Genomic DNA, 55,333 nt, shown 5'->3' with positions numbered 1-55,333 from the left:
CGGTTTCGTCAGCGCGTGGCAGCAAGGCCTGGTCGATGTCGATGCCGACCCGGATGCGCTGTTGCCCCGCTTGGTGCAGGCAGCCGGCTGCACGCCCCCGTCGCGCTTGGAAGCGATTTGAGCGGCCGCGGCCACAGCCGCGCCGCGCGGTCACTCAAATCGCGGCGTCGTCCTCTTCGCCGGTGCGGATGCGGATCACCCGCTCGACCGGCGTGACAAAAATCTTGCCGTCGCCAATCTTGCCGGTGCGCGCGGCGCGCACGATGGCGTCGAGGCAGCGTTCGACATCGTCATCGCGCACGACGACGTCGATGCGCACCTTGGGCAAAAAGTCCACCACGTACTCCGCACCCCGGTACAGCTCCGTGTGGCCTTTTTGGCGCCCAAACCCTTTGACCTCGGTCACCGTCAAACCCGTCACACCCTGCTCGGCCAGGGCCTCACGCACTTCTTCGAGCTTGAACGGTTTGATGATGGCGGTGATCTGCTTCATGCGGTACGACTCCGGATGGTGTTGGGGGTATGCGGCGCAGGGCACCTGGCGCGAATGATACAGGCGGGTGGTCCACGAGGTCGTGCTCAACCCCGCCAGCGGTTGGTGTTGGGGTAGCGCCAGTCCTTGCCGAAACTGCGGTGCGTGACACGGATGCCCACCGGAGCCTGGCGGCGCTTGTATTCGTTGATGCGCAGCAGCCGCACCACCTGCTCCACCGCGGCGCGGTCGAAGCCCTCGGCCACGATCTCGTCGACGCTGCGGTCGTTTTCCATGTAGCGCTCGACGATGGCGTCCAGCACGTCGTACGGCGGCAGCGAATCCTGGTCGGTCTGCCCCGGGCGCAGCTCGGCGCTGGGGGGGCGGGTGATGATGCGCTCGGGAATCGGGTTGGCCCCGCGTGCAAACGGGTCGTGCGCGTTGCGCCAACGCGCCAAACGCCACACCCAGGTCTTGGCCACGTCTTTCAGCACGGCAAACCCACCGGCCATGTCACCGTACAGGGTGCAGTAGCCGGTGGCCATTTCGCTCTTGTTGCCGGTGGTCAGCACGATGCTGCCAAACTTGTTCGACAGCGCCATCAGCAGCGTGCCGCGGATGCGCGCTTGCAGGTTTTCTTCGGTGGTGTCGGGCGCGCGCCCTTGCAGCAGCGGCTGCAACGCGCCCAGGAAGGCGTCGAACATCGGCCCGATCGGGATTTCATCGTAGCGCACCCCCAGCCGCGCCGCCATGTCGCGCGCGTCCAGCCAGGAGATCTCGGCCGTGTAGGGCGAGGGCATCATCACCGCACGCACGCGCTCGGGCCCCAGCGCGTCCACCGCGATGGCCAGCACCAGCGCCGAGTCCACCCCGCCCGACAGACCGATGATGGCGCCGGGAAAACCGTTTTTATCGACGTAGTCGCGCGTGCCCAGCACCAGCGCGCGCCAAAGGTCCTCGTCGGTGTCGGCCACCGGTGCCACGCTGCCTTGCACCTGCACCGGGGCGCGGCCGTCGGGGCGCTGCAACACGACGTGCAGCAGGTCTTCGGCAAACGCCGGCGCGCGCGCGGCCACCTGCCCGCGGGCGTCGAGCGCAAAACTGCGCCCCTCGAACACCAGTTCGTCCTGCCCACCCACCAGGTGCGCGTACACCAGCGGCCGAGCCGTCTCCAGCACCCGCTGGCGCATGGCCTGCTCGCGCTCGCCGCCTTTGCCCAGGTGGAACGGCGAAGCGTTGATGACGCACAGCACCTCGGCCCCCGCGGCCACGGTGTCGGCGGCCGGCCCCGGGTACCACGCGTCTTCGCAGATCAGCAGGCCGAGCCGCCAGCGCTGGCCGTCGACCTCGACGTCGAACACGCACGGCTGCTTGCCCGGCACGAAGTAGCGCCGCTCGTCAAAGACTTGGTAGTTGGGCAACTCACGCTTGGCGTAGCGGTGGGTGATGCGCCCCTCGTGCACGACAGTGGCGGCGTTGAGGCACGGCGTGCGCCCGACGCTGCGCCCCATGGCGGCTGCGCCCGGCACCGCCAGCGGTTGCCCGACCACGATGTGCAAGCCGCCCAGGTGCGCCGTCTGCTCCGCCACCTGCCGCACCGCCTCGTCGCACGCCGCGACGAAGGCCGGGCGCAGCAGCAAATCTTCGGCCGCGTAGCCGCAGATGGCCAACTCGGGCGTCAGCAGCACCTGCGCGCCCGCGGCGTGGGCCGCGCGCGCGGCGTCAACGATGCGCTGCGCGTTGCCGGCCAGGTCGCCGACGACGAAATTGCACTGGGCCACCGCGATGCGCAGGCTCATGTTCGACGCTCCCCGAGGTGGCCTTCGCCGCCCAACGTGTCAGGCGCCGTGTTGCGCACGGTAGGCTTGGACGCCGGACAGGATCTCCTGCCGTGCCTCGTCGACCCCGCCCCAGCCCAGCACCTTGACCCACTTGCCGGGGTCCAGGTCCTTGTAGTGCTCGAAAAAGTGCTCGATGGTGCGCAGCCGCACGGGGTTGAGGTCGTCGATGGTCTTCCAGCGCGAATACAGCGGCAGGATTTTTTCGGTCGGCACGGCCAGCACCTTGCCGTCGACGCCACCCTCATCCTCCATTTTGAGGATGCCCAGCGCGCGGCACGGCACCACGACCCCCGGCGGCAGCGGCACCGGCGTGATGACCAGCACGTCCACGGGGTCGCCGTCGCCGGCGATGGTCTTGGGCACATACCCGTAGTTGGTCGGGTAGTGCATCGCGGTGTTCATGAAGCGGTCGACGAAGATCGCGCCCGAGGCCTTGTCCACCTCGTACTTGATCGGCTCGCCGTGCATGGAGATTTCGATGATGACGTTGAAGGCGTCGGGCACTTTGTCGCCCGCGGTGACTTGGTCGAGGGACATGTTGGATCCAGCGTAAGGGTTGGAAAACGTGGTGGGACGTCGCGCCCGCGGCGCATCGGCAGGCCGCAAGCCCCCATCAATGAGTCTGGTCGATTTTACTGGCGCCAGGCTGACGCGTCGGCGCCACACGGGGGGTGCAATGGGCGCGTCCTTGCGCTACATTGATGCCGTTGGCCAATCGCCGCACGCCCAGCCGGGGACGGGGGCTGCGTGCGGCGAGGAAGCAACGCAGTGGAAGCCGACGATGGCTGGCACCCCACCCTGCGTTGGCTTCCTCCTCCCGAGACAACCACCTTGCACAGGCAGGAGACATCGGTATGGTTGGTCAATCCGCGTTGATATTTGCCATCGTGTGTGCGTTGGCGGCCGTGGCCTACGGGCTGTGGGCGCGCGCATGGATTTTGGGGCAAGACCCCGGCAACCCGCGCATGCAAGCCATCGCTGCGGCGGTGCAAACCGGCGCCGCGGCGTACCTGGCCCGGCAGTACAAAACGATTGCCATCGTCGGCGTGGTGCTGGCGGTGCTGATCGGCGTCTTTTTGGACGGCGTCACGGCCATGGCGTTCGTCGTGGGCGCGGTGTTGTCGGGCGCGTGCGGCTTCATCGGCATGAACGTGTCGGTGCGTGCCAACGTGCGCACGGCGCAGGCCGCGGCCAAGGGCATCGCCCCGGCGCTGGAGGTGGCGTTCCGTGGCGGCGCCATCACCGGCATGCTGGTGGTGGGGCTGGGGCTGCTGGGCGTGGCGGCGTTGTACGGCTTGTTGGTCGGCAACGGCCAGCTCACGCCGGACCGCAAGCTGAGCACCCTGCTGCAGCCGCTCATCGGGCTGGCGTTTGGGGCGTCGCTGATCTCGATCTTCGCGCGGCTGGGGGGCGGCATCTTCACCAAGGGGGCGGACGTGGGCGCCGACCTGGTGGGCAAGGTGGAAGCCGGCATCCCCGAAGACGACCCGCGCAACCCCGCGGTGATCGCCGACAACGTGGGCGACAACGTCGGCGACTGCGCCGGCATGGCGGCCGACCTGTTCGAGACCTACGCGGTGACGCTGATCGCCACCATCGTGCTGGGGGCGCTGTTGGTGACGGCGGCGCCGGTGCAGGCCAGCCTGTACCCGCTGGTGCTGGGCGGGGTGTCGATCCTGGCCTCGATCGTGGGCACCTTCTTCGTGCGCGCCACGCCCGAGATGAAAAACGTCATGCCCGCGCTGTACAAAGGCCTGATCGTCGCGGGCGTGGTGTCCGCCATCGCCTTTTACGGTGTGACCGTGTGGCTGATCCCGGACGACGCGATCGCCGCCAGCGGCACCCAGTGGCGTCTGTGGGCATCGGCGTTGGTGGGGCTGGCGCTGACCGCCGCCATGGTGTGGATCACCGAGTACTACACCGGCACCGACTACGCGCCCGTGCGCCACGTCGCGCAGGCGTCGACCACCGGCCACGCCACCAACATCATCGCCGGCATCGGGGTGAGCATGAAGTCCACCGCGTGGCCGGTGCTGGCGGTGTGCGTGGCCATCATCGTGTCGTACGCGTTGGCCGGTTTGTACGGGGTGGCGGTGGCCGCCACGGCGATGTTGAGCATGGCCGGCATCGTGGTGGCGCTGGACGCCTACGGCCCCATCACCGACAACGCCGGCGGCATCGCCGAAATGGCGGAGCTGCCCTCCAGCGTGCGTGCCGTCACCGACCCGCTGGATGCCGTGGGCAACACCACCAAAGCCGTGACCAAGGGCTACGCCATCGGCTCGGCGGGGCTGGCGGCGCTGGTGCTGTTTGCCGACTACACCCACAAGCTGGAGACCGTCGGCCACGGCAGCCGCTTCGATTTGTCGGACCCGATGGTCATCGTGGGCTTGTTCATCGGCGGCCTGATTCCGTACCTGTTTGGCGCGCTGGCCATGGAGGCCGTGGGCCGCGCCGCGGGCAGCGTGGTCGAGGAAGTGCGGCGCCAGTTCCGCGAAATCCCCGGCCTGATGGACGGCAGTGCGCAACCCGAATACGGCCGCGCCGTGGACATGCTGACCACCGCCGCCATCAAAGAGATGATGCTGCCCAGCCTGCTGCCGGTGGTGGTGCCGATCGTCGTCGGCGTGGCGCTGGGGCCGGTGGCCCTGGGCGGCTTGCTGATGGGCACGATCGTCACCGGGCTGTTCGTCGCGATCAGCATGTGCACCGGCGGCGGCGCATGGGACAACGCCAAGAAGTACATCGAGGACGGTCACTTTGGCGGCAAGGGCTCGGACGCGCACAAAGCCGCCGTGACCGGGGACACCGTCGGCGACCCCTATAAGGACACCGCGGGCCCGGCGGTCAACCCGCTCATCAAGATCATCAACATCGTGGCGTTGTTGATCGTGCCCCTGTTGGCCTGAGTCACAACCACTGCGCGATGGCCTCGATGTCCTCGGCAAAGAGCTGACCGCGCTCGGCCATGACGATGCGGCCATCGCGTCCGCGCACCAGCGTGATGGGCAGGCCCTTAGGCTTGGGCATCAGGCGCTGCACCTCGGGCGTCACCCACGCCACGGGAAACGCGTAACCGCGCTGCTGCAGGTAGCGCACCGCGGCCTCGCGCGTGCGGTCGATGGACAGCGTCAGCAACTGCCAGCCCGGGCGTTGGCGGTGCCGCTGCCAAAACGCGTTGAGGTGCGGGGTGGTCACGGCGCAAAACGGGCATGTCGAGGCCCACCAGTACAGCACCAACACCTGCCCGTCGGCGCTGCGGGGCTCGAAGCGACCGCCATCCAGCAGCTCCATCGGCGGCACGGACCAAACCTGCCCCAGCGCCGGCAGCGGGGGCGCGCGCTTTTCCGCTTCCACGGCATCGGCCGGCTGCGCCCGCACCGTCCACGGCGCGCACACGGCGGCGGCCGCCGTCACCAACCAGGGTCTGCGTCGAATCGCCATCGCCACTCCTCGGGTACACTGTGCGGGCAAACCCCGAGCCCATGGGGACTTGCCGCTGGCGATAATCTAGCGCACCATGGCCGAACGCGTCATCCCTCTGTACGACCAGCGCTTGTCGGCGCTGCCTGCGCCGCGCCCCGCGCGTCCCATCGTCGCCACGGGTGCGTTGTTCGACGCCCGGCAGCGCCCTTTGCGCGACCTGCGCATCAGCGTCACCGACCGCTGCAACTTCCGCTGCAGCTACTGCATGCCCAAGGAGGTGTTCGGCAACGACTACCCCTACCTGCCGCATGGCGATTTGCTGACGTTCGAAGAAATCACCCGCTTGGCCAAGGTCTTTCTGGCGCATGGCGTGCGCAAAATCCGCCTGACGGGGGGCGAGCCCCTGCTGCGCAAAAACATCGAGCGGCTGGTGGAGCAGCTCGCCGCGCTGCGCACGGTGGACGGCCAAGCGCCGGAGCTGACCCTGACCACCAACGGCAGCCTGTTGGCGCGCAAGGCCCGCGCGTTGCGCGACGCCGGGCTGCAGCGTGTCACGGTCAGCCTGGACGCGCTGGACGACGACGTGTTTCAGCGCATGAACGACGTCGGCTTTCCGGTGCGTGCCGTGCTGCACGGCATTGAAACCGCGCTGGCGGTGGGGTTGGCGCCGATCAAGGTCAACATGGTCGTCAAACGCGGCACCAACGACGACCAGATCGTGCCGATGGCGCGCCACTTTCGCGGCAGCGGCATCGTCTTGCGTTTCATCGAATACATGGATGTCGGCAGCTCCAACGGTTGGTGCATGGACGAGGTGCTGCCCAGCGCCGAGGTGCTGGCGCGCCTGCAGCAGCACTTTGCTCTGGTGCCGCTGCAACCCAGCGCCCCGGGTGAGACGGCCGAACGCTGGGGCTACGCCGGCGCGCACGGCCAGCACGACCCCGCACTGGGTGAAATCGGCCTCATCAGCAGCGTCACCCAGGCGTTTTGCCGTGACTGCAACCGCGCCCGCCTGTCCACCGAAGGGCGGCTGTACCTGTGCCTGTTCGCCGAGCGTGGCTACGACCTGCGCGCGCTGCTGCGCGGCGGCGCCGACGACGCCGAGCTGGCCAGCGCCATCGCGGCGATATGGCAGGGGCGGCATGACCGCTACTCCGAAATCCGCGCCACGCTGCCTCCGGAAACGCGCCGCAGCGCGCGGCGCATCGAAATGAGCTACATCGGTGGTTGACCTCATCCCCGCTGACGCCGACTGGACCGCACCGCAGCCAGGCGCCCTCACCGGACTGGTGCTGGCCGGTGGCCGCGGCAGCCGCATGGGCGGCGCTGACAAAGGGCTGCAAACCCTGCACGGTATGCCGCTGGCGCTGCACGCCTTGCTGCGCTTGCAACAGCAGCGCGGCGGCTGGGTCGGTCCTTGCATGATCAACGCCAACCGCAACTTGGCTGCGTACGAGGCGCTGGGCGTGCCGGTGTGGCCGGACGTCGTGGAGGGTTTTGTGGGCCCGCTGGCGGGCATGCTGACCGGACTGACCCACGCCGACACGCCGTGGGTGCTGACGGTGCCGTGCGACTCGCCACAGTTCCCGCTGGACTTGGCCGAGCGGCTGGCGCAGGCGGCCAGCGACGCGCGCGCCGACGCCGCCATGGCCGCCGCGCCCGAAGACGACGGCGCCGTGCGGCCGCAGCCGGTGTTTTGCCTGCTGGGCGTGCACCTGCTGCCCCGCCTGCACGCCTACCTGCGCGAGGGCGGACGCAAGATCGACACCTGGCTGCGCAGCGTGCGCTGCGTCGACGTGCCGTTCGACCGCCCTGGCGACGACCCCCACGCCTTTGCCAACCTCAACACCCTGCAGGAGCTGCACGCGCTGCAGCGCGCCAGCGCCTCGGGTTCCTGTGCATGACGATGACCGCCACCCTGGAGCAGATTGCCGCCCAACTGCAAGGCTACGACCCGCACGCCCTGCCCGCTGACATGGTGGGGGCGTTTTTGGACCGGCTGGTGCAGCCCATCGCCGACGCCGAAACCGTGCCGCTGGCCGCCGCGCGCGAACGTGTGCTGGCGGCCGACGTCATCAGCCCGATGGACGTGCCGCCCCACGACAACGCCGCGATGGACGGCTACGCGCTGCGCGGCGCGGAACTTGCCACCACCGCCTCCACCCGGCTGCGCGTGGTGGGCGTCTGCTACGCCGGTCAAGCCGGTTGGGACGCCCCCATCCCAGCGCAAGCGTGCGTGCGCATCATGACCGGCGCGGTGATGCCGGCGGACTTGGACACGGTGGTGCCAGTGGAAATGGTGCGCGCCGGACGCGACGAGCACGGCGATTGGATCGAGGTGCCGGCTGGCGCCGTGCGCCCGGGCGAGCACCGTCGCCTGCGTGGCGAGGATCTGGCCCAAGGCCAACCCGCCCTGCGCCGCGGGCAGCGGCTGGGGCCTGCCGCGCTGGGGTTGGTGGCCAGCCTTGGGCTGCCGCAGGTCAACGTGGTGCGACGCGCGCGCGTGGCGTACTTCTCCACCGGCGACGAGGTGCTTTCCTTGGGGCAACCGTGGCGCCCCGGCGCCATCTACGACAGCAACCGTTACACCATCACCGCGATGCTGCACCGCCTGGGGGTGGAGGTCATCGACCTGGGCGTGGTGCCCGATGACCCGGTGGCGCTGGAAGCGGCGTTTCGCGACGCCGCCGCGCGGGCCGACGCCGTCATCACCAGCGGCGGCGTCAGCATGGGCGAAGCCGACCACACCAAGGCGATGATGCGCCGGCTGGGCGATGTGGTGTTTTGGCGCATCGCGATGCGCCCCGGGCGCCCGATGGCGGTGGGACGGCTGCAGCCCAGCGACCCGCAGCGCCCGCCGACGCTGCTGTTGGGGTTGCCAGGCAACCCGGTGGCGGCGATGGTGACGTTCATCGTCTTCGTGCGGCCCGCGCTGCTGCGCCTGATGGGGGCACAGGTGGCGCCGTGTGTGCCGTTGCGGGCGCGCAGCGCCGAGCCGATGCGCAAAAAGCCCGGCCGCACCGAATACCAGCGCGGTGTCGTCACCTGCGGCCCGGACGGCACCTTGAGCGTGCGCACCACGGGTCAACAAGGCTCGGGCGTGCTCAGCTCGATGGTGCAGGCCAACGGCCTGATCGTGCTGCACCACGAGCAAGGCAACGTGGCCGTGGGCGACGAGGTCGACGTGCTGATGTTCGACGGCGTGCTGTAGCGCCGCCCTCACCCCAGCAGCATCAGCGCCACCTGCAGCGCGATCAGCAACACCAGCACCGTGAGATCCACGCCGCCCACGGTGGGGATGACGCGCCGCAGCGGCGCCAACAGCGGCTCCAGCAAGCGCTGCAACGCCCCCATCAGCGGCGCGTACGGCTGCACCCAACTGAGCACGGCGTACACCAACAGCAGCACCATCAGCCCTTGCAGCGCCGTGCGCAGCACAAACTGCAGCGCCAGCAGCGGGATGCTGATCCAGTACGCCCCATGCCCCACGTCCAGCAACGCGTGCACGACACCCGCGTAGGCCAGCGCCAGCAGCAACGCCGCCAACAGGCTGCCCCAGTCGGTGTTGGCCTGCGCCCAGGCGCGCGGCAGGCTGCGCCGCATCGGCTGCACGATCCAGTCGGTCAACGCGATCACAAACGGCCCGGGTTGCTGCTGCATGCGGATGCGGCGCGTGTTCATCCAGCCGCGCAGCAGCGCCGCCCCCACCAACAGAAAAAACAACGTGTCGAGCAAAAACAGCACGATGCGCATGGCAGACCCACCGAACGGATTGGCGTGGCGCGCCGGCCCTCAGCGGCGGCCACCGGAGCGGCCACGGCGCGGGCGCGCCGGCTCCGATTGTGCCCCAGCCCCGCCGCGGCACGTACCCCGCTCGCGGCCCGCTGGGGCAGCTTGGCCTGCCTTGCGCGACGGCTGCGCCCGGCCGGCGGGCGCCGCGCGGCGCGCCCCACGCCCCCCGTCTCGCCCCGGCTCGGCGGCGCCGCGGGGGGGTGCTGCGGCCTCGTCGTCCTCGTCGCGCACCAGGCGGAAGTCGATCCGCCGGCCGTCCAGGTCGACCCGGCTGACCTGCACCCGCACGGGCGTGCCCAGCGTGTAGCGCACGCCGGTGCGCTCACCCCGCAGCTCCTGGCGCCGCTCGTCGTAGTGAAAATACTCGCCCCCCAGTTCGGTGATGTGCACCAGCCCTTCGACGTACAGGCTGGTGAGCGTGACGAACAGGCCGAAACTCGTGACCGCGCTGACCGTGCCGGCGAACTCCTCGCCCAGGTGCTCACGCATGTACTTGCACTTGAGCCACGCCTCGACGTCGCGGCTGGCTTCGTCGGCACGGCGCTCGTTGCCGCTGCAGTGCAAACCGGCCGCTTCCCAGCCCAGCACCTCGTCGGTGGGGCGACCGCGCGTGCGCGTCATCGCCTCGGAGCTGCCACGCTCCTGCATGCGCTTGGCCAGCTTGGCCTGCGCCTCGCCCGGCAGCGGCAGCGCCGGCAGGTGGTAGCGCTCGCCTTTCAGGATGGCCTTGATGACCCGGTGCACCAGCAGGTCGGGGTAGCGTCGAATGGGGCTGGTGAAGTGCGTGTAGGCCTCGAACGCCAAGCCAAAGTGGCCGACGTTGTGCGGCGAGTAGATGGCCTGCTGCATCGAGCGCAGCAGCATTTGGTGGATTTGCGCGGCGTCGGGGCGGTCGGCCGTGGCCTGGGAAATGGCTTGGAAGTCCCGCGGGCGGGGCTGGTCCGGCACGTTGACCGCCACCCCGACGGCCTTGAGGTACTCGCGCAACAGCTCGACTTTGTCGGCCGACGGCGCCTCGTGCACGCGGTACAAGCAGGGGTGCTGGTGGCTGGCGATGAACTCGGCCGCGCAGACGTTGGCCGCCAGCATCGCCTCTTCGATCAGACGGTGGGCGTCGTTGCGCGTGCGCGGCTCGATGCGCTCGATGCGACCGGCTTCGTCGCAAATGATTTGCGTCTCCACCGTCTCCAGGTCCACCGCGCCGCGCGCCTGCCGGGCCGCCAACAGCGCCCGGTACACGTCGTGCAGGTTGAGCAGGTGCGGCACCAGCGCGGCGTGGCGTTGCGCCTCGGGGCCGCGCGTGTTTTGCAGGATGGCGGCCACCTCGGTGTAGGTGAAGCGCTGGTGGCTGTGCATGACCGCGGGGTAAAACTGGTACGCCTGCACCTGCCCCTTGGCGTCGATGAGCATGTCGCACACCATGCACAGGCGGTCCACGCCCGGGTTCAGCGAACACAGCCCGTTGGAGAGCTTTTCCGGCAGCATCGGGATGACGCGGCGCGGAAAGTACACGCTGGTGGCGCGGTCGTAGGCGTCGATGTCCAGCGCCGAGCCGTTGCGCACGTAGTGGCTGACATCGGCGATGGCCACGAGCAAACGCCAGCCTTTGCCCCGGCCCACGCGCGCCGGCTCGCAGTACACGGCATCGTCGAAATCGCGCGCATCCTCGCCGTCGATCGTGACCAGCGGCACATCGGTCAGGTCGACGCGGCCGCGGCGATCCACCGCGCGCACCTTGTCCGGCAGCGCGCGCGCTTCGGCCAGCGCGGCCTCGGAAAACTGGTGCGGCACGCCGTACTTGCGCACCGCGATTTCGATCTCCATGCCGGGGTCGTCGATGTCGCCCAGCACCTCCGTCACCCGCCCTACGGGCTGGCCGTACAGGGCCGGCGGCTCGGTCAGCTCCACCACGACGATTTGCCCCGGTTGCGCCGCCCCCGTGGCGCCCTTGGGGATGAGCACGTCCTGGCCGTAGCGCCGGTCTTCCGGGGCCACGAGCCACACCCCCCCTTCTTGCAACAAACGGCCGATGATCGGCGCCTGGGGACGCTGCACGATTTCGGTCACGCGCCCCTCGGGGCGACCGCGGCGGTCGTGGCGCACGATGCGCACACGCACGCGGTCGCGGTGCAACACGGCGCGCATCTCGTTGGGCGGCAGGTAAATATCGGGCTGGCCGTCGTCGCGCACGACGAAGCCGTGGCCATCACGGTGGCCAACGACCACCCCTTCGATCTCATGCACCACGGTGGTGGCTGTGTTTTTTTCTCTCACGTAAACGCTGTCTTTGCACGCGGCGCATGGCCGCTGGATGTTGTATGATTATGGCTTCACCTGTTGCCCAGGTGGCGGAATTGGTAGACGCACCAGTTTCAGGTACTGGCGCCGCGAGGCGTGGAGGTTCGAGTCCTCTCCTGGGCACCAGCGTCGGGCAGCCATCGGCGGTGGCCCGACCGCGATGATGCCACATATCGCGGTCACCGCGCGGTCCGACCAAAGCAAAATCAGCTACAATTTGCAAATCCTGAGACGCCCAGGTGGCGGAATTGGTAGACGCACTAGTTTCAGGTACTAGCGCCGCGAGGCGTGGAGGTTCGAGTCCTCTCCTGGGCACCAAATCATGGTATCAATAAGCCGGCCACCAAGGTCGGCTTTTTTGTTGCCAGGCGCCCCGCCCAGCCGCATCGGGCCGAGCGTGCCGGCGCCCCGGCCGCCCATGGCGACCTGCGCCGGCTCGCACGCACGTGGCGGCTCACACCGGCACGCCCACCAAGTCGTGTCCCTCGGCGGCCACGATGCGCGCACGGATGAAGTCGCCGCTGCGGTAGGTCTTGCTGGCTTTGTCGGGCGGCAGCAAACGCACGGTGCCATCGATGTCCGGCGCGTCGGCGTAGGTGCGCCCCACCCCACCCTTTTTGCCCAGGCTGTCGGCGCGGTCCACCAGCACCTGCATCGTGGCGCCCACGAAGCGTTGCAGGCGCTGCACGGCCACCTGTTCGGCCACCGCCATGAAGCGCGCGCGCCGCTGCTGGCGCACCTCGTCGGGCAAAGCGCCGGGCAGCGCGTTGGCGGCCGCACCCTGCACGGGCGAGTAGGCAAAGCAGCCCGCCCGATCGATCTGCGCTTCGCGCACAAAGTCCAGCAGGTGCGCAAATTCCTCTTCGGTTTCACCCGGAAAGCCCGCGATGAAGGTGCTGCGGATCACCAACTGCGGGCACACCGCGCGCCAGGCGCGTATGCGCTCCAGGTTGCGCTCACCGCTGGCGGGCCGCTTCATGCGCCGCAGCACGTCGGGGTGGCTGTGCTGAAACGGCACGTCCAGGTACGGCAGCACCAACCCTTCGGCCATCAGCGGGATGATCTCGTCCACGTGAGGATAGGGGTACACGTAGTGCAGCCGTACCCATGCGCCGTGCGCGCGCGCCAGGGTGCCCAGCTCGCGCACCAGCTCCAGCAGGCGCGTGCGCACCGGCCGCCCGTTCCAAAAGCCCGTGCGGTACTTGACATCGACGCCGTACGCCGATGTGTCCTGGCTGACGATCAGCAGTTCCTTGACGCCGCCGGCCAGCAGACGCTCGGCCTCGGTCAACACCTCGCCGATGGGGCGGCTGACCAGGTCCCCCCGCATCGAAGGGATGATGCAAAAGGTGCAGCGGTGGTTGCAGCCCTCGCTGATCTTGAGGTAGGCGTAGTGCCGCGGCGTGAGCTTGACGCCCACGCCATCGATGGCGTTGGCCGGCGCGGGCACCAGGTCCACAAAGGGATCGTGCGGCTTGGGCGCATAGCGGTGCACGGCGTCCAGCACCTCGTCGGCCGCGTGCGGCCCCGTGACCGCCAGCACCGCCGGGTGCAGCCCGCGCACCAGGTTGCTCCCCTGGTCATCGGTGCGCGCGCCCAGGCAACCGGTGACGATGACGCGGCCGTTGGCCTGCAGCGCCTCGGCAATGGCGTCCAGGCTTTCTTGCACCGCATCGTCGATGAAGCCGCAGGTGTTGACGATGACGAGGTCTGCGCCCTCGTAGGTCTTGCTGGTGCGGTAACCCTCGGCGCTCAGGCGCGTCAGGATCAGTTCGGCGTCGGTCAGCGCTTTGGGGCAGCCCAGGCTGACAAAGCCAATGGTGGGCGTGCGCGCCGGCGCGTCGGTGGTGGCGTTGCTCATGGGCGTATTGTCCCGCAAGCGCGGCCTGGGCGCGGCCACGCCGCCACCACTGCCCTGGGCTCAATGGGTGCGTTTGCCTGTCAGCGCCCCCAGCATTTGCTCTTGCATTTGCAAAAACGCTTTTTGCGACTGGGCGAACAGGTTGCCCATCATCAGCGGCGACTGCGCCGCCAGCCACTGCTGCCACAGCTCGGGCGTGACGTCTTTGGCCTGCTCGGCCATCTTTTGCTGCAGCTCGAAAAACAGTTGCAGGTTGCGCTCCAGGTAGTGCCCCATGAAGCCCTGCATCGCGTGCCCGTAAAAGCGGATGATGTTGGCCAGCATCTGCTCGGAAAACAGCGGCACGCCGCCGGTCTCCTCCTCCAGGATGATTTGCAGCAGAATCGCGCGCGTCAAATCCTCGCCCGTGCGTGCGTCGCGCACGACGAAGCGCTCGCCTGCCATCACCAGCGCTTTGACGTCGCCCAGCGTGATGTACGATGACGAGTCGGTGTCGTAGAGACGGCGGTTAGGGTATTTTTTGATCACACGCACCGGCTTGCTCCCGCCGGCGGCGCTGGCCGGCTCCTCGGGGGCGGCGCCTTGAGCCTTGGATGACTGCACGAACGAAACTCCTCTCGACAATGGATTCGAGCACGACCACGCGGCGTGTGCGTGACACCCTTGGGGGCATTGTAGAGGCGCGCCGTTGCGCCGGTGAACGGGGATTTCCCGGGCATGCTGCGGAGGTGGCTCGGTGAGCCCGGCGCACGCCAGCGCCGCGCAGGCCCCGCGCTCACCCGCGGCGCTGTTTTGGGCCTGCACGTGGCTGGCGCTGCAGGGCTTTGGGGGCGTGCTGGCGGTGGTGCAGCGTGAGCTGGTCGAGCGCCGCCGCTGGCTGACGCAGGAGCAGTTCGTGCAGGACTGGGCCGCCGCCCAACTGTTGCCCGGCCCCAACGTGGTCAACCTGTGTCTGATGATCGGCGGGCGGCACTTCGGCTGGCGCGGCGCCCTGGCGGCGCTGGCCGGTATGCTGACCGCCCCGCTGGTGCTGCTGCTGACGCTGGCCGTGGGCTTTGCCCACATCGCCCAACACACGTGGGCGCAAGGCGCGCTGCACGGCATGGCGGTGGTGGCCGCCGGGTTGATTTTGGGCACCGCGCTGCGCTTGACGGCGGCGCTGCGCGGCCACCCGCTGGGGTGGGGCGGCTGCGCGCTGTTGGCAGGCGCCACACTGGCGGGGGTGGCGGGGGCACGTTGGCCCCTGGTGGGGGTGCTGGCGGCGGCGGGCACGCTGGGCTGCGGCTGGACCGCCTGGCGCCTGCGCCACCGACGTTTGCCGGAGCGCTCGCGATGACCCCGCTGCCCGTGCTGGATCTTGGGGGTCTGTTCACCCATTTTTTGACCCTGTCGCTGCTGGCCATCGGGGGCGCCATCACCACCGCGCCGGACATGCACCGCTACCTGGTGCTGCAAACGGGCCTGCTGTCCGACGGTGACTTCGCCCGCGCCATTGCGCTGGCGCAAGCCGCCCCCGGCCCCAACATCTTGTTCGTCGCGCTGATGGGCTGGTACGCGGGCGTCAACGCCAGCGGTGGCCTGGGCGCGGGCTGGGCGGCCTGGGGATGGGGCGCGCTGGCCATGCTGACCACGCTGGGGGCGATGTTGCTGCCCTCCTCGCTGCTGACCTACGCGGCCGCGCGCTGGCTGCACACGCACCGCGCCCATCCCGCGGTGCGGGCGTTCCAGCTTGGCATGGCGCCGGTGGTGCTGGGGTTGATGGCCGCCACCGGCGTGTTGATGCTGGGCGCCGCCGCGACCCCTGCGGCCACCGCGTGGCGGGTGTGGGGGCTGGCCGCGGCGGTGGCCGTGCTGGTGTGGCGCACGCGGCTGCACCTGCTGGTGCTGTTGGCGGCGGGCGCGATGCTGGGGGCGCTGGGTTGGGTTTAGCCCAGCGCCAGCCGCTGGCGCACCGCTTCGTACAGACACACCGCGGTGGCCACCGAGACGTTGAGGCTTTCCACCGCCCCCCGCATGGGGATGGCGACCAATTCGTCGCAGGTGCGCCGCACCAGCGGGCGCATGCCGCTGCCTTCGGCGCCCATCACCAGCACGCGCGGACCGCGCCAGTCGTGCTCGTACACCGTGCGCGGGGCGTCGTCGGCGGTGCCCACCACCCACAGCCCGCGCTGCTGCAACTGCTGCAGGGTGCGCGACAGGTTGGTCACCATCAGGTACGGCACGGTTTCGGCCGCGCCGCTGGCCACCTTGGCCACCGTGGCGGTGAGGCCACAGGCGCGGTCCTTGGGCGCGATGACGGCGTGCACCCCGGCGCCATCGGCCACCCGCAGGCACGCCCCCAGGTTGTGCGGGTCGGTCACGCCGTCCAGCGCCAGCAGCAGCGGTGGGTCGGCCTGCCGCTGCTCAGGGCTGCGCGCGTCGAGCTGGTCCAGCACGTCGTCCAGCGTGCGCGCCTGCGGCAACGCCCGCACCCGCGCCACCACCCCCTGGTGGTGCCCGCCTCCGGCCAGACCCGCCAGGCGCGCGCCGTCGGCCTCGATGACACGCAGCCCCGCCTCGTGGGCGCGCGCCAGAAATTGCTTCATGCGCGCGTCGCGCCGCAGCGGGTCGACGTACAGCTCGACAATGGTGTCCGGCGCCATCTTGAGGCGCACACCGACGGCGTGAAAGCCGTACAAAACGCGGGTATCGCTGGCCATGGGGCGCGATTATGCGCCCGCCTCGGCCCACTCGCGCGCGCGGCCCGCCTCGATGGTCAGCCGGCGCTGGCAACGCTGCGCGATGGCCGCATCGTGGGTGACCAGCACCAGCGTCGTGCCCTGCTCCCGGTTGAGTTCGAACATCAGCTCCATCACGCGCGCGCCGGTGGCGTGGTCCAGGCTGCCGGTGGGCTCGTCGGCCAGCAGCACGGCGGGCTGCACCACGAACGCACGCGCCAGCGCCACCCGCTGTTGCTCGCCGCCCGACAGCACGCGCGGGTAGTGACCCAGCCGCTCGGCCAGCCCCACGCGCTCCAGCATGCGCCGGGCGGCGTCGCGGGCGTCGCGCCGCCCGGCCAGCTCCAGCGGCAGCATGACGTTTTCCAGTGCGGTCAGGTTGGCCAGGAGCTGAAAACTCTGAAACACAAAGCCCACCCGTTGCCCACGCAGCGCGGCGCGCGCGTCTTCGTCCAGCGCAAAAATATCGGTGCCGGACCAGCGAACCGTGCCACCGCTGGGCGTATCCAAGCCTGCGATCAACGACAGCAAGGTGCTCTTGCCCGAGCCCGACGCCCCGACAATGGCCAGCGTCTGCCCTGCCTGCACGGCAAAGTCGATGTCGTGCAAGATGGTCAGCGCCGCCCCACCGGCGTCGGTGACGGTTTTGGACAGGTGTTGGACTTCGATGATGGGCGCGTGGGACATGAAAGGATGCGAAGGTGAAGCGACGCCACTTTAGCGCAACCCTGACCGCAGGGCTGGCGGGGCTGTGGTGTGTGCGAGTCGCGGCAGCCCCGGCAGGTTCCGCCCCGGTGGTGTTGATCGTGGGCGACTCGCTCAGCGCCGAGTACGGGCTGCGCCGCGGCAGCGGCTGGGTGGCGCTGTTGCAAGCGCGGCTGCAGCGCGAGGGTGTGCGCGCCCAGGTGGTCAACGCCAGCGTCAGTGGCGACACCACGGCCGGCGGCCGCTCGCGCCTGCCCGGCTTGCTGCAACAGCACCAGCCGGCCGTGGTCGTCATCGAACTGGGCGGCAACGATGCCTTACGCGGCCTGCCGCTGAGCACCACACGCGACAACCTGCGCGCCATGGTGCGCGCCAGCCGCGCCGCGGGCGCGCGCGTGCTGCTGCTGGGCATGGACATGCCGCCCAACTACGGCGAGCGCTACCGGGCCGAGTTTCGCGCCGTCTACGCCGACGTGGCGCGAGAAGAACAAGCCGCGCTGGTGCCGTTTTTCCTGGCGGGGGTGGCCGACGGCCCGCGCGCCGCGGCGCTCTTTCAGGCCGACCGCATCCACCCCAACGAAGACGCCCAGCCGGCGATGCTCAACAACGTCTGGCCGCAGTTGCGCCGCCTGTTGGTGCGGGGCTGATGCGGCGGCCGCCGCCCCGCCCCGGCGGCTTAGATCATGCCCAACATGCGGGGCAACGTCAGCGACAGTGACGGCCAATAGGTGACCACGCCCAGAAAAACCAGCATCGCCAGCAGCCACGGCCACACCGCCACGGTCAGCTCGGTGATGCCCATTTTGGTGATGCCCGAGGCCACGTACAGGTTCAGCCCCACCGGCGGGTGGCACATGCCCACTTCCATGTTGACCACCATGATGATGCCGAAGTGCACCGGATCGATGCCCAGCTTCATCGCCACCGGGAACAAAATCGGGGCGAAGATCAACACGATGGAGGACGGCTCCATAAAGTTGCCGGCCAGCAGCAAAATGATATTGACCGCCAGCAGGAACGTGATCACCCCCAGCCCGTGTCCCAGCATCCAGTCCGCCAACGCCTGCGGAATGTTCTCGTTGGTCATGATGAAGCTGAACAGCACCGCGTTGGTGATGATGTACAGCAGCATGGCGCTCATGTTGGCCGAATTCAGCAGCACCTTGGGCACGTCGCGCAGCCGCATGTCTTTGTAAATGAACACGGCCACGACGAACGCGTACACGGCGCTCATCGCGGCGGCTTCGGTGGGGGTGAAGACGCCGCTGTAAATGCCGCCCATCACGATGACGATCAGCAACAGCCCCCAAATCGATTCACGCAACGCCGCCCAGCGCTCGGCCCAACTGGCGCGTGGCATGCGCGGGTAGTTGAATTGGCGCGCCCGCCAGTACGTCACGCCTCCCAGCACCGCCGCCAGCGCCAGCCCCGGCACCACACCCGCCATGAACAGCGCCCCCACCGAGGTGTTGGTCGCCACCGAGTACATCACCATCACGATCGAGGGCGGAATCAAAATACCCAGCGCCCCCGACGTGGTGACGACACCCGCGCCGAAGTTTTTGGGGAAACCCGCTTTGACCATGGCGGGCAGCAGGATCGAGCCGATCGCCACCACCGTGGCCGGCGACGAACCCGACACGGCGGCAAACAGCGCGCACGCCACCACGCCGCCCAGACCCAGCCCGCCGTACCAATGCCCGACCATGCTGGTGGCAAAGCGGATCATGCGCTTGGCCACCCCGCCGTGGGTGAGAAAATTGCCGGCCAGGATGAAAAACGGAATCGCCATGATCTCGAACTTTTCGATGCCGGTGAACAGCTTGAGCGCCACCGACTCCAGCGGCACGTTCGAAAAGCCGAACAAAAAGGTCAGCACCGTCAAGCCCAACGCAATCGAGATGGGCATGCCGGTGAGCATCAACACCGTCAGAATCAGAAAAATGATCAGCGCGCTCATGGTTGCTTGTCCTTCGAACCCAGACGGTCGACCGGCGGCCGCGGGTGCAAGTCGTCGTCGGCTGCAAACGGGTTGAAATCCACCGGCGGTGCTTGTGCTTCATCGGGCAGCCCATCGACGTGCCCGTGGTCGTGGTGCGGCAATTCGCCCGAGCGCATGAACGTCACCAAGACCTGCACAAAACGAAAGCACATCAACCCCGTGCCCAGCGGGATGGCGCTGTAGACCATCCACGTGGGCCACTCCAGGTCGGGCGTGGTGGGGCCTTCGGGGATGTCATCCACCGGCCAGCCGAATTGTTGTGCCACGAAGTGGTGCGCGCCGTTGTCCCACACGAACGTCGCGCCCAGCCAGGCCACCACCGCGGTGAACAGCGCGCCCCCCGACAACCCGATGATGATGAACTTCGTGCGGGTGGCCGGTGGCAAACGGTTGATCAGCACGTCCACCCCGACGTGGATGCCGGTGCGCACCCCGTACGCTGCGCCGAACTTGGCCATCCACACAAACATGATGATGGTGAGCTCCTGCGCCCAACCGAGGTTGAGCGTCAGCAGCCAATCCTGCACGCCGGGAATCGGCCAGCCCGCGGCGTAGCGGTGCAGCACCGCGACGAAGACGATCAGGGTGGCGCCGGCCATCAAGGTGCCGATGAGCCACTCCTCCAGGCGATTGAGCCATTGCATGGTCGTCACTCCTGCGTCCATACGACAACGCGGGCCGGCCGCCATGGCAGCCAGGCCCGCGTCGCCGCAAGCGCACTTACAGTTGGTTGGGATCGAAGCCAGTCACCTGGTACACCGACTGCAGCGTGTCCTTGCCCGCGCGGTCGGCCATCTTCAGGTGCACCGGCGCCAGGGCTTTTTTCAGTGCCAAGCGCTCCTGCGCGGTCGGCGTATACACGGTGGTCTTGCCGCTGGCCTTGACCGCTTCCAGCGCTTTGTCGTTTTCTTCCTTGGCGATGCGGTTGGCGTAGTCGGTGGCCTCCTTCATCGCCTGCTCCAGCTCGCTGCGGATGTCAGCGGGCAGGCCGTCCCAGAACTTCTTGTTGACGATGACGGCGTAGCCCAGGTAGCCGTGGTTGGTCAGCGACAGGTGCTTTTGCACCTCGTGCATCTTTTGCGTGTAGAAGTTGGAAATCGGGTTTTCGGTACCGTCGACCACCCCCGTCTGCAGGGCTTGGTACACCTCGGAAAACGCCATCACCTGCGGGATGCCGCCCAGCGCGCGCACTTGCTCTTCCAACACCTTGGACGACTGGATGCGGAACTTCTTGCCCTTGTAGTCCGCGACGCTGCGCAGCGGCGTATTGGCCGAGAACGACTTGAAGCCGTTGTCCCAGTACGCCAACCCCTTGATGCCCTTGGGCTCCAGCTTGGCCAGCAACGCCTTGCCGACCGGGCCCTGGGTGACCTTGTGCAGCTCGTTGTAGTCGTCAAAGATAAACGGCAGGTCGAACAACTCGAACTCCTTGACGCCCAGCGGCCCGAACTTGGCCAGCGACGGCGCCAGCATCTGCACCGCCCCGAGCTGCAGCGCCTCCATTTCCTCCTTGTCTTTGTACAGGGCGCTGTTGGCGTACACCTCGACCTTGACGCGCCCCTTGGTCAGCTCGGCGGCGCGCTTGGCAAAAAAGTCGGCCGCCTTGCCCTTGGGGGTGTCCTGCGCCACCACGTGGCTGAACTTGATGACGATGGGCGCCTGCGCCCACACCGGGGTGCTCAGGGTCAACGTGACGGCCGAGGCCAGCGCCAAGGCGCGACGACGTGTGATGGTTGCCATGGGGGAAGACTCCTCTTGCAGCGTAGGTGAATGAACCAACGGCCGCGAGTATCGGGCGCCCCTGGGCAACCACGCGATTGTGGAAATCCACATTTTGCCCGCATCCGACGCCAAAATTAGGGTTTTCCCTAGTCTTTGGGCCACTAGACTCGCACCATGGCCGCTGCGCCTATCCCCATCGAAGCCGCCCTGCCCGCGCCGCCGACGACGCGCGCCGGGCGGGCGGTGTGGCTGCTGCCAGTGGCCGCCGCCGTGGTGTTCGTGTTGGCGGTGCTGGCCCTGGCGCAGTACTGGTTTGCGCGGGACGCCGAGGAGCGCCGCCAGACCCTGATCGCCGATGCGCTCAACGTCAGCGCCCAGCTCAAAGCGCAACTGGAGGTGGAACGCTCGCGCGTGCGCACTTTGGCCGAGCAACTGCACAACACCGCGCCCACCCCCGCCGCCCTGGCGGCCAACCCGGAGGTGCAAGCGGGCCTGCAACGCCTGTGGATCAGCGTGACGTGGCTGGACAGTCACTACCGCCTGATCGCCCAGCTCCCTTCTGACACGCCCCGGGGTACGGGCTTGCCCGAGGCGCGCGTTGGGCTGTCCGGACACCTGAGTGCAACCTACCCGAGCATCGCCCAAGGCTCCGGCGACGACGTGCTGCCACCCGCGCCGCCGCAAGGCACGGTGGTGGTGCGTTACGCCTTGCCACGCCTGCTTAAAAACGCCGCACCGTGGTGGATCACGCGCAAGTACGTGGTGCAACTGCTCGACCATACGGACCAAATCGTCGCCTCGGCCGACGACGCCGCCGTGCCGGCGGTCACGCCCGAACACGAAAGCTACCGCATCGACCTGGGCGACGAGCTGCCCGGCTTGGCGCTGGAGCTGACGTTGCGCGAACGCACACCACGCCTGTGGTCGCCGCTGGTGGTGGTGCTGATCGCGGGCTTTTTGGGCCTGATGGGGCTGGCCACGTGGCTGTTGCGGCAACAGGTGCTGCAAGTCAGCCGCGCCGAAGCCGCCTGGCGCACCGAGGCCACCTGGCGCAGCGCCATGCAGGACAGCGCCCTGGTGGGCCTGCGCGCCCGCGACGCCGAAGGTCGGCTGCTGTACGTCAACCGCACGTTTTGCGAGATGGTCGGCTACCCGGCGCACGAACTGATCGGCCGCAAGCCACCCATGCCCTACTGGCCACCGGAGGCGGTGGATGAGCTGATGAGCCGCACCGCGCGCAACCTGCAGGGCCTGGCGCCACGCGAGGGTTTTGAGGCGGTGTGGCAACGCGCCGACGGCCAACGCATCACGGTCATGGTCTACGAGTCCCCGCTGCGCGACGCGCACGGACACCAAATTGGCTGGATGGGGTCGATCATCGACATCACCGCGCGCAAACAACTGGAGGAGCGCGAGCAGCGCCACCGCGAAGCGCTGGCGCGCCAGGCACGGTTGAGCAGCTTTGCGGAAATCGCCTCGGCGCTGGCCCACCAGCTCAACCAACCGCTGGCCGCCATCGCCAGCTACAGCGAAGGGCTGCTGCACCTGCTGCAGCGCCGCGGCGTGCACGACGAGCAGGTGCTGCAAGCGCTGCGGCGACAAGCGGAGCAAACGCGCGAGGCGGGGCGCATCGTGCAGCGCATGCGTGACTTTTTGACCCGGCGTCAGCCCAAGCGCGAGGCGGTGGACGTGTCAACCATCGTCGCACGCGTCGAAGCGCTGCTGCGTCCCGAGTGCCGACGCGCCGGGGTGCGCGTGACGCTGCGTCAGGCCCCGACGTTGCCGTCGGTGCAGGCCGATGAAGTGCTGTTGGAGCAGGTTCTGATCAACCTGCTGCGCAACGCGCTGGACGCGGTGGCCGGTCTGCCCCGACGTGACATCCGTATCGACACCGAACACGACGCCGCTGCCGGCACCGTCACCGTTCGGGTGCACGACAGCGGCATCGGCCTGCAAGGACGCTCGATTGAGGAGCTGTCGCAGCCGCTGCACAGCACCAAACCCGACGGGTTGGGGCTGGGGCTGGCCATTGCCCGCTCGGTGGTCGAAGCGCACGGCGGCGCGCTCAGCGCCAGCGACTCGCCCCTCGGGGGCGCCTGTTTGACTTTCACACTGCCGGCACCCGCAGACACCCCCGCGCTGACGACCAATTGACCATCATGCCTGACACCGTCCCCACCCCACCGCACCCCGGCACCGTGTACTTGGTGGACGATGAAGCGGCCTTGCGCGAGGCGCTGACGTTTTTGTTCACCGCCCACGGCCTGGACACCCACGCGTTCGCCAGTGGGCCGGCGCTGCTGCAAGCGTTGCAGCACCCCCCGGCGCTGCCCGCCTGCATCGTGCTGGATGTGCGCATGGAGCCCATGTCCGGGCTGCAGGTGTTTGAGGCGCTGCAGCGCCTGGCGTGGCCGCTGCCGGTGGTTTTTCTCAGCGGCCACGGCGATATTGCGATGGCGGTGGATGCCATCAAACGCGGCGCGTTCGACTTCGTGGAAAAACCGTTTCACGACGCCGTCCTGATCGAGCGCGTGCACCAAGCGCTGGCCTGTTGCGTGCAGGCCATGCAGCAACACGACAGCGTGCGCGCGCTGCGCACGCGGCTGGCATCGCTCAGTCCGCGCGAACGCGAGGTCATGGTGCGCGTGGCCGCCGGCAAGCTCAACAAGGTCATCGCCGATGAGCTCGACATCGCGATGCGCACGGTGGAGGTGCACCGCTCGCGCGTCTTTGCCAAGCTGGGGGTACGCTCGGCGGCGGAGCTGGCGACGCTGCTGGCCAAGGCCGGCTGGCAAGACGGAGCGGGCCGTTAGGCCGGTGGCGTTCGGCAGCGCCTTGCGCTCAACGCAGCACCCGCAACGCTTGCTGCAGGTCGGCGCGTAGGTCGTCCACGTCCTCCAGGCCGACCGCCAGCCGCACGACGCGCGGCGCGTGGGGCCACGGGCGCGCGCGTATCGCGGGCACGTCGTACGGCACACACAGGCTCACCGGTCCGGCCCAACTGTAGCCCAAGCGAAACAGCCGCAGCGCATCGCAAAAGGCGTCCACCTGCGGCGGTGCCACCGCGCGCTCGAACACCACCGTCAGCAGCGCCGCGGCGGCGCGGGCGTCGCGTTGCCAGTGGGCATGGCCCGGCGAGCCGGGCAGCGCCGGGTGCAGCACCTGGGCCACGCCCGGCTGCTCGGCCAGCCAAGCGGCCAGCGCGCGGGCGCTGCGGTCTTGCGCGTGGTAGCGCAGCGCCAGCGTGGGCAGCCCACGCAGCACCAGCTCGGCGTCGTTGGCGCCCACGCCCAGGCCCAGTCGCATGTGGGTCATCAGCACCGCGTGGTGCAAGGCGTCGTCCCGTGTGCACACGGCGCCCATCAGCACGTCGGCCCCGCCGCTGGCGTACTTGGTGAGCGCCTGCACGGCGATGTCCGCCCCCAGCTCGAACGGGCGGTACGCCACGCCTGCACCCCAGGTATCGTCCAGCGCGGTGACGATGGGCCGCGCGCGGCCAACGTTGGCCCGGCGCACGACGTCCACCAGCGCGGGCACGTCGGGGAACTCCAGCGTGACGGAGCCGGCGGCCTCCAGCCACACCAAGCGCGTGCGCGGGGTGATCGCACCGGCCAGGTCCGCCGGGTTCATGGGGTCGTACACGCGATGCGCGATGCCCCAGGCGGCCAGCTCGTGCTCGGCCAGCGCCTTGTTGGGGCCATAGGCGTTGTCGGGGATCAGCACCTCGTCACCGCTGCGCAGCAGCGCCTGGTCCACCAGGGCGATGGCCGCCAGCCCGCTGGGCGCCAGCACGCAGTGGCGCGCGCCTTCCAGCGTGGCCAGGCGCTCTTCCAACGTGAACGTGGTGGGTGTGCCGTGCAACCCGTAGGTGTAGCCGGATTTGTCTTGCCAACGCCGCGTGCGCATGGCCGCGACGTCGGGGAAAAACACCGTCGAGGCCTTGTGCACCGCCACCGGTGCCGCGTCGAAGCCGTCCGGCGCGCGGTACGGGTGGTGGATCAGCCGGGTGCTCAGACCTTCCATTTGGCCATCAACTGCTCAGGCCGCAGGTTGTCGTAGCACTCGAACGGCTGGTGGATCCAAGGGTTGGTGGGCAAAAACTCCACCGAGTAGTCGGGCGTGAAGATCGACACCGCCTTGGTCCACAGCACCGCGGTGCGCAGCTCGGTGATCGGAGGGTAGTGGGTGCGCAGCAATTCCACCACCGCCTTGAGCGTGTGGCCGGAGTCAGCCAGATCGTCCACCAGCAGCACGCGCCCGGCGATTTCACCCTTGGGCGTGGTGATGTAGCGCGCGATGTCGAGCTGGCCACGCACCGTGCCCCCTTCGGCGCGGTACGAACTCGTGGACATGATGGCCAGGGGCTTGTCGAAGATGCGGCTCAGGATGTCGCCGGGCCGCATGCCACCGCGCGCCAAACACAGGATGGTGTCGAACGCCCAGCCGGACTGGTGGATTTGGATGGCCAGTTTTTCGATCAGGTTGTGGTACTCGTCGTACGAGACGTACAGGTGCTTGCCGTCTTCGGTGAGCATGGGGCGGACCTTTCGCAACGGGGCCGTCAGGCGGCAAAGGGGTGACGCAGCAGGATCGTGTGGTCACGATCGGGGCTGGTGGAGATCACGTGGATCGGCACGCCTGTGGCGGCCTCGATGCGCTCCAGGTAGCGCCGGGCGTTGAGCGGCAGATCCTGGTAGCGGGTGATGCCCGCGGTGGGTTCGCTCCAACCGGGCAACGTCTCGTAGATCGGCTCGCAGCGGGCGATGTCGTCGGCGCCCAGCGGCAGCAGGTCGATGACCTGCCCATCCAGGCGGTAGCCCACGCACAATTGCAGCTCGGGCAAGCCGTCCAGCACGTCAAGCTTGGTGATGCACAGGCCCGACAGGCCGTTGACCTGCGCGGAGCGCTTCAGCAGCGCGGCGTCGAACCAACCGCAGCGGCGCGCGCGGCCGGTGGTGGTGCCCTTTTCGGCGCCGACGGTGGCCATGTGCCAGCCCGGCGTGCCTTCGGTTTGCCAATCGAGCTCGGTGGGGAACGGCCCGCCGCCCACGCGCGTGCAGTACGCCTTGGTGATGCCCAGCACGTAGTGCAGCAGCCCCGGTCCGACGCCGGAGCCGGCGGCGGCGTTGCCGGCCACGCAGTTGCTGGACGTCACGAAGGGGTAGGTGCCGTGGTCGATGTCCAGCAGCGTGCCCTGCGCGCCCTCGAACAGCAGGTTGGCGCCCTGCCGGTGCGCCTCGTTGAGCTCGCGCGACACGTCGGCCACCATCGGCAGCAGTTGCTCGGCGTGGCGCATGGCCTCGTCGTACACGACGTCGAAGCGCACGCGCCCGCGCTCGATGTACGGCGCCAAGGCCGGCCCCCAGTCCAGCGTTTCCGACCCCAGGTAGGTCACCAGCAGATGGTTGTGCAGCTCCAGCAACTCGCGCAGCTTGGCGGCGAAGCGCTCGGGGTGTTTAAGGTCCTGCACGCGCAGCGCCCGACGCGCCACCTTGTCTTCGTAAGCCGGCCCGATGCCGCGGCCGGTGGTGCCGATTTTGGCCGCCCCGGCGCGCTCCTTGGCGGCTTCGCGCGCCACGTCCACCGCCGCGTGAAACGGCAGGATCAGCGGGCAAGCCTCGCTGACGCGCAGGCGTGAGCGCACCTCGACCCCGGCGCGCTCCAGGCCCTCGATTTCCTCCAGCAGTTTGCCCACCGACAGCACCACGCCGTTGCCGATGTAGCAGCGCACGCCCGGGCGCATGATGCCGCTGGGGATCAGATGCAGCGCCGTCTTGGCGCCGCCGATGACCAACGTGTGGCCGGCGTTGTGACCGCCCTGAAAGCGCACCACGCCGTGCGCGGTCTCGGTCAGCCAGTCGACCAGCTTGCCCTTGCCCTCGTCACCCCATTGGGTGCCGACCACCACCACGTTGCGCCCCGGCTGGGGCTGAAATGCAGGATCCATCATCGATTGTGCGTGCCTTGTTGGCTGCAAGTAAGGTTGATCGTCGTCGGGGCATCAGGCAGCCAAGGGCTGCACGATCCAGGCGCCCGCGTGCTGCACCAGCTCGCGGTCGCAGGCGAATTCGTCCACTTCGTGTTCGTGCCCGGGCAACACGCACACCACCGTTTCGCCCTGGGCGCGCAGCGCGGCCACGGTGGCACGCAACCCCGCGTCGTCGTGCCGCCACGGCGCCCGGATGGCCGCCCGCAACGGCGGCGCCGGCACCAACCGCACCAACTGCTTGAGGTCCAAGCTGAAACCCGCCGCGGGGCGCTGCCGACCGAACACCGCGCCGACCGCGTCGTAGCGCCCGCCGCGGGCAATTTCCTGCGGCTGTCCATCGCCCCCGTAGATGGCAAAGCGCACGCCCGTGTAGTAGGCGTAGCCGCGCAGGTCGGCCAGGTCAAAGGTCACGCGAACGTCGCGGTCGAGTTCATGCAGCCTGGCCCGCAGCCAGTCCAGATCGTCCAGCGCCGCACGCAACGCCGGCCCGCCCCGCAAGCGTTGCGCCGCCGTGGGCAGCACCTCCGCCCCGCCCCACAGCGTGGGCAAGGCCAGCAGCGCCGAGCGCACGTCGGCCGGCAGCGGCGCGGCCAACGTGGCCAACGTCGCTGTATCCTTGGCCGCCAGCGCGGCGTGCACGGCGCTCACCTGCGCCGGCGTCAACGCGCAGCCGTGCAGCACCGCGTCGACGACGCGCACGTCGCCCAAGTCCACCTGCAAGCCCCGCAGCCCGGCGGCGCGCAACGCGTCCAGCGCCAGCTCCAGCACCTCCAGATCGGCCTCGCGGCCTGCGTGGCCGTAGATCTCGGCGCCAAACTGCAGCGGCTCACGCGTGCCGTGCGCCCCGCCCGCGCGGGTGTGCAGCACCGGGCCGCAGTAGCACAGCCGCGCCACACCTTGGCGGTTGAGCAGGTGCGCGTCGATGCGCGCCACCTGCGGGGTGGTGTCGGCGCGCAGCCCCAGCGTGCGCCCGGAGAGCTGGTCTACGAGCTTGAACGTTTGCAGCTCCAGCGCCTCGCCGGTGCCGGTCAGCAGCGACTCCAGATGCTCCAGCAGCGGCGGGATGACCAGCTCGTAACCGTAGCGGCGCGCCGCCTCCAGCAGGTTGCGCCGTAAGTCTTCGAGGTGACGCGCCTCGGAGGGCAGGACGTCGGCGATGTGATCCGGCAGCAGCCAGGCGGACATGGGGTGTGGTGGGTGGGCAGCGGGACAAGACCGTGATTGTACCCCGCGGCCCCCGGTGTCTTTTCAGCGGCTGGGGCTGCCCACCCCGCCCGCGCCCTTGAAGGCACGGAAAAACTCCGACGACGGATCGATCACCAGCACGTCCCCTTTGCTGGCGAAGCTGGCCTTGTAGGCCTCCAGGCTGCGGTAAAACTGCGCAAACGCCGGGTCACGGCCAAACGCCTGGTTGTAGATGCGCGCCGCTTCCGCGTCGCCCTCACCCTTGATTTTTTGCGCTTGGCGGTAGGCTTCGGCCAGAATCACCTCGCGCTCGCGGTCGGCTTCGGCGCGGATTTTTTCGCCCTCGGCAAAGCCGGTGGAGCGAAGCTCGTTGGCCACGCGCTTGCGCTCGGCTTCCATGCGGTCGTACACCGAGCGGGTGATCGACTCGGCGTAGTCGATGCGCGAGATGCGCACGTCCACCACGTCCATGCCCCAGGGTTTTTCGGCGCCGCGCACGGCGGCCAGCACCTCGCGCTGCACCGCGGCCATCAGTTCCTCGCGCTTGGCCGACAACAGCTCGCGCAGGGTGCGTTTGTTGACCTCTTGCTGGAAGGCGTTGCGCACCACGCGGTTGAGCTGGGCGGCGCCAGCGCGCTCATCCAGCCCCACGTTGCGGATGTAGGCCGAGGGGTCCGAGATGCGCCAGCGCACGTACCAGTCAATGACGACGCGCTGCTTCTCGGCCGTCAGCGTCGGCTCGGTGTCGGTGCTCTCCAGCGTCAGCAGCCGCTTGTCGATGTACGACACGTTTTGGAACGGCGGCGGCAGCTTGAAGTTGAGCCCCGGTTCGGTGACGACGTTGCGGATCTGACCGAACTGAAACACCACGCCGTACTGGCGCTGGTCGACAACGAACATCGTGGAGCTGAGCACCGCCAGCGCCACCAACAGGGTCGATACGAAGAATCCGATGCGGTTGGCCATGGTGATCCTCGTCGTCAACGACCTTCACGGTCACGGCTGCGGGCGTCGTCACGGGTGCGCGGGTCGCGCGTCGTGGTCGCGTTCGGCGCGGCGGCGCTGCTGGCCGCCGGCGCCGGGACGGCGGCGGCTTCGGCGCTGACCTGCTGCATGATTTTGTCCAACGGCAGGTACAGCAGGTTGGATTGCTGGCGCGTGTCGATCAACACCTTGGTCACGTTGGCGTAGATCTGCTGCATGGCCTCCAGGTACAGCCGCTCGCGCATCACCTGCGGGGCCTTGGCGTACTCAGCCTGCACGAGGGCGAAGCGCTGCGCATCCCCCTGCGCCTGCGCCACGATGCGCGCTTTGTAGCCTTCGGCCTCCTGCAGCAGCCGCGCGGCCGCCCCGCGCGCGCGCGGCACGACGTCGTTGGCGTAGGCTTCGGCCTCGTTCTTGGCACGCTCGCGCTCCTGCCCGGCTTTGAGCACATCGTCAAACGCGGCTTGCACCTGCTCGGGCGGGCGCACCCCGCCCGCTTGCAGGTTGATGCCGACGATTTCGATGCCGACGTTGTAGCGGTCCAAGATGGTTTGCATCAGCGTGCGCACACGCGGCGCGATCTGCTCGCGCTCTTCCGCCAGCGCCGCGTCCATCTTCATCTTGCCCACCACCTCACGCACGGCGGTTTCGGCGGCCTTGACCACCGCGGCGTCGGGGTCGCGGCTGTTGAACAGGTACGCGCGTGCGTCGCTGAGGCGGTACTGCACCGCAAACTTGATTTCGACGATGTTTTCGTCCTCGGTCAGCATGGCCGACTCGCGCAGACCCGTGGCGCGCACGATGGCGTCACGGCCGATGTCGACCGAGCGGATTTGCGTGACAAACACCGTCTCGTGGCGCTGGATCGGGTACGGCAGCCGCCAGTTGAAGCCCGCCCCCACCGTGCTGTGGTAGCGACCAAACTGGGTGATGACGGCTTGCTGACCTTCTTGCACGACGAAAAACCCGGTGCCCAGCCAGATCAAGACCGCCACCCCGGCGATCAGCCCCACGCCGATGCCGGCGCCCTTGGCGTCGGGCCGCCGCGGCGGCTCGGCGCCGGGCCAGCCAGAACGCCCTCCATCGCCGCCGCCCCCGCGACCGCCGAACAGGCCGCCCAGCTTGCGGTTGAAGTCACGCCACAGCTCGTCGAGGTCGGGCGGCTGGCCGTCGCTGTCGCGCGGGCGGCGGGTCCGGCCGTCATCGTCGGAGCCACCGCGCCCCCAGCGCGGATCGTTCAGGTTGAACGCGCGGCCCAGCCAACGACGCCAGCCCGTGGCGCGGGCGGCGGGGGGGCGCATGGGTTCGGTGTCGGGCATCAACCCCAGCGGGGTGTGGTCGTTCATGGGCGATCGTCCCTGTGGCTGTGCTGCAATTGTGCCGGATCGTGCGCGTCCTCGGCGTCGGGGTGGTGATGCTGGCGCGCGCTGTCGGCCAAGACCTGCCGCAACGTCTCCAGACCTTCGCCGGTAACGGCGCTGACAAACACCCGAGGCACGCGCCGGCCATCAAGTTCCACCTCGTCGCGCAGCCGATGCGGACGCCGCTCGGGCGGCAAGGCGTCGAGCTTGTTGAACACCAGCACCTGCGGGATGTCGTGCGCGCCAATGTCGTGCAGCACCCGCAGCACGTCGTCGATCTGCTCGGGGTGCTGGGGGTTGGCGGCGTCGACCACGTGCAGCAGCAAGTCGGCCTCGCGCGCTTCTTGCAGGGTGGCGGAAAACGCCTCCACCAGCGTGTGCGGCAGGTCGCGAATGAAGCCCACCGTGTCCGACAACGACACGTGACCGGCCTCGGGGCCAAGGTAGAGCTGGCGCGTGGTGGTGTCCAGCGTGGCAAAGAGCTGATCGGCGGCGTAGGCGCGCGCCTTGACCAGCGCGTTGAACAGCGTGGATTTGCCGGCGTTGGTGTAGCCGACCAACGACACGTCGAAGGTACCGCGGCGTTGGCGCTGACGGCGCTGGGTGTTGCGTTGGCGCTTGACCAGCTCCAGGCGCTTGCGGGTGCGCTGGATCGCCTCGGCGATCATGCGGCGGTCGAGTTCGATTTGCGTCTCGCCGGGGCCACCGCGCAGGCCGATGCCACCGCTTTGGCGCTCCAGGTGGGTCCAGCGCCGCACCAAACGGGTTTGCAGGTACTGCAGCCGGGCCAGCTCGACCTGCAGCTTGCCCTCGTGGCTGCGGGCACGCTGGGCGAAGATGTTGAGGATCAGCAACACGCGGTCGTTGACCGGCAGCTTGAGATGGCGCTCCAGGTTGCGCTGCTGGGCGGGGCTGAGCGCTTGGTCAAACAGCACCTCGCGCGCGCCGTGGGCGGCGGCCAGCGCCTGGATTTCATCGGCCTTGCCCTTGCCGACAAAGAGCGCGGCGTCCGGCGCACGGCGACGGCACACCACGCGGTCCAGCACGGCAAAGCCCGCCGTGCGCGCCAGCTCGGCCAGCTCGGCCAGCGTGGGGTCGAAGTGCGGCTGCCCGAGGTCCACCCCCACCAGGATGACCCCCGGCACGGCCGGGCCAGCCGGGGCAGCCGTCGTTTCCAGCGGGGTGCTCAGGCTTGGTCCTCAGCGCCTTGGTTGGCCGAGAACTGCACGGGGCGGCCCGGCACGATGGTCGAAATGGCGTGCTTGTACACCATCTGGGTGACGGTGTTGCGCAGCAGCACCACGTACTGGTCGAACGATTCGATCTGGCCTTGCAGTTTGATGCCGTTGACCAGGTAAATCGACACCGGCACGTGCTCGCGGCGCAGTTGGTTGAGGAACGGGTCCTGAAGGAGTTGGGCCTTGTTGTTGCTCACGATATGTTCCGTGTTGCTAGGGTTGAAAAACCGGGATGCTGAAGTTACCACAAACCAGACCGCCGCGCCCGCGTGGGCGTATGGTCAGGCGTAGGGGTTGTCTTGCGTGCGCAGCTCGATGCGCAGCGGTGTGCCCACCAGGTCGAACGCCTTGCGAAAGCGCGCTTCCAGGTAGCGCCGGTAGGCGTCCCCGACGTGCTGCAGCGCGTTGCCGTGGATAACGATCACCGGCGGGTTGTGGCCGCCTTGGTGGGCGTAGCGCAGCTTGGGGCGCACGTTGCCGGCGCGTTTGGGGGCCTGGAACGCCACCGCCTCGTGCAGCAGCCGGGTCAGCAGCGGGGTGGGCATTTTGACCATCGCCGACTCGTAGGCGCGCACGATGGATGTGAACAGCGCCTGGATGCCCACCCGCTGGCGCGCCGAGATGAAGTGCAGCGGCGCGTGCTTCAGAAAGCCCAGCCGCGCCTCGATCGAGCGCTGCACCAGTTGGCGCTGGTACTCGTCCACCGCGTCCCATTTGTTGACCGCCAGCACCACGGAGCGGCCGCTGTCAAGAATGAAGCCCGCGATGTGCGCGTCTTGCTCGGTCACGCCCTCGGTGGCGTCCAGCAGCAGCAACACGACATGCGCGCCTTCGATGGCCTGCAAGGTCTTGACGACGGAAAATTTTTCCACCGCCTGAAACACCTTGCCCTTGCGCCGCAGGCCCGCGGTGTCGATGAGCTCGAAGCGTCGCCCCTCGCGCTCGAACGGCACTCGGATGGCGTCGCGCGTGGTGCCGGGCAAGTCGAACGCGACCAAGCGCTCCTCGCCCAACCAGGCGTTGATCAGGGTGCTCTTGCCGACGTTGGGCCGCCCGGCCACGGCCAGCCGGATGACGCCGTCGCCAGCCTCGGCCGCCTCGGTGGCGTCGGCGGGTGACGGCTCGGCCTCGTCCAAGCCCAGGCGCTGCAGCGCGGTGTCGACCAGCGAGCGCAAACCCTGGCCGTGCGCCGCCGACACCGGCACCACCTCGCCCAGCCCAAGCTCGAAAAACTCCGCCCACTGCGCGCTTTCGCGCATGCCTTCGGCCTTGTTGGCCACCAGCACCACCGGCTTGCCCAGCCGGCGCAGGTAGGCGGCGATGTCGTGGTCCTGCGCGGTCAGGCCGGCGCGGGCATCGACGACGAACAGCACCACATCGGCCTCGGCCACGGCCTGGCGGGTCTGCTTGGCCATCTCGCGCACGATACCCTGCTCGGCCGTAGGCTCGAAGCCCCCGGTGTCGACCACGATGAAGTCGCGCCGCCCCCAACGCGCCTGACCGTAGTGCCGGTCGCGCGTCAGGCCGGGCAGGTCCGCCACCAGCGCGTCACGGCTGCGCGTGAGGCGGTTGAACAACGTGGACTTGCCGACGTTGGGGCGCCCCACCAACGCCACCACGGGGGTGTGGCCACTCATTGCGGTCGCCACGCGTACACGCCACCCGCACGGGTGACGGCGATCAGGGTGTTGCCCGCCGCCAGCGGGCCTTCGACAACGGGCGTGCCATCGGTGGCAAAGCGGTTGACCAACGAGCCGTCCGCGCGCGCCAACAGGTGCACGTAGCCTTGCGCGTCACCGATGGCCAGCGAGCGCCCGATCGCCAGCGGCGCGCTCAACCCGCGGTGCAGCAACCGCTCGTTGGACCACGCCTCGGCGCCATCGCTGCGGCGCCACGCCCGCACGCGGCCGTTGGCTTCGGTGCCGTACACGCGCTCGGCGTCGGCCTGCACGCCGACGGCGCCATCGGCCGGCTGGCTCCACAGCGTGCGCCCGCTGACCGCGTCCACGCACCCCACCGCCGCCTGGAACGCGCGCACGCACAGCACGTCGCCGTCGCGGCCAACGCGGCCCACGGGGTCGACCAGCCGCTCGATTTCGGTGGCGCCACGCGTGCGCGCCACCACCGTGTCCCACAGCACCCGCCCGGCGTCGGGGTCCAGGCCAACCAGGCGGCCGCCGATGCCGGCCACCAGCGTGTTGCGCACCGCGGTGAGCACGCCGGCCTGCTGCAACACCAGCGGCTCGGTGCCACGGCTGGTCCAGCGCCAAAGCGCTGCGCCGGTGCGTGCGTCGAAGGCGCTGACGCTGCGGTCACCCGCCAGCACGAACACGCGTTCGCCGGCCACCAGCGGCGGCGTGTACACACGGGCGGCGATGCGCTGGCGCCACGCCACACCGGCCGGGGTCAGCACCACCAGGTCGCTGTCGCGCGTCACCAGCGCCACGCGCTGGCCGTCGAAGCCCACGCCTGCGCCCATCGGGGCGCCCGCCGCCGCGCGCCAGCGCAACTGCCCCGTTTCGGCCTGCAGCACGCTGACTTCGCCGGCGGCGTTGGCCAGCGCCAGCAGCCCGTCGCGCACCACCGGCACCAGCAGCGGGTCGATGGCGCCGATGTTTTGCGACCACACCTGCTGCGCCGCCACCAGCGGCACCACCGGCTCCAGCGGCGCGGGCTGGGGTTTTTTGGGGCCGGACGAGCATGCCGCCAGGCCCATCGCCATCACCATCAGCGTCGAGCGCAGCATGCGCCCCACCCCCTGCCCCTGCGTTTGTTTGTGGCTCATCATCGCTGCTCCTGCGCACCGGGGTCGACCCCGAGCGCGTTCAACTTGGCTTCGACGATGGCGCGGTACCCGACCTCGGCCGGCAGCGCGCGCCACGCTTGCAAGTACGCTTCGCGCGCCGCGTCGAGCTGCCCCTGACGCTGCCGCACGTCGCCCAGCCGGTCGGCCCGCCACGGGGCCCAAGCCTCGGGCAGCGGCTGTTGCAGCAGCCGTTCAGCCTCGTCGAGCTGGCCGGCATCCAACGCCAGCCCGGCCTGGCGCAGCCGCGCCACGGCGGCCAGCTCGTCGTCGTCGCGCCGTTGCACCACGAACGCCAGCGCCGCACGCGCGTCGTCGGCCTGCCCGCCTTGCGCCAACACGCGCGCGGCCAACAGCGCGCCCAACCGGGCCTGTTCGGTCCGCGCCGCCTGCGCCTGCAGGTCAGCCCAGACCCGGCGCACGCGCTCGACGTCACCGCCTTGGGCGGCTTGCTCCAGCTCGTCCAGCAGCGCCGTGGCCTGCACGGCCTGGCGCTGCTGCCAGTAGTTCCAGCCTTGCCAGCCGGCGTAGACCAGCAGGGCCAGCGTCACCGCCCAGGTGATGAGGTTGCCCCAGCGCGCCCAAAAGGCCTTGAGCTGGGCGAGTTGTTCCTGTTCTTCGAGGTCGTAGGCCGCCATCGTGTGTCCGTTGCCGTGCAATCGTGCGCATTGTAGGGGGGCGCGGCTTTAGCGCGCGGCGCGCAGCTCGGCCGCCCAGCTCAGGGCCTGGTCCAGCGGTCGGCGCTGCTGCTCGGTGATCGGCCCCACACCTTCACGCAGCGGCTTGATCGCCACCATGCCTTGGTCCAGCTCGTCGGCGCCAAAGATGAGCGCGTAGCGCGCGCCGCTGGCGTCGGCCTTTTTGAATTGGGCTTTCATGCTGGCCAGCCCGTCGGCGGTGCTGGCGTGCATGACCACCTCGACCCCGGCGGCGCGCAGCGCGCGCAGCGTGGGCAACACCTGCGGCCACGCCGCCGCGTCGGGCACGATCGCGTAGGCGTCCGGCACCGGCACCGCGGGCAAGCGCTGCTGGGCTTTGAGCAGCTCCAGCAGCCGCTCGACCCCCATGGCCCAGCCCACGCCCGGCGCGGGTTTGCCACCCAGCTCGGCCACCAGGCCGTCGTAGCGGCCGCCGGCGCAGACGGTGCCTTGGGCCCCGAGCGACGTCGTGACGAACTCGAACACCGTGTGGTGGTAGTAGTCCAGGCCGCGCACCAGGCGCGGGTTGATGCGGTAGCCAATGCCCAGCGCGTCCAGCAGCCGGCACACTTGCTCGAAGTGCGCGCGCGACGCCGCGCCCAGGTGGTCCAGCAGCTTGGGGGCGGCCTCCACCAACGGCTGCATGGCCGGGTTCTTGGTGTCGAGGATGCGCAGCGGGTTGGTGTACAGCCGCCGTTGCGCGTCGGCGTCGAGTTGGTCGCGGTGCTGCTCGAAATACGCGATCAGCGCCTGCCGGTGCGCCGCGCGCTCGGCCGGCTGGCCCAGCGTGTTGAGCTCCAGCGTCACGTCCTGCACACCCAGCTCGGCCCACAGATCGGCGGCCAGCGCGATCACCTCCGCGTCGGCTTCCGGACCGGCCAGCCCGAGCGCCTCGATGCCAATTTGGTGAAACTGCCGGTAGCGCCCGCGCTGCGGCCGCTCGTGGCGGAACATCGGCCCCATGTAATACAGGCGCTTGGGCCCGTCGTACAGCAGGTTGTGTTCGACCACCGCCCGCACCACGCCGGCGGTGCCCTCGGGGCGCAGCGCCAACTGTTCGCCGTTGAGGCGGTCTTCGAAGGCGTACATCTCCTTTTCGACGATGTCGGTCACTTCGCCCAGCCCGCGCACAAACAGCGCCAGCGGCTCCACGATGGGGGTGCGCAGGTTGCGGTAGCCGTAGCGGGCCAGCAGCGCGCGCACGCGCGCTTCCAGCCACTCCCAGTGCGCCGAGTCGGGCGGCGCGATGTCGTTCATGCCTTTGACGGCGGTGATGCGTTCGCTCATGATGGATGGTTCAATGGGGGCGGCGCGGGCCACACCCCGCCTTGCGGGACGAGGGCCGCGCGGCGCCCACCGGGTCAATGGCCGTGCACGCCCCAGCGGCGTGCCACGTACGCTTCGACGATGTCACGGAACTCCTCGGCGATGCGCTCGCCGCGCAGCGTGGCCACCTTGTGGCCGTCCAGGTACACCGGAGCGGCCGGGGCCTCGCCGGTGCCGGGCAGGCTGATGCCGATGTCGGCGTGTTTGCTTTCGCCTGGCCCGTTGACGATGCAGCCCATGACGGCCACCTTGAGGTTTTCCACGCCGGGGTAGCGGCGACGCCACTCGGGCATGGCGGCGCGCAGGTGGTCGTCGATCTGTTTGGCCAGCTGCTGAAACACGGTGCTGGTGGTGCGCCCGCACCCGGGGCAGGCGGTCACGCTGGGCACGAAAGCACGCAGCCCCAGCGCCTGCAAAATCTCCAGCGCCACGACGACCTCCTGCGTGCGCGGCTCGCCCGGCTGGGGGGTGAGGCTGACGCGGATGGTGTCGCCGATGCCCTGCTGCAGCAGCACGGCCAGCGCCGCCGCCGACGCCACCGTGCCCTTGGTGCCCATGCCGGCTTCGGTCAGACCCAGGTGCAGGGGGTGGTCGCAGCGGCGCGCCAGTTCTTGGTACACGGCGATCAGGTCCTGCGCGTTGGACACCTTGCACGACAGCACGATGTCCTGCGGCGCCATGCCCAGCGCCATCGCCCGCTGCGCCGAGGCCAGCGCCGACGTGATCAGCGCCTCGTACATCACCTGGCGCGCGTCCCACGGTTGCGCCCGGCGGGCGTTGCGGTCCATCAACTCGGCCAGCAGCTCCTGATCCAGGCTGCCCCAGTTGACGCCGATGCGCACCGGCCGCCCATGGCGCAACGCGGCTTCGACCATCTGCGCAAACTGCTTGTCTTTTTTGTCGCCGCGGCCGACGTTGCCGGGGTTGATGCGGTACTTGGACAGCGCCTCGGCCATCGCCGGGTGGTCGGCCAGCAGGCGGTGCCCGTTGAAATGAAAGTCGCCGATCAGGGGCACGTCCACCCCCATGCGGTCGAGCTGCTCGCGGATGTGCGGCACCGCCCGGGCGGCCTCGTCGTTGTTGACCGTGATGCGCACCAACTCCGACCCCGCTTGCGCCAGCTCCTTGACCTGGATCGCGGTGGCGATGGCGTCGGCGGTGTCGGTGTTGGTCATCGACTGCACGCGCACCGGCGCGTCGCCCCCCACGGTGACGCGGTTGCCGCCCCACGCCACCACCCCTTGGCGCGAGCGGCGCGGCGCGGGACCGCCCAGCGGGATCGGGCGCTCAGCCTCGGTCGGCAGGCACGGGGGTGTGGCGGTGGCGGTCATGGTGTGGCGATCAGCGAACCTCGAAACGGGCCACGTTGTTGCGCGTCACGGGCATCAGGTCGAACGGCTGGCCCCGCACGCTCACCTGGGTCGCGTCCGCCCGGCCCACGGTGACGGCCAGCGGCGCGTCGTCGGCCGGCAGGCTGACCACCTCGCCCGGCTGTACGTTGCGCTGCAGCAGCACGCGCCCGGATGCCCCCACGACCTGCACCCAACTGGTGGCCGCAACGCGCACGGTCAGCAGCGCGTCGGCCGCGGGGGCCGCCGCGGTGGTGGCCGACGACGCCGCACTGGGGGGTGCCACGTTCGGCGCCGGCGTGGTTGGCTCGACCGCCGGCCCGGCGGGTGGCGTGGGTTGAGGCGCTGGCGACGCTGGTGGCGCCGTCGGGGACGCCTCGGCCGCCGGTGGGGGCGCAGAGGCCACCTGCGGCGCGGCAGGCGGCGCAGGCTGGTCCGCCGACGGGGACGCGGTCAACCCTAGCCCCTCTGGCGAACGCTGCGGCAACCACCACCACGCCAGCACGGCCGCCACCAACAGCAGCAGCGCCAGCAGCCATGGCAGGCGTCGAGCGTGGTTGCCTGGGTCGGCGAACGCGAGCGGCTGCTCCTCGCGCGGCATCGGCGCGGCCAGGTCGCCGCTGACCGGCACCAGGCGCGGTGCTGCGGTGCTGGGCAGGGCGGCCAGAATCGGCGCGGGGTCGAGCTTGAGCGCCCGGCACACGCTCAGCGCCAGGGCGCGGGTAAACGTGGCGTCGGGCAGCGCGTCGTAGGCGCCCGCTTCCAGCGCCTGCAGGCGCTGCACCGGCACCTTCAGCACGGCCGCCAGGGTTTCGATCGGCAAACCGGCGCGCTCGCGCGCCAGGCGCAGTTGGTGGCCTGCGTCCAAGGCCGGGTGGATCGGCGCCGTGTCATTCATCGAACGCCCCCCGCTCGTAGGACCCGGCTTCGCGCGAGGCCGGGAAGCGACGGCGCAGCTGCTCGCCCAGTTGCTGCGCCGCTTCGCGGTTGCCCAGGCGACGTTCGATCTTGACGCCGAGCCACAGCGACTCGGCGTTGGCCAGCTCGGAGTTGTTCAGGCGCCGTGCATAAAACCGCGCACGCTCGTCATCACCCCGCTGGTGCAGCAGCAACGCCAGGTTGTACATCGTGATGGGGTTGCCGGGGTCGAGCTCGAACGCGCGCACCAGCGACCGTTCGGCTTGCCCCGGCTCGCCCGCGCGGGCCTGGCACACGCCCAGCGCCAGCCAGGTGCGCGCCACGCCGCGGTAGCCGGGCGTGTCCAGCGCGCGGCGCAGCGCGTCGAACGACGCCGGGTAGCGCCCCTCCTGGCACAGCATCCAGCCGTAGTTGTGCCATGTGTCACCGTCACGCGCATCCAGCCGCAGGGCCTGCTGGAAGCTGTCTTCGGCCAGCCGGCTGTCGCGCAGTGCGGTGTAAATGAGGCCACGCAGGTTGAACGCGGCGGCGTACGCCGGGTCGATCTGGATGGCCTGCTTGACCTCATCCAGCGCCACCGTGTATTGGCCTTGCTCGAAGTAGCCCGCCGCCAGCTCCACACGGGTGCGGGCGCGCTTGCGCTGCGGTGGCTCGTCGGATTCGGTCACCCAGTCCTGCCCCGCCCCGGGCGGACGTGTCCCACCGGCGCACCCCACCAGGGTGGCGGCCAGCAGCAGCGCCAGCACCGCCGCTGGCCACCCGCGCAGCGCACGGCTCATGCCGCGGCCTCCTGGGCAGCGGGCTGCGTGCGCTCGACGGCCAGCCGCAGCGTGCCGCGGCGCGCCAAGCGCTCACGCACCCGCGTGCGATCCAGCACGTCGCCCGCCAGTTGGCCGCAGGCGGCGTCGATGTCGTCACCGCGGGTTTTGCGCACGGTGGTGACGATACCGGCGCCGTTGAGGTGGTCGGCAAACGCCTTGACCACTTCGGGGCGCGAGCGCCGCAGGCCCGACGCTGCAAACGGGTTGAATGGAATCAGGTTGACCTTGCACGGCACCCCCTGGCCGCGGTGGGTGCGCAGCAGGGTGACCAGTTGCTCGGCGTGCGCCAACGTGTCGTTGACGCCATCGAGCATGCAGTACTCCAACGTGATGAAGTCGCGCGGGGCGGCCGGCAGGTAGCGCAGGCAGGCGTCGAGCAGCTCGGCCAGCGGGTATTTGCGGTTCAGCGGCACCAGCTCGTTGCGCAGCGCGTCGTTGGGCGCGTGCAGCGACACGGCCAGCGCCACAGGGCAATCCTGCGCCAGCCGATCGATCATCGGCACCACGCCCGAGGTGGACACGGTGACACGCCGGCGCGACAGGCCGTAGCCGTGGTCGTCCAGCATCACCCGCAACGCCGGCACCAGCGCCGCGTAGTTTTGCAGCGGCTCACCCATGCCCATCATGACCACGTTGGAAATGACGCGCTCGTGCGTGCCGAAGCGGCGCCGCAGCGTGTGCTCGGCGTACCACAGCTGGGCGATGATCTCGCCGGTGGTCAGGTTGCGGCTGAAACCCTGATGGCCGGTGGCGCAAAAGCGGCAGGCCACCGCGCAACCGGCCTGGCTCGACACGCACAGCGTGCCGCGGTCGTCTTCGGGGATGTAGACCGTTTCGACCGCGTTGCCGTCGCCAACGTCGAACAGCCACTTGATGGTGCCGTCGCTCGACACGTGCTCGGCCAACACCGGCAGCGCGCGCACCTGCGCCAACGCCGGCAGACGCTGGCGCAGGTCGCGCGCCAGGTCGCTCATGGCGTCGAAGTCGGCCACCCCTTTTTGGTGGATCCAGCGAAACAGCTGCACCGCGCGAAAGCGCTTGTGGCCCAGCCGCTCGCACCAGGCGGCCAACCCCTCGAGGTCGAAATCGAGCAAATTGGCCGTCATGGCATGGTCAGCGCGAGTAAATGTTCATGCCGGGGAAGAAAAACGCCACTTCGACGGCGGCCGTCTCGGGCGCGTCGGAGCCGTGCACCGCGTTGGCGTCGATGCTGTCGGCGAAGTCGGCGCGGATGGTGCCGGGGGCGGCCTTCTTGGGGTCGGTGGCGCCCATCAGCTCGCGGTTTTTGGCGATGGCGTTTTCACCTTCGAGCACCTGCACCATCACCGGGCCGGACACCATGAAGTCGACCAGATCCTTGAAAAACGGGCGCTCTTTGTGCACCGCGTAAAACGCCTCAGCTTCGCGGCGCGACAGGTGCACCATTTTGGCCGCCACGATCTTGAGACCGGCGGCTTCGAAGCGGCTGTAGATCTGACCGATGACGTTCTTGGCAACGGCGTCGGGCTTGATGATGGAAAGGGTACGTTCGATGGCCATGGTGTTTGCGTGCAATGATAAAGAAAACCTGTGATTTTAGCTGTTGCGCGCCGGCTTGGGGCGACTGGGTCGCGGCCCCGGCCCGCGCGGCGGGCCGCTGCGGCGCCGCGGCGGCTGCGGGCGCTGCGGCAGCGCCATGCCGGCCTGTTGCAGCAAGGCCTGCACTTGCGGCGCCGGCAACTCCATCCAAGCGCCGCGGCGCAGCCCGCGTGGCAGCGTCACCTGGCCGTAGCGCACCCGGATCAGGCGGCTGACCACGTGGCCCACCGCTTCGAACAAGCGCCGCACCTCGCGGTTGCGCCCCTCGGCCAGCACCACCCGATACCAGCGGTTGGCGCCGCTGCCGCCGGCGTCGTCCAGCGCCAGCACGCGCGCCGGGCCGTCGTCCAGCGTCACGCCGTCGAGCAGGCGCTGGCGCTCCTGCACGCTGAGCGCTCCCAAAATGCGCACCGCGTACTCGCGCTCCAGGCCATAGCGCGGGTGCATCAAGCGGTTGGCCAATTCGCCCGAATCGGTGAACAGCAGCAGCCCTTCGGTGTTGATGTCAAGCCGCCCCACCGCCATCCACTTGCCGCTGCGCAGCCGCGGCAGGCGCGCAAACACGGTGGGGCGGTTTTGCGGGTCGTCCAGCGTCACCACCTCACCGGTGGGCTTGTGGTACAGCAGCACGCGGGGCAAGCGCGTCGGCTCGGCGCGCCAGCGCACCAACTGACCGTCGAGGCGAATCACATCGCCCGCGGCCACGCGCTGGCCCGTGTGGGCCGGCTGTCCGTTGACGGTGACGCGGCCAGCCGCGATGGCCTGCTCCATGTCGGCACGCGAGCCCAGCCCCAACTGGGCCAGCACTTTGTGCAGCTTGACGCTGCTCGGCGACGCGTCCGCCGCGACCGTACGGGCGCGGCGCGGGCGGCTCGGGGGGCGCGGGGTGGGTGGGTTGTTCATGGTGTGTTGGGTGGTTCCGGGGGTTCGGGGGCCAGGCCCGGCAGTTCCGGGCCGGGGTCGGCGGCGTCGTGCAGCGCCGGCAAGGCCGCCAGCGACGGCAGGCCCAAGTCATCCAAAAACTGCCGCGTGGTGGCGTACAGCGCGGGGCGTCCGACGGTGTCGCGGTGCCCGACGACCTCGATCCAGCCGCGCTCTTCCAACTGGCGCAGGATCGGGGTGCCGATCGTCACGCCGCGGATGGCCTCGATGTCGCCACGCGTCACCGGCTGCCGGTAGGCGATGACCGCCAGCGTTTCCAACACGGCACGGCTGTAACGGGGAGGTTTTTCCGGATGCAAGCGCTGCAAAAACGGGTGGACATGGGGCCGGCTCTGGAACCGCCAGCCATCGGCCACCTCCACCAACGCCAAACCACGCCCCTGCCACGCCTGGCCAAGGTCGTGCAACGCAGCCAGCACCTCGGTGCGTGTCAGCGTGCCGTCGAACAGCGCCATCAACTCCGCCAACGGCAGCGGCCGACCGGCGCACAACAGGGCCGCTTCCAGTATGTGTTGGGCCTCGTTGCGCTCCATACCCTACTCCACCGCCCCGTCCGGTTCGTCGCCGGGCCACAAAAGCGCGCGATTGTAGTGCAGACCCGCGGCCTCGATGGCCTGCTGCACATCGGCCGGCAACGCGCTGTCCCACACCATCCAGCGGCCCAGCACCGGGTGCCGCAGCCCCAGGCGCGCCGCGTGCAGCGCCTGCCGCGCCAGCCCCCACGCCGCGCGGCCGCCGTACAGCACGTCGCCCACCAAAGGGTGGCCCAACCACGCCAGGTGCACGCGAATTTGGTGCGTGCGGCCGGTGTGCAGGCGGCACGCCACCAGCGTGGCGGCCGCGTTGCCGTCCACCACGCGCACGTCGGTGCGGGCGGGCTTGGACGTCGGGCTGCCGTGCGGGTGCACGGCCATGCGCAGCCGCTGGCGTGGGTCGCGCCCGATCGGCTGCTCGACCGCCACCTCGGCCCCGCCTGACCAACGGCCGTGCGCCAGCGCCACGTAGATGCGGCGCACGCGTCGCGCCGCGATGGCCGCCACCAGCGCGTCATAGGCCGACGCGCTTTTGGCCACCACCATCAGGCCGCTGGTGTCTTTGTCCAGCCGGTGCACGATGCCCGCGCGCGGCAGCGCCGCCGCCCCGGCATGGTGCGCCAGCAGGCCGTTGAGCAGCGTGCCGCTCCAGTGCCCGGCCCCGGGGTGCACCACCATCCCCACCGGCTTGTCTAGCACCAGGATATGCTCATCCTCGAACACGATGGGCAGCGCCATGGTCTGCGGCGTGTAGGCCAGGGCCTGCTCGCTGGGCCGCAGCAGCACGCGCAGCGGATCGCCGACGCGCAAGCGCAGCGCGCTTTTGCGCACCACACGCCCCGCCACCTGCACCGCGCCGTCGTCGATGAGCTGCTGCAGGTAGGTGCGCGAAAACGCCGTCAGCTGCTGCGCCAGCCAACGGTCCAGCCGCTGGCCGTGGCCCGCAGCGTCCACGGTCAGCTCGCGCAGCTCGCTGCCTTCGTCGTCGTCCATCCCCTCAGGGGGGCACGGGGCCTCTATAATTTTTTCCATCTCGATTGCAGGCGCGGCAGCGCGCCTTCTGGGGCGCCACCCGATGAAACCGTTCGCATTATCCGTTGCTCCGCTGCGTCGCCCCACCGTGGCGGCGGCCGTGGCCCTGGCCCTGCTGGCCGGTTGCGCCAGCGGCCCCGAAAAAGACGTCACCGCCGGTTGGAGTCCCAACAAGCTCTACGCCGAAGCGATGGACGAGCGCGCCGCGGGCAACTACGACAAGGCCATCCAGTACTTCGAAAAGCTCGAAGGGCGTGCCGCCGGCACCCCGCTGGCGCAACAAGCCCAGCTCGAAAAAGCCTACGCACACTACAAAAACGGCGAGCCCGCGCAGGCCATCGCGACGCTGGACCGCTTCATGCGCTTGCACCCGGCCAGCCCGGCGCTGGACTACGCGCTGTACCTCAAAGGCTTGGTCAACTTCAACGACAACCTGGGCTTGTTTGGCTTTATCTCGCAGCAGGATTTGTCCGAGCGCGACCAAAAAGCCGCGAAGGATTCGTTCGAGGCGTTCAAGCAGTTGGTCGAGCGCTTCCCCGACTCGCGCTACGCCCCCGACGCGCGCCAGCGCATGGTGTACATCGTCAACGCGCTGGCCCAGTCGGAAGTCCACATCGCACGCTACTACTACCGCCGCGGCGCCTACGTGGCGGCGATCAACCGCGCGCAACAGGCCATTCGCGACTACACCAACGTGCCCGCCGCCGAAGAAGCCCTGTACCTGCTGTACAAGTCGTACGAAGCCTTGGGGCTGGAACAACAGGCCAACGACGCGCGGCGCGTGCTGGAGGCCAACTTCCCGGCCAGCCCTCTGCTGACCCGTGGCCTGCAACGCGACAGCGGACCCTGGTGGAAGCTGTGGTGAGTTGAAAAACAACGACGGGCCGCCCGGTGGGGACAGCCCGTCGTTGGCGGCGGGGTGCCGGGCTGCGGTGGCAGCCCGGACTGGCCCTGGTTTCAGACCGTCTCGCCCAACACCTGGACGTTGACGTCCACCACCACGTCGGTGTGCAGGGCGACCTGCACGGTGTAGTCACCGACGTTTTTGAACACGCCGTTGGGCATGCGCACCTGCGACTTGTGCACCGCGAAGCCGGCCTTGTTGAGCTCGGCCGCGATGTCGTGGTTGGTCACCGAGCCGAACAAGCGCCCATCGACGCCTGCTTTTTGCGTCACCTTGATGGTGAAGCCGGCCAGCTTTTCACCGACGGCCTTGGCCTCGGCCAGCTTGGCCGCTGCGGCCTTTTCGAGTTCGGCGCGGCGCGCGTTGAACTCGTCGATGGCGGCTTGCGTGGCGCGGCGTGCGCGGCCCGTGGGGATCAGGTAGTTGCGGGCGTAGCCGTCTTTGACCCTGACGATATCGCCGAGGTTGCCCAGGTTGACGACCTTGTCGAGCAGAATCACTTGCATGGTGGTGGGCTCCTTCAGACGCGGTGCTGGTCGGTGTACGGCAGCAAAGCCAGGAAGCGCGCGCGTTTGATGGCGGTGGCCACCTGACGCTGGAAAATGGCGCGCGTGCCGGTCAGGCGCGCCGGGATGATCTTGCCGTTTTCGGCAATGAAATCCTTGAGCGTGTCGATGTCTTTGTAGTCCACCTCTTCGACGCCGGTGACGGTGAAGCGGCAGAACTTCTTGCGCTTGAACAGCGGGTTGCTGTTGGCGCGCTTGGGCCGGTTGGCCGAGTTGCGTTGCGGTGCAGCCATGATGGTTTCCTACTGCGGTTCGAATGCCTGAATGTGTAAGACGACGCCGTGTCCACGGCGCGGGGAGGCGAGAAAGCCTTCGCACCGCAATCCGCTGCCCAGATCGGTTCGGGCCAGCCGCTCGGCCAGCGTCCCAAAGGCCACGGCCTTCAGGCGCAGGGTCACGAGGCGCTCGCCCCCGGCCTCGCTTTGCAGCGACTGGTGCTCCAGCACCACGTCCTGCGCGGCCAGACCTGCTGGCGTGTAGCGCAGCGCCGATTTCTCGGCCAGCCGCGCCTCCAGCTGCAATCGGTTGGTCAACGGATGGACGGCGCTGGGCGCCCTCAAGCGGCGGCTTCCTGTTGCGCCTGGGCCTTGCGCGCTTCCTCGCGTTCGACGGCCTTCATCATGGCCGAAGGACCCGTTTCAGCCTTTTTCTTCTGCACCACCAGGTGGCGCAGCACGGCGTCGTTGAAGCGGAACGCCGTCTCGAGCTCGGCCATGACCTCTTTGCCGGCCTCGATGTTCAGACACAGGTAGTGCGCCTTGGACAGCTTGTTGATCTGGTACGCCAGCTGACGGCGGCCCCAGTCTTCCACACGGTGGATGATGCCGCCGCCGGCGGTGATCATCCCCTTGTAGCGCTCCAGCATGGCGGGCACCTGCTCGCTCTGATCCGGGTGGATCAGCATGACGATTTCGTAGTGACGCATGAACTCTCCTTGTGGAAAAACTGCCACCCCGGCGTCGCTCGGGTGTGGCAAGGAAGCTAGCGATTATAGCCCGCCGGCGGCTGGCGCGCGCAAGCGCCTCACCCACGCGCGCCGCGCCGCCGGGGGGGCTGGCGTGAGCAGGCTGACCACCACCAGCGCGGCGGCGCTGGCCGGCACGCCGAACACCCCGGCCGCGATGGGATCGATGCCCCACCACAGCCCCGGCTCGCCACCCACGCCCAGCCAACCGCGCAACCACGGCTGGTTGACCACCATGTAGCCCAGCGTAACCCCGACACCGGCCACCATCGCCGCCACCGCGCCGGGGCCGTTGGCGCGGCTCCAGAATACCCCCGCCACCAGCGGCACGAAAAACGCCGACGCCGCCAACGAAAACGCCGCCGCCACCAGCGGCAGGATGTCGGCCGGCCGCTGCGCCGCCAGGTAGGCGGCCAGCAGCGCCACCACCAGCAGCATCACCTTGGACAGTGTCACGCGCCGCGCGGTGGCGGCCTGGGGGTCGAGCGTCTTGTAGTACACGTCGTGGCTGAGTGCGCTGGTGATGGCCAGCAGCAAGCCGTCCGCCGTCGACAGCGCCGCCGCCAAGCCCCCGGCCGCCACCAGCGCCGCCACCACGTAGGGCAGCCCCGCGATTTCGGACGCCGCCAGCACGATGATGTCCGCGCCCAGCGTGATCTCGCCCCACTGCAGCACGCCGTCGCGGTTGACGTCGCGCACCGACAGCAGCGCCGGATCGACCCGGCTCCACGCCGTCACCCACGCTGGCAACTGGTCCACCCGCATGCCCACGAGCTGGCTCAGCACCTCGTGCTTGACAAACACCGCCAGCGCCGGCGCTGTCACGTACAGCAAGGCGATAAAACCCACGCCCCACACCACCGACCAGCGCGCCGCGGCCACCGTGGGCACCGTGTAAAACCGCACCAGCAGGTGGGGCAGCGACGCCGTGCCCACCATCAGGCAAAACACCAGCGCCAAAAAATTACGGCGCGAGGTCTCGAACGCCTCGCGCTGGGGCGCGGCGCCGTGGGGGTCGCCCGCAAACGGCTCCGCCTGCGGCGCCACGCCCGCCAGCGGCTGCGCGCGTGCCTGGGCGTGCGCCCATTGTTGGCGCCACAACGCCTCGGCGGCCGCGGCGTCGCGCGGCAGGCGCAACAGCGCGCGCTCGGTGGCCGCGATCTCGTGCGCATCGGCCCCCAGCTGGCGCAACGCCTGCAGGTGGCCCTCGAGTTGGTCGCGCTCGCGTTGCAGCGCGGCGGCGGGGTCGCGCAGGCGTTCGGCCAGCACGTGCGCCTGGTTGGCCCACACCCGCTGCACATGGCGCTCGGCCGGGTCGTCACGCAGCGCCTGCTCGCGCTGCAGCACACGCTGCAACTGTTCCCCGTAGGTCAGCAGCGCCAGCGGCGAGCCGGTCTGTTTGTACGACAGCCACGCCACCGGCACCGCAAACGCCAGCATCAACACGATGTACTGCGCCACCTGCGTCCACGTGATGGCGCGCATGCCCCCCAAAAACGAACACACCAGGATGCCCCCCAACCCCAGGAAGACACCCACCTCGAACGCCAGGCCAGTCAGGCGCGACGTGATCAACCCCACGCCGACGATCTGCGCCACCACGTAGACGAACGAGCACAACAGCACCGCCACCACCGCCAGCAGCCGAGGCACGGTGCCACCGTAGCGCTCGGCCAGAAAGTCAGGAATCGTCAACCCGCCGTAGCGGCGCAGGTACGGCGCCAGCAGCACCGCCACCAGCACAAAGCCGCCCGACCACCCCAGCACAAACGCCAGCCCACCAAACCCCTGCAGGTACAGGGTGCCCGCCAGCCCGATGAACGAGGCCGCCGACAGCCAATCGGCCGCCAGCGCCATGCCGTTGAACAGCGCCGGCACACGCCGCCCGGCCACGTAGTATTCGGTGGCGTCGACCGTGCGTGCCGCCAAGCCGATCGTGGCGTACACGCCCAGCGTGGCCAGCAAAAAGGTCAGGCCGATGGCCATGCGCGACACCCCCAGGTGCTCCAGCGCACCCAGCAGCACCGTGAACAACACGAACGCCAGCGTAAAGCGGGCGTACAGGCGCAGCAAAACACGCTGCGATGGAACATCGGCGGTGGGCGGTTGCATGCCAGGGATCCGCGGCCGCGCAGCGGTGGCTGCCGGCGCACACGGCGGTGTACGATGCGATGATCTTAGCGCCAACCCGATCCGATGCCCCGCCATGCCCGAGCCGCCAACCTGTCTCGATGACACGCTGACCCTGACCTCGACGCCGGTGCGTTCGCTGCTGCGCCGCGCGCCCATCTGCGTGCCCCCCGAGCTGCCGGTGCGCGCGGCGGCGCAGACGATGCGCGAGCACAACGTGTCGTCGGTGCTGGTCACCGACGGCGACACGCTGCGCGGCATCGTGACCGACCGCGACCTGCGCAACCGCGTGCTGGCCGCGGGGCTCGACCCCCAGCGGCCGGTCATCGAGGTGGCCACCACCGCAGTGCAAACGGTCGACATCGGCGACGCGGCCTTCGATGCGCTGCTGCTGATGGCGCGCCTCAACATCCATCACGTGCCCGTCACCGACGGCGCCCGCGTGGTCGGCCTGATCTCCAGCAGCGACCTGCAGCAGCGGCAAAGCGACTCGGCGGTGGTGCTGGCCCAAGCCATTTACCAGCAAGACAGCGTGGCCGAGCTGCAGGCGGTGGCGGCGCGCGTCCCCGCGCTGCAGCGCCAGTTGGCCGCCGCCGGCACCAGCGCGCACGCCACGGGGCGCCTGGTGTCGGCCATGACCGACGCCATCACCACCCGGCTGCTGCAACTGGCCGAACGGGCATTGGGGCCGGCGCCGGTGCCGTGGGCGTGGGTGGCGGCCGGCTCACAGGGCCGCAACGAACAAACCGCCCAAAGCGACCAGGACAACTGCCTGGTGCTGGACGACGCCTACGACGCGGCGCACCATGGGGCCTACTTCGAGGCGCTGGCGCGGTTTGTGTGCGACGGTCTCAACGCCTGCGGCTACGTATACTGCCCAGGCGAGATGATGGCGCTGACCCCGATGTGGCGCCAGCCGTGGAGCCGTTGGCGCGAGTACTTCATGCGTTGGATCGAGACGCCCGACCCCAAGGCGTTGATGTTGACGTGCGTCTTTTTCGACCAACGCTTCGTCGCCGGCGAGCGTGCGCTGCTGGACACGCTGCGGGCCGAGGTGCTGGCACGCACGCCCAAGCAGCGCATTTTTCTGGCGCACATGGTGTCCAACGCACTCACCCACACACCGCCGCTGAACTGGCTGGGCAACTTGCAAACCATCCGCGGCGGCGAGCACGACGGCACCATCGACCTCAAGCACAGCGGCATCGTGCCGATCATCGACCTGGCGCGTGTCTACGCCCTGGCCGGCGGCATCGGTGCCGTCAACACCCGCGAGCGCCTGTTGCACAGCGCCGACAGCGGTGAAATCACCCGCGAGCGGGTGCGCGACCTGCTCGATGCGCTGGAGTTTTTGACCACGCTGCGCGTGCAGCACCAGGCGCGCCGGCTCGAAGCCGGACAGCCGGCCGACAATTTTTTGCGCCCGGACGAACTGTCCGCCCTGGAGCAGCGCCACCTCAAGGACGCCTTCGCGGTCGTCAAGGCGTTGCAAGGGGTGCTGGAAAAACGCTACCTGGCCGGGCGCTTCTAGCGCGAACACGCCAAGGGCTTGGCGTCTCTGGCGATATCATGGACAATATGATCGCCAGGATCGTCCTCGACACGAATGTCCTGGTTGCAGCCAGTCGCAGCCGTCATGGCGCGTCTTTCGCGCTGTTACACGCCGTGCGGCAGCGTCGGTTGCGTCCGTTGGCGTCTGTACCGTTGATGTTGGAGTACGAAGCGGTGCTCAAGCGGTGTGCGCATGAAGCGGCGTTTCGTGCCGTGCCGGTCGATACGTTTTTGGATGCGTTGTCGCTTTTTATCGAGCCGGTGACCCTGCATTACTTGTGGCGTCCCCAGCTGCCCGACCCAAGTGACGAAATGGTGCTGGAAACCGCGCTCAATGGCCGCGCCGATGCGTTGGTCACCCACAACGTGGCTGACTTTGCCGCAGCGGCCAAGCGGTTTGCTTTGCCGCTGCTGGCACCGCGGCAGTTGGTATCGTCTTGGCACGAGGACCTTTGAAATGGCCCAATACGCGCTTCGCTTACCCGACTCGTTGATGGCCTACGCCAAACAACTGGCGCAGGAGGAGCACGTGTCGATGAATCAGCTGTTTCTGACCGCGATCGCCGAAAAGATCTCCGCCCTCAAGACGCAAGCCTACTTCCGCGAGCGGCAGCAAAGGGGCAGCGAAGCGGCGTTCGACCAATGGCTCGACGCCGTGCCCGATGCCGCGCCAACCCCGGGCGATGAGTCCCCGTCGACGGACTGAGCGTCAGCGACCGTTGGCCCTGGTGATGCGGCACCGGCAGCCGCTGGCTGTTGAAAACGGGCAACGGAAAACGGGCAACGCCCGCCTCAGTACGTCAGCCGGGCGTAGTAGGTGCGCTCGGCCGCCTGGCGCGCCTGGCCCAGGGTGACGATGCCCTGCTGCGCCAGCAGCGGGATGAGGCGCAAAAACACCTCGGCCGTCACCAGCGCATCGCCCAGCGCGGTGTGGCGGCCCAGCACGGCGATGCCAAAGCGCGCGGCGATCTCGTCCAGGCTGTGCGAGGGTTGCTCCGGATGCACCACCGCCGACAGCAGCAAGGTGTCCAGCACCGGCTGGTCGAAGCTGACCCCCACGAGGCGTTCCTTGAGCTGCAAAAACCGCATGTCGAACGCTGCGTTGTGCGCCACCAGCACGGTGTCGCGGGCAAACGCGTGGAACGCCGGCAGCACCTGCGTGATGTCAGGCTGGCCACGCACCATCTCGGGCGTGATGCCGTGGATCGGGATCGAGGCGCGCGGGATGGGGCGGCGCGGGTCGACGAGCTGCTCGAAACTTTCGTGGCGCAACAAGCGCCCGTTGACGATGCGCGTGGCGCCGATCTGGATGATTTCGTCACCGTCGGACGGGTTGAGGCCGGTGGTTTCGGTGTCGAACACGGTGTAGGCCAGCTCGGTCAGCGGCACATCGTCCCACGCGCGCGCCGCCGGGCTGACGCGAAACAGGTCGAAGTCGTAGAACTCCGGGCGGCTTTCGACGCGCGCTGCGGGTTGCGCTTCGACGCTGGCGGTCGGTGCCGCGGACGGCAGCAACAGCCGCAAACAGGTCTGCCCTTGGGCCGGGTCGTCTTGCACCCAGGCGTCGCCGCCATGGCGCTGGGCCACCTCACGCACAGCCCCGTGGGCGCTGCCCTCGGCGTCGCTGTCCACCCACCCCTGGCAGCGCGCGGCGCTGGCGTGCACGGTGGGCCACGCCAACTCCAACGTCACGCGCACCGCCGCCCCTACCCCGGAGGCTGGTGCCAGCCTCAGCGCCACGCGCTCCACCCCGCCGTCCTGCGCCAGGCGCTGCACGAAGCGCTGCAACGCGTGGGCCAGGCCCAGGCTTTCCACCCGCAGCCAGCACGCCGGGTCGGGCTCGCGCACGTCGATCTGTACGCCCGGCACTTCGGCCAGGCGGCGTTGCAGCACGGCCAGCACGTCGGCCCCCAGCATGTCCTCCAACGGGGCGTGCGCCGTCGTGTCGGCCAGCCCTTCGCGCGCGACCTCGTGCAGGCGGTCGCCCAGCGCCACCACCTCGTCACGGATCACGGCCAGCAGCCGCTCGCGCAGCGCCGCGTCGGCGTCGGGCAGCTGCAGCACCTCGACGGCCGCGCGCACGTTGCCGACCGCGCGGCGCGCCGCCTCGGTCAAGTTGGCCCACAGGCGTTGCTGCTGCGCGGCCTGCTCGTATTCGCGCGTGATGTTGTCCAGCACCAGCACGAACCCCGCCATGGCCGCGGGGTCGGTGTCGCGCGGGCGGCCCTCCTCTTCGACCAGCCGCACGGGGGCCACCTGCACGCGCAGCAACTGCCCGCCCCGCGTGGCGGTGACGAACTGGGTGCTGGGCTGCGCCGCCCCCTTGCGCAGGCGCTGGCGCAGCTCGTCCAGCGCGTGGGCGAGCACGGCGCGGTCCAGCACGGTGTAAATCGAGCGGCCCAACCCCAGCAGCTCGGCGCCGCCCAACCCCTGCGGCGCTTGCGACAACGCACGCACCTGCAACCGGGCGCGGTTGTTGTACAGCAGCACGCGGCCATCCAGGTTGCAGACGATGACGCTTTGCGTCAGCTCGGCCATCAGCGCGGCCAGGCGGCGCTTTTCTTGCTCGATGTCGCGCGCGGCGGCGCGCACGCGCTCGTCCACCTCGCGTCGCCAGCGCTCGCGCTGCCGCACCAGCTCGTTGAACAGGTGCGCCACCCGGCGCACGTCGGCCGGTCCGCGCTCGCGCAGCGTCGGGGGTGGGTCGGCGGTCAGCAGCACGGCCGCTTCTTCGGCCAGACGCCGCCAGGGGTGCACGCCGACGTCGAAGGCGCGCTGCAGCCCCCAGCCGATCGCCGCCATCCCGAGCAGCCACATCAGCAGCACAAAACCCCAACGGTCGCCCAGCAGCTCCAGCATGCGCTGGCGCGCCTCCGGCTCCAGCGTGACGGCGATCAATCCGACGGTCACCCCCAGCCAGGCCAGCGACACCGCCGCGGCCCCGGCCAGCAGCCACCACAGGCGGCGATCGACCCGCCGTTTCATCGCGGCGTCTCCAGCAGCTCACGCACGCGCTGCACCAGGTCGGCGGTGGCAAACGGTTTGGTCAGGTAGGCGTCGGCCCCCAACGCCAAACCGCGGGCGACGTCGCTGTCGCGTCCCTTCGCGGTCAGCATCACCACGCGCACCGACGCCAACGCGGGGTCGCTGCGAATCAGCCCGCAGACCTCAAAGCCGTCGCGCCGCGGCATCATCACGTCCAGCAACACCAGATCCGGCCGCCACTGCTGCACGGCCTGCCAACCCTCTTCGCCGTCGTGCGCGCAGCGCACCTCGTAGCCCTCGCGCCGCATCAAAAACTCCAGGGGCAGCAAGATGTTGGGTTCGTCGTCGACGATCAGCACGCGCGGGGCGACCATGGTGGTTGTCTCCTGAAGTGGTGACGCTGCGGGCGCCGCTTCACCGCGCTTTAGTGTACGTCGGCCGTCTGACGTGGCGCCAACAGCGGCAGCTCGATGATGAAGCACGCCCCGGGGCCGGCGTCGGCATCCAGCCACAGCCGCCCACCCAGGTGCTCGACGATGCGGCGGCTGATCGGCAAGCCCAGGCCCGTGCCGCCACGGGCCGCCTTGCCTTGATGAAAGCGCTCGAAAATCGTCTCGCGTTCGTCGGGCGGCACGCCAGGGCCGTTGTCGAGCACCGCCACCCGCACCCAGGCGCGCTCGGCCTTGCCCCCAGGCTCAACGCGCACCTGCACCCAGCCGGTGCCGTCGTCAGGGACGAAACGCGCGGCGTTGGACAGCAGGTTGAGCAGCACCTGCTGCAGCCGGTCGGGGTCGGCGTGCACCACCGCTTGCGGCAGCGCGGTGCGCAGCTCCAGCCTGGCGTGGCGCGCCTGCAGCAACGGGTCAGCGGCGGCGGCAGCATGGTGGACGAGCTGCACCAGATCCACCTCGGCGTTGGCCCAATCGGCACGCCCGGCCTCGATCTTGGCCAGGTCCAGCACCTGGTTGACCAGACGCGACAGCCGCTGCGCCTCATCGACGATGACACCCAGAAACTGCCGACGCTGCTCATCGGGCAGCCCCGGCTCGTCGCGCAGGATTTCGGCCAGCGCCCGAATCGACGTCAGCGGCGTGCGCAGCTCGTGCGTCACCGATGACATGAAGTCGTCCTTGAGCCGGTCGAGCTCCTGCAGCCGCGCGTTGGCGGCTTGCAACTGCCGGGTGGCCTGCTCCAACGAGCGCGACAGGGCCTTCAAGCGGCTGGTTTCTTGCAACAAGTCGAGCACGTCGTCCAAGGGCAACGGCTGCTCGTGCACCACCGAGGCGACCAGGCGGCGCGCCGAAGCGCTGCCCACCGTGCCGGCCAACTGGGTTTCGACCCATTGCACCAACGCCGCGTCGGCTTCCAGCCCCGCCAACGGCACGCCGCGCTGGCGGGCCTGCTCGGCCAGCCGCGCCTGGGCCTGTTCGGCCCCCAGCACCCGCACCAACAACGCCCGCAGCGCCGGCAGTGTGGCCTGCCCGCGCCACAGCACCGGCAGGCTGTCGCCGTCGTCGCCGTGGGCACCGCGTGGCTGGGTGTACAGCATGGCTTGCGCGGTCTCGGCCACCCCCGGCGGGCGCGCCAACGACACGCCGACGTACAGCGCCACGTTGACCAGCAGGCTCCAAAACAGCCCGTGGGTCAGGCCATCGAACCCCTGCAACCCCAGCAACGCCTCGGGCCGCAGCAACGCCCAGCCGAACAGGCCCTGGTCCACCCACCCGCGGGGCAGCCAGCCCGATTGGGCCAACGACGGCAACATCAGCGTGTAGGCCCACACGGCAAACCCCCCGAGCAACCCGGCCAGCGCCCCGGCGTGGCTGGCGCCGCGCCACAGCAAGCCACCGAACAGGGCTGGCGCAAACTGCGCCACCGCCGCAAAGCTGATGAGGCCGATGCTGACCAACGCGTAGGCATCGCCCGCGACGCGGTAGTACCCGTAGCCCAGCAACAGCACCAGCACGATGGCGCCGCGCCGGATGCGCAGCACCGCCCGCCGCAGATCACCGTCGGCCTGCGTGACGCTGCGGTGGCGCAGCCACCACGGCAGCACCAGGTCGTTGCACACCATCGTGGCCACCGCGATCGACTCCACGATGACCATGCCGGTGGCGGCCGACAGCCCCCCCAAGTACACGAGCAGCACCAGGGCCTCCAACCCCATGGTTTGCGGCAGGCGCAGCACGAACAGCTCGGCCTGCCCGGCGGCCTGCGGCCCCCACAGCAGCAGGCCGGCCAGCGCCAGGGGCAGCACGAACAGGTTGATCAGCCACAGGTACAGCGGAAACACCCACGCCGCGCGGCGCAGGTGGCGCTCATCCTCCAGCTCCACCACCATGACCTGAAACTGCCGTGGCAGCAGCAGCACCGACAGGCCCGCCAGCAACGTCAGCGCCGCCCAGCTCGACCAGGCGAACGCCCCTGGGTCACCCAACGCCAGCAGGCGCGCCAATTCCGGCACCGCCTGCGCCCGCCGCAGCAAGTCGGTCGGACCGCCGAACAACCCCCATGTCACGGCCACGCCGGCCGCCACAAAGGCCACCAGCTTGACCAGCGACTCCAGCGCGATGGCCGTCACCATGCCGGCGTGGCGCTCGGTGCCGTCCCAGTGCCGCACCCCAAACACGATGGTGAACG

General features: G+C 69.4%; 55 protein-coding genes and 2 tRNA genes (2 of these 57 only partly in view). 16 read left to right on the top strand and 41 right to left on the bottom strand.

Going from position 1 to position 55,333, the window contains the following annotated elements:
* On the top strand, positions 1 to 121 hold the end of the coding sequence (locus EDC36_RS01375) for an LOG family protein (RefSeq protein WP_132961449.1). Its footprint begins 467 nt before the window's first position; the window shows 121 of its 588 coding nt (coding positions 468-588); the start codon falls outside the window, past its left edge; the stop codon is at positions 119 to 121.
* 33 nt (positions 122 to 154) lie between these two features.
* On the opposite strand, the gene EDC36_RS01370 is transcribed toward EDC36_RS01375, so the two are convergent.
* The 3 genes from EDC36_RS01370 to ppa form a co-directional block, all read right to left on the bottom strand.
* A complete protein-coding gene (locus tag EDC36_RS01370) occupies positions 155 to 493 on the bottom strand; it encodes a P-II family nitrogen regulator (RefSeq protein ID WP_132961448.1) in 339 nt (112 codons plus the stop codon).
* Between the two features lie 86 nt (positions 494 to 579).
* Positions 580 to 2,271: an NAD+ synthase gene (locus EDC36_RS01365; RefSeq protein ID WP_132961447.1), complete on the bottom strand. Its 1,692-nt coding sequence runs from the start codon at positions 2,269 to 2,271 to the stop codon at positions 580 to 582.
* A 39-nt stretch (positions 2,272 to 2,310) separates the two neighbouring features.
* A complete protein-coding gene (gene ppa / locus EDC36_RS01360) occupies positions 2,311 to 2,850 on the bottom strand; it encodes an inorganic diphosphatase (protein WP_132961446.1) in 540 nt (179 codons plus the stop codon).
* 317 nt (positions 2,851 to 3,167) lie between these two features.
* Here ppa and EDC36_RS01355 point away from each other — a divergent pair, with 317 nt between their 5' ends.
* A complete protein-coding gene (locus EDC36_RS01355; protein WP_132961445.1) occupies positions 3,168 to 5,222 on the top strand; it encodes a sodium-translocating pyrophosphatase in 2,055 nt (684 codons plus the stop codon).
* Position 5,223: 1 nt separating this feature from the next.
* On the opposite strand, the gene EDC36_RS01350 is transcribed toward EDC36_RS01355, so the two are convergent.
* Positions 5,224 to 5,757, bottom strand: a complete 534-nt coding sequence (locus EDC36_RS01350) for a TlpA family protein disulfide reductase (protein WP_132961444.1) — start codon at positions 5,755 to 5,757, stop codon at positions 5,224 to 5,226.
* Positions 5,758 to 5,833: 76 nt separating this feature from the next.
* Between EDC36_RS01350 and moaA the strand changes: the two genes are divergently transcribed.
* From moaA to moeA, 3 genes are read left to right on the top strand one after another with little or no spacing between them, the layout of a single operon-like run.
* Positions 5,834 to 6,970 (top strand): GTP 3',8-cyclase MoaA, encoded by a 1,137-nt coding sequence (moaA, locus tag EDC36_RS01345; RefSeq protein WP_132961443.1) that lies wholly within the window; start codon positions 5,834 to 5,836, stop codon positions 6,968 to 6,970.
* Complete coding sequence (gene mobA / locus EDC36_RS01340) at positions 6,963 to 7,643, top strand: molybdenum cofactor guanylyltransferase MobA (protein WP_260680266.1); 681 nt, start codon at positions 6,963 to 6,965, stop codon at positions 7,641 to 7,643. The genes moaA and mobA overlap by 8 nt, the downstream gene beginning before the upstream one ends.
* Positions 7,640 to 8,950, top strand: a complete 1,311-nt coding sequence (gene moeA, locus EDC36_RS01335) for a molybdopterin molybdotransferase MoeA (protein WP_132961442.1) — start codon at positions 7,640 to 7,642, stop codon at positions 8,948 to 8,950. The genes mobA and moeA overlap by 4 nt, the downstream gene beginning before the upstream one ends.
* Before the next feature lie 8 nt (positions 8,951 to 8,958).
* Here moeA and EDC36_RS01330 read toward each other — a convergent pair whose 3' ends face one another.
* Positions 8,959 to 9,492: a YggT family protein gene (locus tag EDC36_RS01330; RefSeq protein ID WP_132961441.1), complete on the bottom strand. Its 534-nt coding sequence runs from the start codon at positions 9,490 to 9,492 to the stop codon at positions 8,959 to 8,961.
* A 39-nt stretch (positions 9,493 to 9,531) separates the two neighbouring features.
* A complete protein-coding gene (gene rnr / locus EDC36_RS01325) occupies positions 9,532 to 11,805 on the bottom strand; it encodes a ribonuclease R (protein ID WP_243646413.1) in 2,274 nt (757 codons plus the stop codon).
* Positions 11,806 to 11,870: 65 nt separating this feature from the next.
* Between rnr and EDC36_RS01320 the strand changes: the two genes are divergently transcribed.
* Positions 11,871 to 11,955, top strand: a tRNA-Leu gene (locus EDC36_RS01320).
* 107 nt (positions 11,956 to 12,062) lie between these two features.
* A tRNA-Leu gene (locus EDC36_RS01315) sits at positions 12,063 to 12,147 on the top strand.
* Between the two features lie 136 nt (positions 12,148 to 12,283).
* Here EDC36_RS01315 and rimO read toward each other — a convergent pair.
* A complete protein-coding gene (gene rimO, locus EDC36_RS01310) occupies positions 12,284 to 13,690 on the bottom strand; it encodes a 30S ribosomal protein S12 methylthiotransferase RimO (protein ID WP_132961440.1) in 1,407 nt (468 codons plus the stop codon).
* Between the two features lie 60 nt (positions 13,691 to 13,750).
* On the bottom strand, positions 13,751 to 14,293 hold the full coding sequence (phaR, locus tag EDC36_RS01305) for a polyhydroxyalkanoate synthesis repressor PhaR (RefSeq protein WP_132961439.1): 543 nt from the start codon (positions 14,291 to 14,293) through the stop codon (positions 13,751 to 13,753).
* Positions 14,294 to 14,426: 133 nt separating this feature from the next.
* On the opposite strand from phaR, the gene EDC36_RS01300 reads away from it, so the two are divergent.
* Both EDC36_RS01300 and EDC36_RS01295 read left to right on the top strand, forming a co-directional pair.
* On the top strand, positions 14,427 to 15,026 hold the full coding sequence (locus tag EDC36_RS01300; RefSeq protein ID WP_132961438.1) for a chromate transporter: 600 nt from the start codon (positions 14,427 to 14,429) through the stop codon (positions 15,024 to 15,026).
* Entirely contained in the window at positions 15,023 to 15,619 is a 597-nt protein-coding gene (locus EDC36_RS01295; protein WP_132961437.1) for a chromate transporter, read from the top strand. Before EDC36_RS01300 ends, EDC36_RS01295 begins: the two co-directional genes overlap by 4 nt.
* On the opposite strand, the gene rlmB is transcribed toward EDC36_RS01295, so the two are convergent.
* Complete coding sequence (gene rlmB, locus EDC36_RS01290) at positions 15,616 to 16,389, bottom strand: 23S rRNA (guanosine(2251)-2'-O)-methyltransferase RlmB (RefSeq protein WP_132961436.1); 774 nt, start codon at positions 16,387 to 16,389, stop codon at positions 15,616 to 15,618. The two genes, EDC36_RS01295 and rlmB, sit on opposite strands and share 4 nt — an antisense overlap.
* Positions 16,390 to 16,398: 9 nt before the next feature.
* Entirely contained in the window at positions 16,399 to 17,094 is a 696-nt protein-coding gene (locus tag EDC36_RS01285; RefSeq protein ID WP_132961435.1) for an ABC transporter ATP-binding protein, read from the bottom strand.
* Between the two features lie 14 nt (positions 17,095 to 17,108).
* On the opposite strand from EDC36_RS01285, the gene EDC36_RS01280 reads away from it, so the two are divergent.
* Positions 17,109 to 17,759 (top strand): arylesterase, encoded by a 651-nt coding sequence (locus EDC36_RS01280; protein ID WP_132961434.1) that lies wholly within the window; start codon positions 17,109 to 17,111, stop codon positions 17,757 to 17,759.
* Positions 17,760 to 17,788: 29 nt separating this feature from the next.
* Here EDC36_RS01280 and EDC36_RS01275 read toward each other — a convergent pair whose 3' ends face one another.
* The 3 genes from EDC36_RS01275 to EDC36_RS01265 all read right to left on the bottom strand — a co-directional run bounded on the left by EDC36_RS01275 (position 17,789) and on the right by EDC36_RS01265 (position 20,854).
* Entirely contained in the window at positions 17,789 to 19,072 is a 1,284-nt protein-coding gene (locus EDC36_RS01275; RefSeq protein WP_132961433.1) for a TRAP transporter large permease, read from the bottom strand.
* Positions 19,069 to 19,758, bottom strand: a complete 690-nt coding sequence (locus EDC36_RS01270; protein ID WP_132961432.1) for a TRAP transporter small permease — start codon at positions 19,756 to 19,758, stop codon at positions 19,069 to 19,071. The genes EDC36_RS01275 and EDC36_RS01270 overlap by 4 nt, the downstream gene beginning before the upstream one ends.
* Positions 19,759 to 19,834: 76 nt before the next feature.
* Positions 19,835 to 20,854, bottom strand: coding sequence for a TRAP transporter substrate-binding protein (locus EDC36_RS01265; RefSeq protein ID WP_132961431.1), 1,020 nt, complete (start codon positions 20,852 to 20,854; stop codon positions 19,835 to 19,837).
* A gap of 156 nt (positions 20,855 to 21,010) precedes the next feature.
* Between EDC36_RS01265 and EDC36_RS01260 the strand changes: the two genes are divergently transcribed.
* The gene (locus EDC36_RS01260; RefSeq protein WP_132961430.1) at positions 21,011 to 22,990 is read left to right on the top strand and encodes a sensor histidine kinase; all 1,980 of its coding nucleotides are present in this window, start codon (positions 21,011 to 21,013) and stop codon (positions 22,988 to 22,990) included.
* 5 nt (positions 22,991 to 22,995) lie between these two features.
* Positions 22,996 to 23,649 carry a response regulator transcription factor gene (locus EDC36_RS01255; RefSeq protein WP_132961429.1) on the top strand — a complete coding sequence of 218 codons (654 nt, stop codon included), beginning with the start codon at positions 22,996 to 22,998 and terminating at the stop codon, positions 23,647 to 23,649.
* A 28-nt stretch (positions 23,650 to 23,677) separates the two neighbouring features.
* Here the strand turns inward: EDC36_RS01255 and EDC36_RS01250 are convergent, their stop codons facing one another.
* The 20 genes from EDC36_RS01250 to EDC36_RS01155 all read right to left on the bottom strand — a co-directional run bounded on the left by EDC36_RS01250 (position 23,678) and on the right by EDC36_RS01155 (position 43,554).
* Entirely contained in the window at positions 23,678 to 24,859 is a 1,182-nt protein-coding gene (locus EDC36_RS01250) for a cystathionine beta-lyase (RefSeq protein WP_132961428.1), read from the bottom strand.
* Entirely contained in the window at positions 24,847 to 25,371 is a 525-nt protein-coding gene (locus EDC36_RS01245) for a phosphoribosyltransferase (RefSeq protein ID WP_132961427.1), read from the bottom strand. The genes EDC36_RS01250 and EDC36_RS01245 overlap by 13 nt, the downstream gene beginning before the upstream one ends.
* Before the next feature lie 26 nt (positions 25,372 to 25,397).
* Positions 25,398 to 26,783: an adenylosuccinate synthase gene (locus EDC36_RS01240; protein WP_132961480.1), complete on the bottom strand. Its 1,386-nt coding sequence runs from the start codon at positions 26,781 to 26,783 to the stop codon at positions 25,398 to 25,400.
* A gap of 54 nt (positions 26,784 to 26,837) precedes the next feature.
* Complete coding sequence (locus EDC36_RS01235) at positions 26,838 to 28,010, bottom strand: ATP phosphoribosyltransferase regulatory subunit (protein WP_132961426.1); 1,173 nt, start codon at positions 28,008 to 28,010, stop codon at positions 26,838 to 26,840.
* 63 nt (positions 28,011 to 28,073) lie between these two features.
* Entirely contained in the window at positions 28,074 to 28,976 is a 903-nt protein-coding gene (gene hflC, locus EDC36_RS01230; RefSeq protein WP_132961425.1) for a protease modulator HflC, read from the bottom strand.
* 14 nt (positions 28,977 to 28,990) lie between these two features.
* Positions 28,991 to 30,295 (bottom strand): FtsH protease activity modulator HflK, encoded by a 1,305-nt coding sequence (gene hflK / locus EDC36_RS01225; RefSeq protein WP_132961479.1) that lies wholly within the window; start codon positions 30,293 to 30,295, stop codon positions 28,991 to 28,993.
* Positions 30,296 to 30,336: 41 nt separating this feature from the next.
* On the bottom strand, positions 30,337 to 31,500 hold the full coding sequence (hflX, locus tag EDC36_RS01220) for a GTPase HflX (RefSeq protein ID WP_243646412.1): 1,164 nt from the start codon (positions 31,498 to 31,500) through the stop codon (positions 30,337 to 30,339).
* 41 nt (positions 31,501 to 31,541) lie between these two features.
* Entirely contained in the window at positions 31,542 to 31,790 is a 249-nt protein-coding gene (gene hfq, locus EDC36_RS01215) for an RNA chaperone Hfq (RefSeq protein ID WP_132961423.1), read from the bottom strand.
* A gap of 84 nt (positions 31,791 to 31,874) precedes the next feature.
* Positions 31,875 to 33,230 (bottom strand): ribosome biogenesis GTPase Der, encoded by a 1,356-nt coding sequence (gene der / locus EDC36_RS01210; RefSeq protein ID WP_132961422.1) that lies wholly within the window; start codon positions 33,228 to 33,230, stop codon positions 31,875 to 31,877.
* Positions 33,227 to 34,378, bottom strand: a complete 1,152-nt coding sequence (gene bamB / locus EDC36_RS01205; protein WP_243646411.1) for an outer membrane protein assembly factor BamB — start codon at positions 34,376 to 34,378, stop codon at positions 33,227 to 33,229. The genes der and bamB overlap by 4 nt, the downstream gene beginning before the upstream one ends.
* Positions 34,378 to 35,034 carry a YfgM family protein gene (locus EDC36_RS01200; protein WP_132961421.1) on the bottom strand — a complete coding sequence of 219 codons (657 nt, stop codon included), beginning with the start codon at positions 35,032 to 35,034 and terminating at the stop codon, positions 34,378 to 34,380. The genes bamB and EDC36_RS01200 overlap by 1 nt, the downstream gene beginning before the upstream one ends.
* 48 nt (positions 35,035 to 35,082) lie before the next feature.
* Positions 35,083 to 36,381, bottom strand: coding sequence for a histidine--tRNA ligase (gene hisS, locus EDC36_RS01195; protein ID WP_132961420.1), 1,299 nt, complete (start codon positions 36,379 to 36,381; stop codon positions 35,083 to 35,085).
* Between the two features lie 74 nt (positions 36,382 to 36,455).
* Positions 36,456 to 37,751 (bottom strand): flavodoxin-dependent (E)-4-hydroxy-3-methylbut-2-enyl-diphosphate synthase, encoded by a 1,296-nt coding sequence (gene ispG / locus EDC36_RS01190; protein WP_132961419.1) that lies wholly within the window; start codon positions 37,749 to 37,751, stop codon positions 36,456 to 36,458.
* A 10-nt stretch (positions 37,752 to 37,761) separates the two neighbouring features.
* A complete protein-coding gene (locus EDC36_RS01185) occupies positions 37,762 to 38,667 on the bottom strand; it encodes a helix-turn-helix domain-containing protein (protein ID WP_132961418.1) in 906 nt (301 codons plus the stop codon).
* Positions 38,660 to 39,466, bottom strand: a complete 807-nt coding sequence (gene pilW / locus EDC36_RS01180; RefSeq protein ID WP_132961417.1) for a type IV pilus biogenesis/stability protein PilW — start codon at positions 39,464 to 39,466, stop codon at positions 38,660 to 38,662. Before pilW ends, EDC36_RS01185 begins: the two co-directional genes overlap by 8 nt.
* Positions 39,463 to 40,614, bottom strand: a complete 1,152-nt coding sequence (gene rlmN, locus EDC36_RS01175) for a dual-specificity RNA methyltransferase RlmN (protein ID WP_132961416.1) — start codon at positions 40,612 to 40,614, stop codon at positions 39,463 to 39,465. Before rlmN ends, pilW begins: the two co-directional genes overlap by 4 nt.
* A 7-nt stretch (positions 40,615 to 40,621) precedes the next feature.
* Positions 40,622 to 41,047 carry a nucleoside-diphosphate kinase gene (gene ndk / locus EDC36_RS01170; protein ID WP_132961415.1) on the bottom strand — a complete coding sequence of 142 codons (426 nt, stop codon included), beginning with the start codon at positions 41,045 to 41,047 and terminating at the stop codon, positions 40,622 to 40,624.
* 36 nt (positions 41,048 to 41,083) lie between these two features.
* Positions 41,084 to 41,989, bottom strand: coding sequence for a 23S rRNA pseudouridine(2605) synthase RluB (gene rluB / locus EDC36_RS01165; RefSeq protein ID WP_132961414.1), 906 nt, complete (start codon positions 41,987 to 41,989; stop codon positions 41,084 to 41,086).
* Complete coding sequence (gene scpB / locus EDC36_RS01160; RefSeq protein WP_132961413.1) at positions 41,986 to 42,561, bottom strand: SMC-Scp complex subunit ScpB; 576 nt, start codon at positions 42,559 to 42,561, stop codon at positions 41,986 to 41,988. The genes rluB and scpB overlap by 4 nt, the downstream gene beginning before the upstream one ends.
* A 3-nt stretch (positions 42,562 to 42,564) precedes the next feature.
* Entirely contained in the window at positions 42,565 to 43,554 is a 990-nt protein-coding gene (locus tag EDC36_RS01155) for an RluA family pseudouridine synthase (protein WP_243646410.1), read from the bottom strand.
* An 82-nt stretch (positions 43,555 to 43,636) separates the two neighbouring features.
* Here EDC36_RS01155 and EDC36_RS01150 point away from each other — a divergent pair, with 82 nt between their 5' ends.
* A complete protein-coding gene (locus EDC36_RS01150) occupies positions 43,637 to 44,458 on the top strand; it encodes an outer membrane protein assembly factor BamD (RefSeq protein WP_132961411.1) in 822 nt (273 codons plus the stop codon).
* Positions 44,459 to 44,550: 92 nt separating this feature from the next.
* On the opposite strand, the gene rplI is transcribed toward EDC36_RS01150, so the two are convergent.
* From rplI to EDC36_RS01125, 5 genes are all read right to left on the bottom strand, one after another.
* The gene (rplI, locus tag EDC36_RS01145) at positions 44,551 to 45,003 is read right to left on the bottom strand and encodes a 50S ribosomal protein L9 (protein ID WP_132961410.1); all 453 of its coding nucleotides are present in this window, start codon (positions 45,001 to 45,003) and stop codon (positions 44,551 to 44,553) included.
* 14 nt (positions 45,004 to 45,017) lie between these two features.
* The gene (gene rpsR, locus EDC36_RS01140) at positions 45,018 to 45,296 is read right to left on the bottom strand and encodes a 30S ribosomal protein S18 (RefSeq protein WP_132961409.1); all 279 of its coding nucleotides are present in this window, start codon (positions 45,294 to 45,296) and stop codon (positions 45,018 to 45,020) included.
* Positions 45,297 to 45,305: 9 nt separating this feature from the next.
* Positions 45,306 to 45,596 carry a primosomal replication protein N gene (priB, locus tag EDC36_RS01135; protein WP_132961477.1) on the bottom strand — a complete coding sequence of 97 codons (291 nt, stop codon included), beginning with the start codon at positions 45,594 to 45,596 and terminating at the stop codon, positions 45,306 to 45,308.
* Positions 45,597 to 45,619: 23 nt separating this feature from the next.
* Entirely contained in the window at positions 45,620 to 45,988 is a 369-nt protein-coding gene (gene rpsF, locus EDC36_RS01130) for a 30S ribosomal protein S6 (RefSeq protein WP_132961408.1), read from the bottom strand.
* A gap of 63 nt (positions 45,989 to 46,051) precedes the next feature.
* Positions 46,052 to 48,139 (bottom strand): sodium:solute symporter family protein, encoded by a 2,088-nt coding sequence (locus EDC36_RS01125; RefSeq protein WP_132961407.1) that lies wholly within the window; start codon positions 48,137 to 48,139, stop codon positions 46,052 to 46,054.
* 94 nt (positions 48,140 to 48,233) lie between these two features.
* Here EDC36_RS01125 and EDC36_RS01120 point away from each other — a divergent pair, with 94 nt between their 5' ends.
* The 3 genes from EDC36_RS01120 to EDC36_RS01110 are packed head-to-tail and all read left to right on the top strand — an operon-like array spanning position 48,234 to position 50,414.
* Complete coding sequence (locus tag EDC36_RS01120) at positions 48,234 to 49,688, top strand: DUF294 nucleotidyltransferase-like domain-containing protein (protein WP_132961406.1); 1,455 nt, start codon at positions 48,234 to 48,236, stop codon at positions 49,686 to 49,688.
* A gap of 38 nt (positions 49,689 to 49,726) precedes the next feature.
* Positions 49,727 to 50,164, top strand: a complete 438-nt coding sequence (locus EDC36_RS01115; RefSeq protein WP_132961405.1) for a putative toxin-antitoxin system toxin component, PIN family — start codon at positions 49,727 to 49,729, stop codon at positions 50,162 to 50,164.
* A 1-nt stretch (position 50,165) separates the two neighbouring features.
* The gene (locus EDC36_RS01110; RefSeq protein ID WP_132961404.1) at positions 50,166 to 50,414 is read left to right on the top strand and encodes a hypothetical protein; all 249 of its coding nucleotides are present in this window, start codon (positions 50,166 to 50,168) and stop codon (positions 50,412 to 50,414) included.
* 86 nt (positions 50,415 to 50,500) lie between these two features.
* Here the strand turns inward: EDC36_RS01110 and EDC36_RS01105 are convergent, their stop codons facing one another.
* The 3 genes in view from EDC36_RS01105 to EDC36_RS01095 are tightly spaced (at most 50 nt apart) and all read right to left on the bottom strand, a layout consistent with a single transcriptional unit that may run on beyond the window.
* A complete protein-coding gene (locus EDC36_RS01105) occupies positions 50,501 to 52,693 on the bottom strand; it encodes a 3'-5' exonuclease (RefSeq protein WP_132961403.1) in 2,193 nt (730 codons plus the stop codon).
* Complete coding sequence (locus EDC36_RS01100) at positions 52,690 to 53,067, bottom strand: response regulator transcription factor (RefSeq protein ID WP_132961402.1); 378 nt, start codon at positions 53,065 to 53,067, stop codon at positions 52,690 to 52,692. The genes EDC36_RS01105 and EDC36_RS01100 overlap by 4 nt, the downstream gene beginning before the upstream one ends.
* A gap of 50 nt (positions 53,068 to 53,117) precedes the next feature.
* On the bottom strand, positions 53,118 to 55,333 hold the 3' portion of the coding sequence (locus tag EDC36_RS01095; RefSeq protein ID WP_132961401.1) for an ATP-binding protein. The gene runs 514 nt beyond the window's last position; only the last 2,216 of its 2,730 coding nucleotides appear in the window; its start codon lies off the right edge, out of view; it ends in the stop codon at positions 53,118 to 53,120.

Origin of the sequence: Tepidimonas ignava, from assembly GCF_004342625.1 — a bacterium.
In the GTDB taxonomy this organism is placed as follows: domain Bacteria; phylum Pseudomonadota; class Gammaproteobacteria; order Burkholderiales; family Burkholderiaceae_C; genus Tepidimonas; species Tepidimonas ignava.
Note: the sequence above shows the minus strand (reverse complement) of the source record. Positions and strands in the feature narration are given on the sequence as shown.

Bases quoted from the DNA above. Each gene is read 5' to 3' on its own strand.
- EDC36_RS01370 (WP_132961448.1), bottom strand. From the start codon at position 493: ATGAAGCAGATCACCGCCATCATCAAACCGTTCAAGCTCGAAGAAGTG.
- EDC36_RS01365 (WP_132961447.1), bottom strand. From the start codon at position 2,271: ATGAGCCTGCGCATCGCGGTGGCCCAGTGCAATTTCGTCGTCGGCGAC.
- ppa (WP_132961446.1), bottom strand. From the start codon at position 2,850: ATGTCCCTCGACCAAGTCACCGCGGGCGACAAAGTGCCCGACGCCTTC.
- EDC36_RS01355 (WP_132961445.1), top strand. From the start codon at position 3,168: ATGGTTGGTCAATCCGCGTTGATATTTGCCATCGTGTGTGCGTTGGCG.
- EDC36_RS01350 (WP_132961444.1), bottom strand. From the start codon at position 5,757: ATGGCGATTCGACGCAGACCCTGGTTGGTGACGGCGGCCGCCGCCGTG.
- moaA (WP_132961443.1), top strand. From the start codon at position 5,834: ATGGCCGAACGCGTCATCCCTCTGTACGACCAGCGCTTGTCGGCGCTG.
- moeA (WP_132961442.1), top strand. From the start codon at position 7,640: ATGACGATGACCGCCACCCTGGAGCAGATTGCCGCCCAACTGCAAGGC.
- EDC36_RS01330 (WP_132961441.1), bottom strand. From the start codon at position 9,492: ATGCGCATCGTGCTGTTTTTGCTCGACACGTTGTTTTTTCTGTTGGTG.
- rimO (WP_132961440.1), bottom strand. From the start codon at position 13,690: ATGAGCAACGCCACCACCGACGCGCCGGCGCGCACGCCCACCATTGGC.
- EDC36_RS01295 (WP_132961437.1), top strand. From the start codon at position 15,023: ATGACCCCGCTGCCCGTGCTGGATCTTGGGGGTCTGTTCACCCATTTT.
- rlmB (WP_132961436.1), bottom strand. From the start codon at position 16,389: ATGGCCAGCGATACCCGCGTTTTGTACGGCTTTCACGCCGTCGGTGTG.
- EDC36_RS01285 (WP_132961435.1), bottom strand. From the start codon at position 17,094: ATGTCCCACGCGCCCATCATCGAAGTCCAACACCTGTCCAAAACCGTC.
- EDC36_RS01275 (WP_132961433.1), bottom strand. From the start codon at position 19,072: ATGAGCGCGCTGATCATTTTTCTGATTCTGACGGTGTTGATGCTCACC.
- EDC36_RS01270 (WP_132961432.1), bottom strand. From the start codon at position 19,758: ATGCAATGGCTCAATCGCCTGGAGGAGTGGCTCATCGGCACCTTGATG.
- EDC36_RS01265 (WP_132961431.1), bottom strand. From the start codon at position 20,854: ATGGCAACCATCACACGTCGTCGCGCCTTGGCGCTGGCCTCGGCCGTC.
- EDC36_RS01260 (WP_132961430.1), top strand. From the start codon at position 21,011: ATGGCCGCTGCGCCTATCCCCATCGAAGCCGCCCTGCCCGCGCCGCCG.
- EDC36_RS01255 (WP_132961429.1), top strand. From the start codon at position 22,996: ATGCCTGACACCGTCCCCACCCCACCGCACCCCGGCACCGTGTACTTG.
- EDC36_RS01250 (WP_132961428.1), bottom strand. From the start codon at position 24,859: ATGGAAGGTCTGAGCACCCGGCTGATCCACCACCCGTACCGCGCGCCG.
- EDC36_RS01245 (WP_132961427.1), bottom strand. From the start codon at position 25,371: ATGCTCACCGAAGACGGCAAGCACCTGTACGTCTCGTACGACGAGTAC.
- EDC36_RS01240 (WP_132961480.1), bottom strand. From the start codon at position 26,783: ATGGATCCTGCATTTCAGCCCCAGCCGGGGCGCAACGTGGTGGTGGTC.
- EDC36_RS01235 (WP_132961426.1), bottom strand. From the start codon at position 28,010: ATGTCCGCCTGGCTGCTGCCGGATCACATCGCCGACGTCCTGCCCTCC.
- hflC (WP_132961425.1), bottom strand. From the start codon at position 28,976: ATGGCCAACCGCATCGGATTCTTCGTATCGACCCTGTTGGTGGCGCTG.
- hflK (WP_132961479.1), bottom strand. From the start codon at position 30,295: ATGCGCCCCCCCGCCGCCCGCGCCACGGGCTGGCGTCGTTGGCTGGGC.
- der (WP_132961422.1), bottom strand. From the start codon at position 33,230: ATGAGTGGCCACACCCCCGTGGTGGCGTTGGTGGGGCGCCCCAACGTC.
- bamB (WP_243646411.1), bottom strand. From the start codon at position 34,378: ATGAGCCACAAACAAACGCAGGGGCAGGGGGTGGGGCGCATGCTGCGC.
- EDC36_RS01200 (WP_132961421.1), bottom strand. From the start codon at position 35,034: ATGGCGGCCTACGACCTCGAAGAACAGGAACAACTCGCCCAGCTCAAG.
- hisS (WP_132961420.1), bottom strand. From the start codon at position 36,381: ATGAGCGAACGCATCACCGCCGTCAAAGGCATGAACGACATCGCGCCG.
- ispG (WP_132961419.1), bottom strand. From the start codon at position 37,751: ATGACCGCCACCGCCACACCCCCGTGCCTGCCGACCGAGGCTGAGCGC.
- EDC36_RS01185 (WP_132961418.1), bottom strand. From the start codon at position 38,667: ATGAATGACACGGCGCCGATCCACCCGGCCTTGGACGCAGGCCACCAA.
- pilW (WP_132961417.1), bottom strand. From the start codon at position 39,466: ATGAGCCGTGCGCTGCGCGGGTGGCCAGCGGCGGTGCTGGCGCTGCTG.
- rlmN (WP_132961416.1), bottom strand. From the start codon at position 40,614: ATGACGGCCAATTTGCTCGATTTCGACCTCGAGGGGTTGGCCGCCTGG.
- ndk (WP_132961415.1), bottom strand. From the start codon at position 41,047: ATGGCCATCGAACGTACCCTTTCCATCATCAAGCCCGACGCCGTTGCC.
- rluB (WP_132961414.1), bottom strand. From the start codon at position 41,989: ATGAACAACCCACCCACCCCGCGCCCCCCGAGCCGCCCGCGCCGCGCC.
- scpB (WP_132961413.1), bottom strand. From the start codon at position 42,561: ATGGAGCGCAACGAGGCCCAACACATACTGGAAGCGGCCCTGTTGTGC.
- EDC36_RS01155 (WP_243646410.1), bottom strand. From the start codon at position 43,554: ATGGACGACGACGAAGGCAGCGAGCTGCGCGAGCTGACCGTGGACGCT.
- EDC36_RS01150 (WP_132961411.1), top strand. From the start codon at position 43,637: ATGAAACCGTTCGCATTATCCGTTGCTCCGCTGCGTCGCCCCACCGTG.
- rplI (WP_132961410.1), bottom strand. From the start codon at position 45,003: ATGCAAGTGATTCTGCTCGACAAGGTCGTCAACCTGGGCAACCTCGGC.
- rpsR (WP_132961409.1), bottom strand. From the start codon at position 45,296: ATGGCTGCACCGCAACGCAACTCGGCCAACCGGCCCAAGCGCGCCAAC.
- rpsF (WP_132961408.1), bottom strand. From the start codon at position 45,988: ATGCGTCACTACGAAATCGTCATGCTGATCCACCCGGATCAGAGCGAG.
- EDC36_RS01125 (WP_132961407.1), bottom strand. From the start codon at position 48,139: ATGCAACCGCCCACCGCCGATGTTCCATCGCAGCGTGTTTTGCTGCGC.
- EDC36_RS01120 (WP_132961406.1), top strand. From the start codon at position 48,234: ATGCCCGAGCCGCCAACCTGTCTCGATGACACGCTGACCCTGACCTCG.
- EDC36_RS01115 (WP_132961405.1), top strand. From the start codon at position 49,727: ATGGACAATATGATCGCCAGGATCGTCCTCGACACGAATGTCCTGGTT.
- EDC36_RS01110 (WP_132961404.1), top strand. From the start codon at position 50,166: ATGGCCCAATACGCGCTTCGCTTACCCGACTCGTTGATGGCCTACGCC.
- EDC36_RS01105 (WP_132961403.1), bottom strand. From the start codon at position 52,693: ATGAAACGGCGGGTCGATCGCCGCCTGTGGTGGCTGCTGGCCGGGGCC.
- EDC36_RS01100 (WP_132961402.1), bottom strand. From the start codon at position 53,067: ATGGTCGCCCCGCGCGTGCTGATCGTCGACGACGAACCCAACATCTTG.